General features: G+C 56.1%; 46 protein-coding genes and 1 other RNA gene (1 of these 47 running past the window's edge). 10 read left to right on the top strand and 37 right to left on the bottom strand.

The features are described 5' to 3' along the window. Nucleotides 1-456: 456 nt before the first annotated feature. The 10 genes from ACPUC8_RS13100 to ACPUC8_RS13145 all read right to left on the bottom strand — a co-directional run bounded on the left by ACPUC8_RS13100 (nt 457) and on the right by ACPUC8_RS13145 (nt 20,393). Nucleotides 457-1,851: an efflux transporter outer membrane subunit gene (locus tag ACPUC8_RS13100; RefSeq protein ID WP_039329046.1), complete on the bottom strand. Its 1,395-nt coding sequence runs from the start codon at nt 1,849-1,851 to the stop codon at nt 457-459. Nucleotides 1,852-1,854: 3 nt separating this feature from the next. Continuing rightward, complete coding sequence (locus tag ACPUC8_RS13105; RefSeq protein WP_494926460.1) at nt 1,855-4,956, bottom strand: efflux RND transporter permease subunit; 3,102 nt, start codon at nt 4,954-4,956, stop codon at nt 1,855-1,857. After that, nucleotides 4,953-8,150 (bottom strand): efflux RND transporter permease subunit, encoded by a 3,198-nt coding sequence (locus tag ACPUC8_RS13110; protein WP_494926461.1) that lies wholly within the window; start codon nt 8,148-8,150, stop codon nt 4,953-4,955. Before ACPUC8_RS13110 ends, ACPUC8_RS13105 begins: the two co-directional genes overlap by 4 nt. Further along, nucleotides 8,147-9,403 (bottom strand): MdtA/MuxA family multidrug efflux RND transporter periplasmic adaptor subunit, encoded by a 1,257-nt coding sequence (locus ACPUC8_RS13115; RefSeq protein WP_494926462.1) that lies wholly within the window; start codon nt 9,401-9,403, stop codon nt 8,147-8,149. Before ACPUC8_RS13115 ends, ACPUC8_RS13110 begins: the two co-directional genes overlap by 4 nt. A gap of 143 nt (nt 9,404-9,546) precedes the next feature. Beyond that, nucleotides 9,547-10,953, bottom strand: a complete 1,407-nt coding sequence (locus ACPUC8_RS13120; protein WP_039329039.1) for an efflux transporter outer membrane subunit — start codon at nt 10,951-10,953, stop codon at nt 9,547-9,549. Then, on the bottom strand, nt 10,943-14,077 hold the full coding sequence (locus ACPUC8_RS13125) for an efflux RND transporter permease subunit (protein ID WP_494926463.1): 3,135 nt from the start codon (nt 14,075-14,077) through the stop codon (nt 10,943-10,945). The genes ACPUC8_RS13120 and ACPUC8_RS13125 overlap by 11 nt, the downstream gene beginning before the upstream one ends. Nucleotides 14,078-14,086: 9 nt before the next feature. Next, nucleotides 14,087-15,223 carry an efflux RND transporter periplasmic adaptor subunit gene (locus ACPUC8_RS13130; RefSeq protein WP_039329035.1) on the bottom strand — a complete coding sequence of 379 codons (1,137 nt, stop codon included), beginning with the start codon at nt 15,221-15,223 and terminating at the stop codon, nt 14,087-14,089. Nucleotides 15,224-15,500: 277 nt separating this feature from the next. Beyond that, a complete protein-coding gene (locus ACPUC8_RS13135) occupies nt 15,501-15,689 on the bottom strand; it encodes a hypothetical protein (RefSeq protein WP_039329033.1) in 189 nt (62 codons plus the stop codon). Nucleotides 15,690-16,114: 425 nt separating this feature from the next. Then, nucleotides 16,115-17,845 carry a penicillin-binding transpeptidase domain-containing protein gene (locus ACPUC8_RS13140; RefSeq protein WP_494926464.1) on the bottom strand — a complete coding sequence of 577 codons (1,731 nt, stop codon included), beginning with the start codon at nt 17,843-17,845 and terminating at the stop codon, nt 16,115-16,117. A 286-nt stretch (nt 17,846-18,131) separates the two neighbouring features. Then, a complete protein-coding gene (locus tag ACPUC8_RS13145) occupies nt 18,132-20,393 on the bottom strand; it encodes a molybdopterin-dependent oxidoreductase (RefSeq protein WP_494926465.1) in 2,262 nt (753 codons plus the stop codon). A gap of 195 nt (nt 20,394-20,588) precedes the next feature. Here ACPUC8_RS13145 and galR point away from each other — a divergent pair, with 195 nt between their 5' ends. Beyond that, on the top strand, nt 20,589-21,590 hold the full coding sequence (galR, locus tag ACPUC8_RS13150; protein ID WP_494926466.1) for an HTH-type transcriptional regulator GalR: 1,002 nt from the start codon (nt 20,589-20,591) through the stop codon (nt 21,588-21,590). 158 nt (nt 21,591-21,748) lie between these two features. Here the strand turns inward: galR and ACPUC8_RS13155 are convergent, their stop codons facing one another. Then, entirely contained in the window at nt 21,749-22,204 is a 456-nt protein-coding gene (locus tag ACPUC8_RS13155) for a GNAT family N-acetyltransferase (protein WP_039329026.1), read from the bottom strand. Continuing rightward, nucleotides 22,201-23,454: a diaminopimelate decarboxylase gene (lysA, locus tag ACPUC8_RS13160; RefSeq protein ID WP_039329024.1), complete on the bottom strand. Its 1,254-nt coding sequence runs from the start codon at nt 23,452-23,454 to the stop codon at nt 22,201-22,203. The genes ACPUC8_RS13155 and lysA overlap by 4 nt, the downstream gene beginning before the upstream one ends. Nucleotides 23,455-23,563: 109 nt before the next feature. On the opposite strand from lysA, the gene ACPUC8_RS13165 reads away from it, so the two are divergent. Beyond that, nucleotides 23,564-24,484 (top strand): LysR family transcriptional regulator, encoded by a 921-nt coding sequence (locus ACPUC8_RS13165; RefSeq protein WP_494926467.1) that lies wholly within the window; start codon nt 23,564-23,566, stop codon nt 24,482-24,484. Here ACPUC8_RS13165 and ACPUC8_RS13170 read toward each other — a convergent pair. Then, the gene (locus ACPUC8_RS13170) at nt 24,481-25,644 is read right to left on the bottom strand and encodes an MFS transporter (RefSeq protein WP_039329020.1); all 1,164 of its coding nucleotides are present in this window, start codon (nt 25,642-25,644) and stop codon (nt 24,481-24,483) included. The two genes, ACPUC8_RS13165 and ACPUC8_RS13170, sit on opposite strands and share 4 nt — an antisense overlap. Nucleotides 25,645-26,008: 364 nt before the next feature. Here ACPUC8_RS13170 and ACPUC8_RS13175 point away from each other — a divergent pair, with 364 nt between their 5' ends. Next, a complete protein-coding gene (locus ACPUC8_RS13175; RefSeq protein WP_058969904.1) occupies nt 26,009-26,635 on the top strand; it encodes a hypothetical protein in 627 nt (208 codons plus the stop codon). 598 nt (nt 26,636-27,233) lie between these two features. On the opposite strand, the gene ACPUC8_RS13180 is transcribed toward ACPUC8_RS13175, so the two are convergent. The 12 genes from ACPUC8_RS13180 to xerD form a co-directional block, all read right to left on the bottom strand. Further along, the gene (locus ACPUC8_RS13180; protein ID WP_058969905.1) at nt 27,234-27,905 is read right to left on the bottom strand and encodes a DUF1989 domain-containing protein; all 672 of its coding nucleotides are present in this window, start codon (nt 27,903-27,905) and stop codon (nt 27,234-27,236) included. Nucleotides 27,906-27,918: 13 nt separating this feature from the next. Next, complete coding sequence (locus ACPUC8_RS13185; RefSeq protein WP_039337235.1) at nt 27,919-28,584, bottom strand: amino acid ABC transporter permease; 666 nt, start codon at nt 28,582-28,584, stop codon at nt 27,919-27,921. Next, nucleotides 28,584-29,234 (bottom strand): amino acid ABC transporter permease, encoded by a 651-nt coding sequence (locus ACPUC8_RS13190; protein WP_058969906.1) that lies wholly within the window; start codon nt 29,232-29,234, stop codon nt 28,584-28,586. Before ACPUC8_RS13190 ends, ACPUC8_RS13185 begins: the two co-directional genes overlap by 1 nt. A gap of 3 nt (nt 29,235-29,237) precedes the next feature. Further along, a complete protein-coding gene (locus tag ACPUC8_RS13195) occupies nt 29,238-29,885 on the bottom strand; it encodes an urea carboxylase-associated family protein (RefSeq protein ID WP_494926468.1) in 648 nt (215 codons plus the stop codon). Beyond that, complete coding sequence (locus ACPUC8_RS13200; protein WP_494926469.1) at nt 29,869-30,501, bottom strand: DUF1989 domain-containing protein; 633 nt, start codon at nt 30,499-30,501, stop codon at nt 29,869-29,871. The genes ACPUC8_RS13195 and ACPUC8_RS13200 overlap by 17 nt, the downstream gene beginning before the upstream one ends. A gap of 2 nt (nt 30,502-30,503) precedes the next feature. Next, a complete protein-coding gene (locus ACPUC8_RS13205) occupies nt 30,504-31,340 on the bottom strand; it encodes a transporter substrate-binding domain-containing protein (protein WP_494926470.1) in 837 nt (278 codons plus the stop codon). Between the two features lie 251 nt (nt 31,341-31,591). Next, entirely contained in the window at nt 31,592-32,443 is an 852-nt protein-coding gene (locus tag ACPUC8_RS13210) for a MurR/RpiR family transcriptional regulator (protein WP_494926471.1), read from the bottom strand. Between the two features lie 215 nt (nt 32,444-32,658). Beyond that, nucleotides 32,659-34,179 carry a lysine--tRNA ligase gene (gene lysS / locus ACPUC8_RS13215; RefSeq protein WP_039337247.1) on the bottom strand — a complete coding sequence of 507 codons (1,521 nt, stop codon included), beginning with the start codon at nt 34,177-34,179 and terminating at the stop codon, nt 32,659-32,661. A 9-nt stretch (nt 34,180-34,188) separates the two neighbouring features. Continuing rightward, a protein-coding gene (gene prfB, locus ACPUC8_RS13220) for a peptide chain release factor 2 (protein ID WP_102135998.1) occupies nt 34,189-35,287 on the bottom strand; the annotation gives its coding sequence in 2 pieces (ribosomal slippage) (nt 34,189-35,211 and nt 35,213-35,287; 1,098 coding nt in all). Between the two features lie 251 nt (nt 35,288-35,538). Beyond that, nucleotides 35,539-37,266, bottom strand: a complete 1,728-nt coding sequence (gene recJ, locus ACPUC8_RS13225) for a single-stranded-DNA-specific exonuclease RecJ (protein WP_494926472.1) — start codon at nt 37,264-37,266, stop codon at nt 35,539-35,541. Nucleotides 37,267-37,272: 6 nt separating this feature from the next. Next, nucleotides 37,273-37,986, bottom strand: coding sequence for a bifunctional protein-disulfide isomerase/oxidoreductase DsbC (dsbC, locus tag ACPUC8_RS13230; RefSeq protein ID WP_494926473.1), 714 nt, complete (start codon nt 37,984-37,986; stop codon nt 37,273-37,275). A 22-nt stretch (nt 37,987-38,008) separates the two neighbouring features. Continuing rightward, nucleotides 38,009-38,902 (bottom strand): site-specific tyrosine recombinase XerD, encoded by an 894-nt coding sequence (gene xerD, locus ACPUC8_RS13235; protein ID WP_039331831.1) that lies wholly within the window; start codon nt 38,900-38,902, stop codon nt 38,009-38,011. A 102-nt stretch (nt 38,903-39,004) separates the two neighbouring features. On the opposite strand from xerD, the gene fldB reads away from it, so the two are divergent. Next, nucleotides 39,005-39,523, top strand: coding sequence for a flavodoxin FldB (fldB, locus tag ACPUC8_RS13240; RefSeq protein ID WP_039331833.1), 519 nt, complete (start codon nt 39,005-39,007; stop codon nt 39,521-39,523). Here fldB and ACPUC8_RS13245 read toward each other — a convergent pair. Both ACPUC8_RS13245 and sdhE read right to left on the bottom strand, forming a co-directional pair. Beyond that, a complete protein-coding gene (locus ACPUC8_RS13245; protein WP_494926474.1) occupies nt 39,520-39,936 on the bottom strand; it encodes a protein YgfX in 417 nt (138 codons plus the stop codon). The genes fldB and ACPUC8_RS13245 overlap by 4 nt on opposite strands. Then, complete coding sequence (gene sdhE / locus ACPUC8_RS13250) at nt 39,911-40,177, bottom strand: FAD assembly factor SdhE (RefSeq protein ID WP_039331837.1); 267 nt, start codon at nt 40,175-40,177, stop codon at nt 39,911-39,913. Before sdhE ends, ACPUC8_RS13245 begins: the two co-directional genes overlap by 26 nt. 218 nt (nt 40,178-40,395) lie before the next feature. Between sdhE and ygfZ the strand changes: the two genes are divergently transcribed. Continuing rightward, entirely contained in the window at nt 40,396-41,379 is a 984-nt protein-coding gene (ygfZ, locus tag ACPUC8_RS13255; RefSeq protein WP_494926475.1) for a tRNA-modifying protein YgfZ, read from the top strand. Between the two features lie 55 nt (nt 41,380-41,434). Here the strand turns inward: ygfZ and trhA are convergent, their stop codons facing one another. Beyond that, nucleotides 41,435-42,088, bottom strand: a complete 654-nt coding sequence (trhA, locus tag ACPUC8_RS13260; protein WP_494926476.1) for a PAQR family membrane homeostasis protein TrhA — start codon at nt 42,086-42,088, stop codon at nt 41,435-41,437. A 176-nt stretch (nt 42,089-42,264) separates the two neighbouring features. On the opposite strand from trhA, the gene ACPUC8_RS13265 reads away from it, so the two are divergent. Both ACPUC8_RS13265 and ACPUC8_RS13270 read left to right on the top strand, forming a co-directional pair. Beyond that, nucleotides 42,265-42,996 carry a MurR/RpiR family transcriptional regulator gene (locus ACPUC8_RS13265; protein ID WP_494926477.1) on the top strand — a complete coding sequence of 244 codons (732 nt, stop codon included), beginning with the start codon at nt 42,265-42,267 and terminating at the stop codon, nt 42,994-42,996. 126 nt (nt 42,997-43,122) lie between these two features. Next, complete coding sequence (locus ACPUC8_RS13270; RefSeq protein WP_494926478.1) at nt 43,123-44,562, top strand: 6-phospho-beta-glucosidase; 1,440 nt, start codon at nt 43,123-43,125, stop codon at nt 44,560-44,562. Between the two features lie 139 nt (nt 44,563-44,701). Here the strand turns inward: ACPUC8_RS13270 and ACPUC8_RS13275 are convergent, their stop codons facing one another. The 8 genes from ACPUC8_RS13275 to ACPUC8_RS13310 form a co-directional block, all read right to left on the bottom strand. Continuing rightward, a complete protein-coding gene (locus tag ACPUC8_RS13275; RefSeq protein WP_494926479.1) occupies nt 44,702-45,445 on the bottom strand; it encodes an SDR family oxidoreductase in 744 nt (247 codons plus the stop codon). A gap of 174 nt (nt 45,446-45,619) precedes the next feature. After that, entirely contained in the window at nt 45,620-48,493 is a 2,874-nt protein-coding gene (gcvP, locus tag ACPUC8_RS13280) for an aminomethyl-transferring glycine dehydrogenase (protein WP_494926480.1), read from the bottom strand. Nucleotides 48,494-48,591: 98 nt separating this feature from the next. Next, nucleotides 48,592-48,978 (bottom strand): glycine cleavage system protein GcvH, encoded by a 387-nt coding sequence (gene gcvH, locus ACPUC8_RS13285; RefSeq protein ID WP_058973692.1) that lies wholly within the window; start codon nt 48,976-48,978, stop codon nt 48,592-48,594. A 21-nt stretch (nt 48,979-48,999) separates the two neighbouring features. After that, the gene (gene gcvT / locus ACPUC8_RS13290; RefSeq protein WP_039331856.1) at nt 49,000-50,097 is read right to left on the bottom strand and encodes a glycine cleavage system aminomethyltransferase GcvT; all 1,098 of its coding nucleotides are present in this window, start codon (nt 50,095-50,097) and stop codon (nt 49,000-49,002) included. 506 nt (nt 50,098-50,603) lie between these two features. Then, nucleotides 50,604-51,806 carry an FAD-dependent 2-octaprenylphenol hydroxylase gene (ubiI, locus tag ACPUC8_RS13295; protein ID WP_039331858.1) on the bottom strand — a complete coding sequence of 401 codons (1,203 nt, stop codon included), beginning with the start codon at nt 51,804-51,806 and terminating at the stop codon, nt 50,604-50,606. Nucleotides 51,807-51,826: 20 nt separating this feature from the next. Continuing rightward, the gene (gene ubiH / locus ACPUC8_RS13300) at nt 51,827-53,005 is read right to left on the bottom strand and encodes a 2-octaprenyl-6-methoxyphenyl hydroxylase (RefSeq protein ID WP_494926481.1); all 1,179 of its coding nucleotides are present in this window, start codon (nt 53,003-53,005) and stop codon (nt 51,827-51,829) included. Further along, on the bottom strand, nt 53,002-54,324 hold the full coding sequence (gene pepP / locus ACPUC8_RS13305; protein WP_494926482.1) for a Xaa-Pro aminopeptidase: 1,323 nt from the start codon (nt 54,322-54,324) through the stop codon (nt 53,002-53,004). Before pepP ends, ubiH begins: the two co-directional genes overlap by 4 nt. 47 nt (nt 54,325-54,371) lie before the next feature. Further along, a complete protein-coding gene (locus tag ACPUC8_RS13310; protein WP_039331862.1) occupies nt 54,372-54,953 on the bottom strand; it encodes a YecA/YgfB family protein in 582 nt (193 codons plus the stop codon). Between the two features lie 169 nt (nt 54,954-55,122). Here ACPUC8_RS13310 and zapA point away from each other — a divergent pair, with 169 nt between their 5' ends. The 3 genes from zapA to ACPUC8_RS13325 all read left to right on the top strand — a co-directional run bounded on the left by zapA (nt 55,123) and on the right by ACPUC8_RS13325 (nt 56,346). Next, on the top strand, nt 55,123-55,452 hold the full coding sequence (gene zapA / locus ACPUC8_RS13315) for a cell division protein ZapA (RefSeq protein WP_039331864.1): 330 nt from the start codon (nt 55,123-55,125) through the stop codon (nt 55,450-55,452). A gap of 39 nt (nt 55,453-55,491) precedes the next feature. Further along, nucleotides 55,492-55,675, top strand: a non-coding RNA gene (ssrS, locus tag ACPUC8_RS13320) — 6S RNA. A 71-nt stretch (nt 55,676-55,746) separates the two neighbouring features. Further along, entirely contained in the window at nt 55,747-56,346 is a 600-nt protein-coding gene (locus tag ACPUC8_RS13325; protein WP_494926483.1) for a 5-formyltetrahydrofolate cyclo-ligase, read from the top strand. A gap of 153 nt (nt 56,347-56,499) precedes the next feature. Here the strand turns inward: ACPUC8_RS13325 and serA are convergent, their stop codons facing one another. Beyond that, nucleotides 56,500-57,671, bottom strand: the 3' portion of a protein-coding gene (gene serA, locus ACPUC8_RS13330) for a phosphoglycerate dehydrogenase (protein WP_039331868.1). 67 nt of this gene lie beyond the right edge of the window; the window shows 1,172 of its 1,239 coding nt (coding positions 68-1,239); its start codon lies beyond the right edge, outside the window; the stop codon is at nt 56,500-56,502.

Raw genomic sequence — 57,671 nt, forward strand, 5'->3', positions numbered from 1 at the left:
CTGCCCCACGCCTCCCCGCGTGGGGCTCCTGGCCCAACGTAAAAGTCTCAGCGCTGCGGATAACCCTGAGGGGGCAGCAGAGGCGTCATGGCCTCAGACAATGTGCCCTTTTTGACAACGCGCATTGAAGCTGATGAGCTGGCTGGGGCGCACCGGGGCTGGCATTCCGCAGCGCTGAGCTGAGCGAGTATGCCAGGAGAGCCCGCAGGACGCGGGCGAAAGGTGGCGCTGGAACATGGATGTTCCATCGGCACCGGTCCGTAAGGCAGACGAGTGAAGTGAAGGTACCGCGTAGCGGCGCGAGGACCGCCGGCCCCGGTGCGGCCCCAGACGGCGTTATCGTCAGTCCTTAACAGACAAGCATGACGCCATTGATGGCGTTATCGTCAGTCCTTAACAGACAAGCATGACGCCATTGATAGCGACCTACCGAATGATTACGCCGTTCTAAAAAAATTACCCCTGCCAGCCGCCGCCCAGCGCGGCAATCAGCTCCACGCTGCTCACCCACTGCGTGCTCTGCAACGATAACAGGCTCTGCTGCTCGGTCAGGCTGCTGTTTTCGGTGGTCGCGACGTCGAGATAATCAATCATCCCGGCATCATACTGATTGCGCGTGACCCGCGCCGACTCTTGCGCGGCTGTGGTGGCTAACTGCTGCGACGCGATCTCGCCCTGCAGCGTATTCAGCTGCACCAGATAATCTTCCACTTCACCCATCGCGGTGAGCACCGACTGGCGGTAATCCGCCACGCTGGCGTCATAGGCGGCGCGCGCCTGCTCCACTTTGGCGGAAGTAGCCCCGAAGTCCAGCAGCGTGCCACTCAGCTCTGGCCCTAACGACCAGACGCGATTCGGCAGCGAGAACAGGCTGTTGATCGCCGACGAACTGACGCCGCCGCTGGCGCTTAACGTCAGGTCCGGGTAGTAACCGGCAATCGCTACGCCGACTGCGGCATTGGCGGCGGCAACGTTACGCTCGGCATAGGCGATATCCGGCCGACGCTGTAGTAATGCCGAAGGCAGGCTGTTGGGAATGGCGGGCAGCGTGGCGTTCAGCTTCGCCACCGGCAGGGAGAAATCAGCAGGCGCACGCCCCAGCAGCAGCGCAATGGCGTGCTCTGACTGCGCGCGCTGCCACTGATAATCCTGCGCCGTGGCACGCGCGCTTTCCAACTGCATCTGCGCCTGTGCCAGCGTGGCACGTGATTCACTGCCCGCTGAATACTTATTCTGAATCACCGTCAGATAACGCTGGTAGGCGTCGATGCTGCGCTGATACAAGGCAATTTTTTCGTCGAGAATACGCAGCTGGAAGTAGTCCTGCGCCAGCTCCGATTGGGCACTGAGCGTGATATTCGCCAGCTCGGCCTTACTCGCTTGGGCGCTGGCTTTGTTCTCTTCCAGCGTACGGCGCAGCTTGCCCCACAAATCCAGTTCCCAGCTGGCGCTGAGATCGGCGGCGTGCGCGTTGCTGACGCTGCGCTGCCCGGTGGCGCTGGAACGGCTGCCGCTGCGTGTGCTGCTGGCATCGTAACTCACCGAAGGGAACAGCGCGGCGCGTGACTGCGACGTCAGCGCCTGGGCTTCACGGTACTGTGCCGCATAGCTGGCCACGTTTTGGTTGGAGATGCTCACCTGGCTCAGCAGACTGCTAAGGGTATCGTCGTGATACACCAGCCACCATTCCCCCTTGCTTTGCGCATCCTGCGGCGTGGCCTGCTGCCAGCCTTTGGCCTCTTTAAAGTGGGTTGGCATCGCCATCGTGGGGCGTTGATAATCAGGGCCAACAGCACAACCCGCCAACAGCAGCGCCATCACGATTGGCGTCAATTTTAGAGACATTTTCATCTATCAGGATTCCACATGGCGCATCCGCTGCCACTGACGTTTGGTGGCACGGCTTAAACGATCAAGCCAGAGATAAACCACTGGCGTAGTAAACAGCGTCAGCAGCTGGCTCAACGCCAAACCGCCGGCAATCGCCAGCCCGAGCGGGCTGCGTAAATCGGCATCGCCGCCGCTACCCAACGCCAATGGCAAGGCACCAAAAAAAGCGGCCAGCGTGGTCATCATAATCGGGCGGAAGCGCATTAAACAGGCCTGAGTGATCGCCTGCTGCGGCGACATGCCTTTAGTGCGCTCAGCGTGGATCGCAAAGTCGATCATCATGATGGCGTTCTTCTTCACGATACCGATCAGCAGAATAATGCCAATCAGCGCGATCACCGTCAGTTGGGTGTTGGTGAGCAACAGCAGCAGCAGTGCGCCCACCCCCGCCGACGGCAGCGTCGAGAGAATGGTAATCGGGTGGATATAGCTCTCATATAGCACGCCCAGCACGATATACACCGCTGCCAGCGCCGCCAGAATCAGCCAAGGCATGGTGGCGGTGAGCTGGGCGAAGGCCGCCGCCGTACCCGCGAAGCCAGCCTGAATGGTGGATGGCAGACCGAGTTGCGCCATCGCCTGTTTGATCAGTGCCTGCGCCTGCTCCAGTGACACGCCATCGTTGAGGTTAAACGCCACCGTGCTGGTCGCCGACTGGCCCTGATGCGCCACCGACAGCGGTGCATTACCGCCCACAAAGCTGGCAAACGCGGAGAGCGGCACACGATCGCCGCTGTCATTGATCACGTAAAGCTCTTTGAGTATCTCCGGATCGCGGGTGTAGCTGCTCTGCAACGACATCACCACGTGATACTGATTCAGCGTGTGATAGAGCGTGGCCACCTGGCGCTGGCTAAAGGCGTTATTGAGCATGGTATCCAGCATCTGCACATTCACCCCCAGACGGTTGGCGCGGTCGCGATCGATATTGATCACCACTTCCTGCCCACCGGTTTGTGAGTCGGAATCCACACTGTTGAGTTGTGGGATCGCCGCCAGCGCCGCCTGCACTTTAGGCGTCCACTCACGCAGCACATCCAGATCGTCCGCCTGCAAGCTGTATTGATAGGTGGCGTTGGCGCTGCGTCCACCGATATGCAAATCTTGCGCGGCCATCAGGAACATCTGCGCACCGGCAATATGACTGGTATTCATACTCAGGCGGTTAGCCACTTCGGTGGCGGTGGCATCACGGTCGCTGAAATCTTTCAGGCGCACAAAGAAGTTGGCGCTGTTGCGCGAGCCAAACATACCGCTGCCCATCGACGACATCACACTCTCGACCGCCGGATCGGACTGGATGATTTTGGTGAACTCCAGCATCTTCGGCTTCATCGCCTGGAACGAGATGTTCTGGTCGGCGCGCAGTGCACCCATCAGTAGGCCGGTATCCTGATTGGGGAAGAAGCCTTTCTGCACCACAGAGAACAGGAACAGATTGAGCAACACCGTCAGCACCAGGCTGAACATGGTGATTTTCTGGTGTGCCATCACCCACGCCAGACCACGCGAATAGGCCGCCAGTAATCCGTTCAACTGGTTTTCGATAAACTGGTAGAGCGGGTGCGGGCGTTTACTCACTTTCGGTTTGGGCTTCAGCAGACGCGCACACAGCATCGGCGTCAGGCTGAGCGAGACGAACATCGAGATCAGCAGCGAGATGGTCAGCGTCACGGCAAATTCGCGGAACAACCGCCCAACAATACTGCCCATCAGCAAGATCGGAATAAACACCGCCACTAATGACATGGTCATGGAGAGCACGGTGAAACTCACCTCCTGCGCGCCCTTCAGCGCCGCGCGCAGTGGACTCAAGCCCTCTTCGATATGGCGGGTAATGTTCTCCAGCACCACGATGGCGTCATCCACCACAAAGCCGGTGGCAATAATCAGCGCCATCAATGACAGGTTATCGAGGCTATAGCCCAGCAGATACATAAAGGCGCAGGTGCCGATTAACGACACCGGCAACGCCAGCGCCGGGATCACCACCGCCTGCACGTTGCGCAGGAACACGAACACCACGGCGATCACCAGCAGCATGGCAATCAGCAAAGTCTCTTCGGTGTCGTAAAGGGATTCACGTACCGTGGGCGAGCGGTCCACCACCACTTTCAGTTGGGTATCGGCCGGCAGATCCTTCTCCAGCGCCGGTAACTGCGCTTTGATGGCATCAATGGTGTCGAGCATATTGGCACCGGCCTGGCGCTTAATCCCCACCATCACCGACGGCATTGAGTTAAGGAAGCCCGCCTGATACTGATCCTCGACCGAATCGTACACGGTGGCGACATCATGCAAACGCACCGCTTTGCCATCTTTATAGCTGACGATCAGGTTCTGATACTGTGCCGCTTTGTCTAACTGACCATTGCTGTCCACCACCCATGACTGACTGCTGCCTTGCAGAATGCCCTTGGGCTTATTGGTGGTGCTATTGGCAATCGCTTCGCGCACCGTATCCAGCGAGATACCGTATTGCGTCAGCTTGAGCGGTTGCAGATCGATGCGCACCGCTGGCAAGGCACTGCCCATCAGCGACACTTCACCCACGCCTTTGACCTGCCCCATCGCCTGCTCGATTTTACTTTCGGCGAGGTCGTAGAGTTCACCCGGCGTGCGCGTGGCCGACGTCAGCGCCAGCATCACAATCGGCGCATCGGACGGGTTGGCTTTGCGGTAGGTCGGCAGTGATTCCATCGAACTCGGCAGCAGGCTGCGTGCGGCATTGATCGCCGCCTGCACATCGCGCGCCGCGCCATTAATATCGCGGTCGAGGTCAAACTGCAAAATCACCGTGGTGGAGCCCTGCGAACTGCTTGAGGTCATCTCCGTGACGCCGGCAATCTGCCCCAGCGAACGTTCCAGCGGGGTGGCGACCGTGGCCGCCATGGTTTCCGGGCTGGCACCCGCTAAACTGGCGCTGACCATGATGGTGGGGAAATCCACCTGCGGCAGCGGCGCCACCGGCAGCAGCCGATAGCCCAATGCGCCGAGCAGCATGATCGCCAGTGTCAGCAGCAGCGTGGCGACCGGGCGGAAGATAAACAACCGGGTTAAATTCATTGCTCGTCTCGCACCTGCTGCTGCTTGCGTTGCATATAACGCTTGCCACGCTGCGCAATACCATCAAACCACAGGTAGATCACCGGCGTAGAGAACAGCGTCAGCACCTGGCTGACAATCAGCCCGCCGACAATCACCAGGCCCAGCGGCTGACGCAACTCGGCACCGGAACCCGACGCCAGCATCAATGGCAGCGCACCTAATAATGCCGCCATGGTGGTCATCAGAATCGGACGGAAACGCAGTAAACAGGCCTGATGAATCGCATCACGCGCGCTCATGCCCTGTTTGTTTTCGGCCTCCAGCGCGAAGTCGATCATCATAATCGCGTTCTTTTTCACGATACCGATCAGCAGGATCACCCCGATTAACGCAATCAGGCTGAATTCGCTACCCGCCAGCAACAGCGTGAGCAGCGCCCCCACCGCCGCTGAAGGCAGCGTGGAAAGAATCGTCACCGGATGAATAAAGCTCTCATACAGGATGCCCAACACCACATACATGGTGATCAACGCCGCCAGAATCAGCCACAGGGTATTGCCCGTCGCGCTCTGGAACGCCGAGGTTTCCCCCTGGTAGCGCAGCGTAATACTGGATGGCAAATTGAGCTGCTGCGTCACCTCGGCAATGGCTTTCTGACCATCTTCCAGCGAGTAACCTTTGTTGAGATTGAATGACACCATCACCGCCGGGAACTGATTCAGGCGCATATGCATCAGCGATCCGGTGCGTTCGTGGATGGTGGCGATCGAGGTGAGTTTCACCATGCCCGTTGTGGTGGTGTCCGACGTGGTACTGCTATCCGATGAAGAGGATGAGCTGCTGCTCGACGAACTGCTGGTGGTGCTGCTGGTTGATGAATTGCTGGTCACTGGCAAATACACATCATCAAACGAGGCCGGTGACTGCTGATACTGCGGTGCCACTTCCAGCACCACGCGATACTGGTTCGCCTGGGTAAAGATGGTAGAGACCAGACGCTGACCGAAGCTGTTGTAAAGTGCGGTATCCACGTCTGATGCCGTAATACCGTAGCGTGCAGCCTTGTCGCGATTGAGTTCCACATAGGCCACACGGCCCTGGTCTTGCAGGTTGCTGACCACACCGTTAAATTCCGGGCGCTTCTGCAAGGCGGCGATTATCTTCGGCGTCCAGCTCACCAGATTTTCACTGTCGGCATCATCGAGGGTAAACTGATACTGACTCGGGGTGACCTGATCGTTCACCGTCAAATCCTGTGCCGGTTGCAGATAAAGCTGAATACCTGCAACCTGCTCTGCTGCCTGCTGTAGCTGCTTGATCACCACATCGGCTTTATCATCACGCTGATCAAACGACTTAAGGTTGATCTGGATGCGCCCGCTGTTGAGGCTGGTATTACTACCGTCGATACCAATGGTCGAGGACAAGCTGTCCACGGATGGATTCTGCAAAATCACTTTCGCCAGCGCTTGCTGGCGCTTAGACATCTCGCTGAACGAGACATCCTGCGACGCCACGGTCACGCCCTGAATCAGGCCGGTATCCTGCGTCGGGAAGAAGCCTTTCGGGATGGCGATATACAGCAGCGCCGTCAGTGCAAAGGTCGCCAGCGCTACCAGCAGCGTCAGCTTTTGGTGGTTCAACACCACCGTGAGCAGGCGATCGTAACCGCGCACCAGCTTATCGAACACCTCCCCGCCCTTACGTGAGAAGCGTGACTGCTTCTCTTCCGGGATGTGCTGCAACAGATAGGCACACAGCATCGGCGTCAGCGTCAGTGACACCACCATCGACACCAAAATCGATACCGCCAGGGTAATGGCAAACTCACGGAATAAGCGCCCGACCACATCGCCCATAAACAGCAGCGGGATCAGTACGGCAATCAGCGAGAACGTCAGGGATATGATAGTAAAGCCAATCTGCTGGGAGCCTTTTAGCGCCGCCTGCATCGGCGTTTCGCCCTCTTCCAGCCGCCGCGAGATGTTTTCCACCACCACGATGGCATCGTCGATAACAAAGCCGGTGGCGATGGTCAGGGCCATCAGTGACAGGTTATTCAGGCTGAAATCGGCCAGATACATTACGCCGAAAGTTCCAATCAGCGACAGCGGCACCGCCACGCTGGGGATTAGCGTCGCCGCCACGTTACGCAGGAACAGGAAGGTCACCATCACCACCAGCGCCACCGACAGCATCAGCTCAAACTGCACGTCACTGATCGAGGCGCGAATGGTTTGGGTGCGGTCCGACAAAATCGTCATCTTCACGCCATCGGGCAGTGCCGCCTGCAAGGTTGGCAGTTGTGCTTTGATGGCATCCACCACCTGAATCACGTTGGCACCAGGCTGACGCTGTACGCTGATGACAATCGCCGGGCTGTTGTTCGCCCATGCAGACTGGAAGGTGTTTTCCGGGCCCTGTTCGATATGGGCGATATCTTTCAGGCGCAGTGCGGCACCGTTCTGATAAGTGATGATCAGATTGCCGTACTCGTCGGCGGTGCGCAGCTGATCGTTAGCATCAATGGTGACCGAATGGTATTTACCATCAAAGCCACCTTTCGAGCCGTTGACGTTGCTATTGCTGATCAAGGTGTTGACGTCTTCCAGCGTCAGGTTGTGTGCTGCCAGCGCTTTGGGGTCCATCTGCACACGAATCGCCGGTTGATGTCCACCCGCCAGCGTCACCATGCCCACGCCGTTAATTTGCGACAGCTTGAGCGCCACGCGGGTATTGACCAGATCCTGCACCTGCGTCAGCGGCAGATTGTCGGAACTGGCCGCCAGCGTGATCACTGCCGTGTCCGCCGGGTTGACCTTCTTGTAGGTCGGCGGATTCGGCAAGTCACTCGGCAGCAGGTTATTGGCGGCATTGATCGCCGCCTGTACTTCCTGCTCGGCGACGTCCAGCGACAAATCGAGGCTGAACTTAAGGGTGATGATCGATGAGCCACCCGAGCTGGTGGAGGTCATCTGGCTTAACCCGGCCATCTGACCAAGTTGGCGCTCCAGCGGTGATGTCACCGAAGACGCCATCACATCGGGGCTGGCACCAGGATAGAGCGTGGTGACCTGAATCGTCGGGTAATCCACCTGCGGCAGCGCCGAGGTGGAGAGGAATTTGTAGGCAAAGATCCCGGAGATCAGCACGCCAACCATCAGCAAAATGGTAGCAACGGGACGCTGAATAAAGAGACGAGACGGATTCATTTTTTGGCCGCTGCGGCAGTTTTGCTGTCATCGGCCAGAGAGACTTTACTGCCGTTGGTCAGACGATCGATGCCCTCCGTCACCAGACGATCGCCCGGCTCTACGCCTTTAAGGATCGCCTGCTGGTCTTCGCCAAACGCAGGACCGGTGGTGACCGCTTTGCGTGTCACGGTGTTGTCTTTGCCAATCACAAACACAAAGCTGCCATCGCTGCTGAGTTGCAGCGCCTGAGCCGGGATCACCGTGGCATTTTTCAGCACGTTGGTTTGCAGGCGCAGGTTGACGAACTGGTTAGCAAACAGCGACTCATCCTCGTTAGGGAATGACGCTTTCAGCTCAATGGTGCCGGTGCTGGTATCAATTTGGTTGCTGATAAACTGCACCGCTCCCTCTGCCAGTTGAGTGCTGTTGTCTTGGTCAAAGGCGACAGCGGGCAGACTCTGACCGTTGTGCAGGGCTTTAGTCAGCTGAGGGATATTGCTTTGCGGCACGCTAAAGGTCACGGCGGCAGGCTGCATCTGAGTCACCACCACAATGCCAGTGGTATCGGTGGTTTGCACCATATTGCCCGGATCGACCAGACGCAGACCGACGCGACCGCTGACCGGAGAAGTGATACGTGCATATTCGATATCCAGCTTAGCGCTGGCGATCTGCGCCTGGTCCGCCGCCACCGCCCCTTTGTACTGGCCGACAGTCGCGGTTTGCGTGTCGAGATCCTGGCGCGACAAGGAGTCCTGCGCGGCCAGCTTTTTGTAGCGCGCCAGCGTCAGTTCCGCGCTTTTCAGCAGCGCCTGATTTTGATTGAGATCGCCCTGATACTGCGCCAGCGTGGCCTGATAGCTACGCGGATCGATCTGCGCCAACAGTTGTCCAGCGGCAACCTTCTGGCCTTCAGTAAAGAACACTTTCTCCAGTTGACCGGCCACGCGGCTGGTCACGGTGACGCTGGCATTGGGGATCACTGTACCGAGCGCATTGAGATAGACCGGCACATCAGCAGTGCTCGCCACGCCACTGTGCACCAGGGTGGCGCCGCCCATCATTGCCATGCCCGGCGGTCCACCGGCACCGCCGCGATGACCACCATGTTTACCACCCGGCGCACCGCCCGGCGGCATGCCTCCCGGTGGCATGCCCCCTCGCCCGCCCACTACGCGCCAGATCACGCCCGCGACAATCAAAAGCACAATCAAAATAAGCAGCCATTTAAGCCAGCGAAAACGCGATTTGCGAGGGGAGTTAATTGTCATCGGACTCTTCAGATAAACAGGAAAAAGGAAAATCCCCTGTTAAGTCAGGGGATTATTTCAAAGGAAAATCATCACTGCTTGTATTATCGACTGAAGTGCCATGGAATTTCCATGGAGAAACCGTAAGGGTAATGTTAAGACTCTCAGGCTTTCCAGCCGCCTCCCAGTGCTTTATACAAGGTGATTTTCTGGCTCAACTGACCCAGATGCGCGCTAATCAGCGACTGTTGCGAACTGTAAAGCGATCGTTGGGCCACTAATACATTGAGATAATTGTCTACGCCTTGCTTAAAGCGCAATTCGGAATAGTCGTAATCACGCTGGTTCGCGCCGACTTCCTGTTGCAGGGCCGTCATCTGATCCTGCCAGGTGTCCTGCCCGGCCAGCGCATCATTCACCTCTTTGAACGCGGTCTGGATCGCTTTCTCGTAATCAGCAATTTCAATGCGTTTCTCAATATGCGCGATATTGAGGTTAGCCTCGTTTTTGCCGCCGTCAAAAATCGGCAGATTTATCGATGGTACGAATGACCAGGCACCTGTGCCGCCACTGAGTAAATTGCCGAGTGAGCTGCTGGTCGATCCTCCCGATGCGGTGAGCGTGATGCTTGGGAAGAACGCTGCGCGCGCAGCGCCAATGTTGGCATTCGCCGCTTTCAGCGTGTGTTCAGCCGCCATGATGTCAGGACGACGCGTTAACAGATCCGACGGTAATCCAGCCGGCGTGGCCGGGAACTGCCAGTTGGCATCCAGCGTGGCGTGCGACAGCAGTGTCGGTGGCAAATCGGTGCCCACCAGCAGGCGCAGCGCATCCACATCCTGACGCACCTGGCGCGTATAGCTGGCGACGTCTGCTTGTGCGGCGCGTACCGTACTCTCTGCCTGTGCCAGATCCTGATCGCTGCTGGCGCCGCCGTCGTAACTGAGTTTCGTCAGGCGATACGACTCCTGCTGACTTTTGGCGGTGTTTTGCGCCAAATGCAGCAGATCGTTATCAGAGCCCAGCGTCAACCAGGCCGTCGCCACCTCGGAGATCAGCGTGATGCGCGTGGCGCGCTCGGTGGCGGCGGTGGAGAGATACTGCTCTTGCGCCTGATCGCGCAAGCTTTGCAGACGGCCGAAGAAGTCCAGCTCCCAGGATGTCACCCCAAGCCCAGCATTCAGCTCATGATAGGTCACCGGACCCGTGGTCTTGGTGTTGTAGAGGTTGCCAGGTTCATGCGCCGAGGTCTGGCTCGCCGTGGCATCGATGGATGGCATCAACGCGGCGCGCTGCACCGTGACGCTCTGTTGTGCTTCCTGCACATTCAACGCCGCGACGCGCAGGTCGCGGTTGTTATCGAGTGACAGCTGAATCAGGTTACGCAGCGTGGCATCGGTGAAGAAGTTCTGCCACGGCAAATCGGCCACGTTGCCTACCGCCGTGGGCTGATCGTAATGTCCCACGGTCTCGGCTGGCATCGCCGGACGCTGGTAGTGCGGAGCCAGCGTACAACCCGCCAGCATCATCGCCAGCGGTAACAGCGCCATTCGGAAAGAATTAAGATTCATGAGTTGTCACCTCTGCGGATGCTTTTTTCTTACGGGAGAAGAACTGCGACACCACCACATAGAACATGGGTACAAAGAAGATGGCGAGGAAGGTCGCGGTGATCATCCCGCCCGCTACCGCCGTACCAATCGAGTGCTGGCTACCCGCCCCTGCCCCGTTGGAAATAGTCAGCGGCAACACGCCGAGAATAAACGCCATCGAGGTCATGATAATCGGACGGATACGCAGCCTGGCCGCTTCCACCGCCGCTTCGACCAGCGTTTTACCTTCACGTTCGTGCAGCTCTTTAGCGAACTCGACGATCAGGATGGCGTTTTTCGCCGCCAGCCCCACCGTGGTGAGCAGCCCCACCTGGAAGAACACATCGTTCTGCAAACCTCGCAGCAGCACCGCACTGATGGTGCCGAGGATGCCCAGCGGCACCACCATAATCACCGAGAACGGAATCGACCAGCTCTCGTACAATGCCGCCAGACACAGGAACACCACCAAAATCGAAATGATGTACAGCTGGGTGGTCTGGTTACCGGAGGCCTGCTCCTCATAAGAGATGCCGTACCACTGCACGCGGAAGCCTTTTGGCAGCTGTTTCGCTAACTGCTCAACCGCCTTCATCGCTTCGCCGGTACTCTGGCCAGGTGCAGGGGATCCAAGGATCTCTTCCGAGGTTAAGCCGTTAAAGCGTTCAAAGTGCGGCGAGCCATACACCCATTTGCCTGAGGCAAAGGCTGAGAATGGCACCATGGTGCCGCTGCTATTGCGGAAGTACCACTTGTTGAGATCGGATGGCGTCACGCGTGAGTCCGCTTTACCCATCAGATAGACCTCTTTCACACGGCCGCCGTACATGAACTGATCGATATAACTCGATCCCCATGCCACGGAGAGCGTGTTGTTGATGTCAGTCATGCTGAGGCCAAGCGCACTGGCGCGCTCGTCATTTATCTCCAGTTGATACTGCGGCTCATCTTCCAGACCATTCATGCGCACCTGCGTCAGATGCGGATCTTTGTTGGCCAGATCCACCAACTGGTGGGTGGCATCCATCATCTGCTGATGGGTATGCGCGCCGGTATCCTGCAGATAGAGATCGAAACCAGTGGCGTTACCCAACTCCATCACCGCAGGCGGCACCATGGCGAAGATTTTGGCGTTCTTGTAGTTGGCAAAGTGCGCCATCACCCGATTCGCCAAATCCTGCACGCTTTGCCCGCTGTGGGTACGATCGCTCCAGTCTTTCAGACGCACAAAGGCCATGGCGTTACTTTGGCCGCGACCGGCAAAGTTAAAGCCCGCCACACCAAAGGTGGTGGTGACCACTGAGGCTTCGTTCTTCTGCAGATAATCATTCAGGTCGTTGATGACCTGCTGAGTACGCTGTGATGAGGCGTTCACCGGCAGCGTCATCTGCACCATCATCAGCCCCTGATCTTCGCCGGGCAGGAAGGTGGTGGGGACGCGGGTGAACAAAAAGCCCGTCACGCCGACGATCACCAGGTAGATCACCAGGAACAGGCCGCGACGGGAAATCACCTTGCTGACGCCGCGCGTGTAGTGCATCGCGCCACTATCAAACTTGCGGTTGAACCAGCCCGCAAAGCCAGTGGTTTTATGCTCGGCCGAGCTGGCTTTCAGCAATGTGGCGCAGAGCGCAGGGGTGAAGATCAAGGCCATGATCACCGACAGCGCCATCGCCGACACAATGGTGATAGAAAACTGGCGGTAGATCACCCCGGTAGAGCCGGAGAAGAACGCCATCGGCAGCAACACCGCTGACAGCACCAGTGCAATACCAAAGAGCGCGCCCTGAATCTGCTGCATCGATTTGATGGTGGCGGTTTTCGGGTCGAGATGCTCTTCATGCATCACACGCTCGACGTTTTCCACCACCACGATGGCATCATCCACCAGCAAGCCTATCGCCAGCACCATCCCGAACATCGTCAGGGTGTTGATGCTGTAGCCGAATGCCGCCAGCACGCCAAAAGTCCCCAGCAGCACCACCGGAACCACCAAGGTGGTGATCAGCGTGGCACGCAGGTTCTGCAGGAAGATCAGCATCACGAAGAACACCAGGATGACCGCTTCGATCAGCGTTTTCACCACTTCTTCAATCGAAGCACTGACCACTGGGGAAGTGTCGTACGGATACTGAATTTCAACGTTATCCGGCAGGGCATCTTTCAGATCGGCAATGGTCTGGCGCACCGCTTTCGCGGTATCCAGTTCATTCGCCCCGGTGGCGAGACGCAAGGCGATACCCGCAGCCGGTTTGCCGTTCATGGTGGCATCAATGCCGTAGGTCTGCGGCCCGAGCGCTACGCTGGCGACATCTTTCAGACGCACCTGTGAACCATCGGTATTGACCTTCAACAGCACGTTCTCGAACTGTTTCACCGTGGTGAAACGGGTTTTACCGAGAATCGTCGCCTGGCTTTTCGCGCCCTGAATGGTTGGCAAACCGCCGAGTGAACCGGAGGAGACCTGCACGTTCTGATTATCAATCGCCGTCGAGACATCGCTCGGCATCAGGTTGTATTTATACAACTTGGCCGGATCGAGCCAGATACGCATGGCGTATTCCGAGCCGAGCACCATGAAGTCACCGACGCCAGGCGTACGCGAGATCGGGTCTTCCAGTTTCGATACCAGCATGTCGGCCAAATCGCCGTTGGTTAGCTTGCCATCTTTGGAGATCAGCCCGATAACCATCATGAAGTTTTTCTGGTATTTACGGATACGGATACCCTGATCGGTTACCGTGCTGGGCAACTGTGATTCCGCCAGTGAGACGCGGTCCTGCACCTGCACCTGCGCGATATCCGGGTTAATCCCCTGGTTAAAGGTGGCAATGATCTGCGCACTGCCGTCCGAGGCGCTGCTCGACTCCAGATAACGCAGGCCATCCAGACCGTTTAACTGCTGCTCGATGACCTGCACCACGGTATTTTGCGTGGTTTCGGCGCTCGCGCCTGGATAGGTCACGGAGATCGACACCGCTGGCGGCGAGATATTGGGATACTGGTTAACGGGCAGGCTGATGGCCGCAATAGCACCCACCAGCATCACAATAATCGCGATGACCCACGCGAATATTGGGCGTTCAATGAAAAACTTAGACATGACGCCCCCTTATTGTGCCGCAGCGTCAGTCATCGAGAGACTAACGGCATTGGCTGGCGGGGTGTCATTGGTGTTCGCGGCGGTAGTGGTGACTTTCACTCCGCTACGCACACCCTGTAAGTTGTTCACCACCACATTTTCACCTTCCTTCAGGCCGCCCGTCACCAGCCATTCACCCTTGACCATTTCACCGGTCTGGATGGTGCGCTGGTCGATGGTGTTATCGCTTTTCACCACGTAGACATAGGGCTGGCCTTTGCTGTCATGCATCAGCGATTCCGGCGGCAGTAAAATGCCCTGCTGCTGGATGCCCTGTGGGAAGCTGGCGTGAACGTACATGCCCGGCAGCAATTCGTTTTGTGGATTCGGGAACACGGCACGCAGCACGACAGTGCCGGTGGTGGTATCGACGTTCACTTCGGAGAACGCCAGTTTGCCCTGCTGATCGTATTGGCTGTTATCTTCCAGCGACAGACGAACCGCAGCGGTGTTGTCATCCACTTTAGCAATCTTGCCTTCGGCCAGCGCCCGGCGCATACGCAACAGATCGGTGGCCGACTCACTGACATCCACATACATCGGGTTGAGCTGGGTGATGGTGGCAAGGTAGTCACTCTGCCCACTGGTTACCAGCGCACCGGCGGTGTAAATCGAACGGCTGATATGGCCCGAAATCGGCGCTTTCACCAGCGTGTAGTCGAGGTTCACTTTGGCGGTTTCGACATCGGCCTTGGCTTCGCGCTCTGCCGCTACCGCATCATCGTAGGTTTGCTGACTTATCGCATGGGCAGCCGCCAATGGCTGATAGCGCTTCGCCACCATGGCATCGTTTTGCCAGGTCGCCATCGCTTTGTCGTAGGTGGCTTTATAGGTGGCCGGATCGATCTGATACAGCGGCTGCCCCTCTTTCACTTCTCCACCTTCAGTGAAAAGAATTTTTTGGATGACACCACTGACCTGAGGACGCACCTGTGCGGTTCGCACGGCGGTGGTACGGCCAGGTAACTGGGTGACTAAAGTGACAGGCTCAGATTTCAAGGTGATCACCCCCACTTGGGGAGTGGCCGTTGCAGCGGGCTTAGCTCCGCCCTGGTCGCAGGCTGCCAGTAAAAACACCACGCTGGCAGAAAGAAGTTTCAGGCGCATAGTTTTTCTCTAACGATAGGAGGGAAATAGTCACGAATGTAATGACTCAAAATGGCATTGTAGGGAGCGGAAGCGAGCGGGGTTGTTAAGGTTGCGTAAAATATATTTTCCAAAGGAAAATGGTAAACCTTTCGTGCCTTAAATGGCTGTGGAATTTAGCTTTTTGCGGGTTTTTGATGATGATTGCGGAAGGGTAGCGGCGCAATGAATGGCGCGTCTCTTGGGTGAACAACGCGCGATAAATCGCGCCGCTACATTCAAGTGATAAATCTCGCCGCTAACCTTTCGGCTCAATCCCTCTACGGCGCAATTCCCGCCGGGCCAGATCTTTCAGCCAGCATGACAGGGTGATGTTGTCATCTTCGGTGACTTCGCGCAGTTGCTCGTGCAACTCAGGATGAATACGTAACTGAAACGCCGAGGAGCGGCCTTCCCCTTTCGGGGTGCAGTCTTTGGTTTTTGGCATCACTGATGTCCTCAACGAATAACAAATTAATACGCCCCAGCACCGTGCTACCAACACGGCCCAGGGCTGGCGAACCGAAATGGAATGCGGCATCGCGGTGCGTTGAATATAGGTTACACGGCGAGATATTTTTATGTTGCTGGGGAAGTGTTAAGACTCAGACAAGAGGTGTGAGCGAGTTCGCTCGCCGGTAAATTTTAGACAAAAAAAACCCACGCATCTGCGTGGGTCGGTGCAACAGAACAGGGTGAATACCTGAAGACAGGTATCGCTGCCGCAGCAGCCGCTCATCACACCCATCAATACCTCTGGGACTTTCATCGTCGCCGAAAGCAGTGAAAGAGAACAGCCGCAAATCGCAACCGAGTTCGGCGAAATGCAACGAGGTGTGAAAAGCACGACTGTGCAGTTACATCCTGATTTTACTAAGATTTATCCGAAGGTGGCTTGTTGTAAATCGCATCAGGTGCGATGTTCATGTGCTTCAGCACCGGCCCCATGATATTGCCGAAAATCGGTGCCGCCACGGTTCCCCCGAAGTGGTCACCCGCAGTGGGATGGTTCACGATCACCACCAGCGCCACTTCCGGATGACTGGCGGGAGCCACGCCAGCGGTGTAGTTCACATAGCCGCCATCATATTTGCCGCTGGTGCCCATTTTTTCAGCCGTACCGGTTTTGGTCGCCAGACGATAGCCCGGTACGTTGGCACGCAATCCTGAACCGCCGGGCAGCACGTCACTCTCCATCATGTGAACAACAATTTCCGCCGTTACCGGATTCGCCACCTGCGTGCCCACCACCGGTGGCGTCACTTTGGTAATCGAGAGCGGACGATAGATGCCATAACTGCCCAGCGTGGCGTACTCACGTGCGATTTGCAGCGGCGTAACACGCAATCCGTAGCCAAAGGCAAAGGTTGCGCGTTCGATATCGGCCCAGCGCTGACGATGCGCCGGGAAATAGCCCACGCTTTCGCCAGTCAGCCCTAATCCAGTGGGTTTACCCAAACCAAATGCCTGATAGGTGTTGACCAGCGCATCAGCGGGCATCGCTAACGCAATATGGGACGCTCCGGTATCACTCGATTTCTGCAGGATGCCGGTCACTGTGAGGCGCGGCCAGTGGCCCACGTCACGAATCAAGTGGCCGTTGACCGTATAAGGCGAGGTATCCAGCACCGAGTCCGGGCGAATCAAATGACGCTCCAGTCCCTCCAGCACCACCAGCGGTTTCACCGTTGATCCGGGTTCATAGCTGTCATTGATCGCCGTGTTGCGCATCTGCGCAGGCGTGGCGTTTTCGTAGTTGTTAGGGTTGAACGACGGGTATGACGCCATCCCTAAAATTTCTCCGGTATCGATTTTGATCAACACCGCCGCACCCGAGTCAGCTTTGTTCAACAGCACACCATCGCGCAGTTTGCTATAGAGCGTGAACTGGTCAAATTTATCGATACTCAGCTGCACCGTGGGCGGCTGCTTAGGCGGATCGTAGTCGATCATCGAAATGATATGGCCATCGCCATCCTGACGATAAACCTCTTTGCCGGGTTCCCCCTGCAACACATGATCAAAGCCTTTTTCCAGTCCATTCAGACCATTGCTGTCCGCCCCCACGATGCCGATTAACGGCGCTGCCGCTTCACTCATCGGGTAGAAGCGACTGTCGTTATACACCGAGCTGATCCCTTTCAGGTGCAGTTCAGCGATGTCTTTGGCAATACCCAGCTCAATCTTGCGCCCCAGATAGAGGAAGCGCTTTTTCGGGTTGGCGGTGATTTGTGCACGGATCTCTTCCGGTCGCATGCTGAGTGCGGCCGCCAGATAGGCCCATTTGGCGCTGGTGAAATCAGGATTGGCTTCTAATACACGCATCGGATCGGCAATGATATCGCGCGCGGGTACGCTCAGCGCCAGCGCCTGACCATCACGGTCCAGTAAGGTACCGCGGTTCGTCGGCAGCGTGACAGTACGCAGCGAGCGCTGGTCGGCTTCATGCTCCAGCATCGGATGTTTAATCAGTTGCAGGTCACCGACGAAAATCAGCAGCAGCACCATGCAGCCAAGGACACCCAGACAAATCAGGCGAAAGCGAAAAGGGTTAAATGGGGCTTTAATCTGGTCTTTTCCCAGAAATTTTTTAATCGGGGGCATAGCATTCCGCTGCGATAAAGGGTGAATCTAAGCTTGTTATCTGCAGTTATAAAGAAAGCTTGAGAGTGATAACAGGAAAACTGTGTTTCAGTTCGTTAGCGAAACGTGCGGGCAAAAAAAACCTGCGCATCTGCGCAGGTCGGTGTAATCAAGAAAACTTTTTGATGTTCACCCATCAATACCTCTGGGACCCTGACTTTAGCAAGGTGGCTGATGAGGAGACCATCTCTCAAACGCAACAGTTACCCGCAAAATGTAACCAGCAGTGAGATTGTTAGCGCACCATTCACATCAAATGTTTTTTGATTTGCACCAGGCAACTCATGGCGTTAGGTCCCTGCGTCAATGACGAGGTGCCGATGTCCAGCGTCAGCACATTCGGGTTGCCTGCGCGATCCCATGGCTGCCACGCTTGGCCAAAGCCGGGATCGAACCAGGCACCGGTGGCGATGATCACCACACCAGGGGTTAAGCCGTCAGTAATACGTGCGCCTGCCAGCATGCGTCCTCGTGTATTGGTGACTTCAATCTCATCGCCATCGGCAATATCTCGCGCACGCGCATCCTGCGGATGCATAAACAACGTTTCGCGTCCGGCGGTTTTATTGGCCTGCACCGTGGCGGTGGCATCCATCTGGCTGTGCAGGCGATCCGACGGCTGGATGGAGATCATATGCAGCGGGAATTCCTCACTCAAGGGCGCGCCTAGCCACTCCTGCGGCTCACGCCACTCGGGATGCCCGGCAAAATCATCCAGTTGATAGTCGGCAATGGTCTGGCAGAACAGCTCAATTTTGCCGCTGGCAGTTTGAATCGGGTGTTGAGTCGGGTTAGCGCGGAAATCGTCCATAAACACATAGGGTTTGCCGCCTTCCGGGATCTCGACAAAGCCACGCTGCCAAAACTCACCAAACTCCGGGAAATGAATATCTTTGCGCGCATGCGCCACGGCACACTGCTGATACAGGTGCTCAATCCACTGCATCTCATTGCGCCCTTCGGTGAAGACATCGCGATAGCCGAGGCGATCGGCGATATCGGCAAAGATATCAAAGTCATTACGCGCCTGATGCTGAGGTTTGACCGTCTGATGCATGGCAAACACGAAGCGATCGCGCGATGAACCGCCAATGTCGTTGCGCTCCAGCGTGGTGGTGGCGGGCAGCACGATATCGGCCATTTGCGCCGCTGGCGTCCAGACGATGTCCTGCACGATGACGGTATCCGGACGCTGCCAGCCTTCGACTAAACGGTTGAGCTGCTGATGATGGTGGAAAGGATTGCCGCCCGCCCAGTGCACCAGATGGATATCCGGATAGTGCAAGGTCTCACCCTGGAAGCGGTAAGGCTGGCCCGGATTGAGTAGCATGTCGCTGATACGCGCCACCGGAATCGAGTGATTGCCCGGATTGGGTCCGGTGCTCATCATTGGCGCCGGCCCTTCCTGGCGCGGATTGCCGACGCTGTTCATCGAGCCGTGACCAAAGGAGAAACCGCCGCCTGGCAAACCCGGCTGACCGAGCATCGAGGAGAGCGCAATCATCATCCAGTACGGCTGCTCGCCACGGTGGGCGCGCTGTACTGAATAGGAGCAAGTAATGAAGCTGCGTTTACCGATCAGCTGCTGCGCCAGCAACGCAATACGTGCCGCCGGAATGCCGGTGATATCGCTGGCCCATTCCGGGGTTTTGGCGATGCCATCGCTTTCGCCCAGCAGGTAGGCGCGCAGCTGCGACCAACCGGTGCAGTGGCTGGCAAGGAAGTTTTCATCCACCGCCTGGCGACGGGTGATCTCGAAACCGAGCGCCAGCATCAGCGCCACGTCGGTGTTAGGCCGAATCGGGATCCACTCTGCATTAACGAAGGCTGGGCAGTCATCGCGCATCGGGCTGATGTTGATAATCGGCGTACCCTTGGCGGTCAGTTGTTCCAGCGCCGGTTTCAGGCTGTGTTGCCCTGCCCCGCCGGACGCGACCTGGGCATTTTTCAGCGCCAGTCCACCAAAAGCGATAAAGATTTCGGCGTGTTCCACCACGTCAGGCCAGTCTGTCACGCGGCCGGTGAGCGGCATGTATGTACCGATCACATAGGGCAGGAAGAACTGCGCGGCACCCCAGCTGTAGTTGCCCTGCTGGTCAACCCCACCGCCGCCCTGGAAATAGAAACGACGAATCAGGGTACGGGCGTGGTTAACGCGCCCAGCGGAAGACCAGCCGTAAGAGCCGTTGAAAATGCCGGAGGCACCATAGCGATCGCGCACGCGACGGTTCTCTTCTGCCACCAGATCCAGCGCGGTGTCCCAATCCACCGCCACAAAGTCTTCCCGCCCGCGCAGGGTACGGTCACTGTTTTCACGCGATTTCAGCCACGAACGGCGCACCATCGGCTGGCGAATACGTTTATCCGAATAGACCAGCTCTGGGATGGTGTTGAGCATCGGTGAAGGATCGGCATCGGCAAAGAAAGGTTCGCAGCCAATGAGGCGATCGTTTTCGGTAACAGCAGTAAAAGCGCCCCAGTGCGCCAGGTGCGGCACGCGTGATTTCATGGTTTTGGGTCCGGCAGGCAGGTATGAATAATAGTGGCAGCATAACATGAGGGTGCGGCCGGGCTAAAGCCTGGCTGAATCCCCTTAATTTCCGCGCTTTTGCGACAGCGCTGGCATTCTCGCGGGTTGCTACAGGTACTGTTTTCCGTAACACTGGTGGCATGTGTAAACGTTTTCCCGGATGCAAGTAACCGCATGGCTACCATTAAGGATGTTGCCCGCATGGCAGGGGTGTCGGTCGCGACCGTTTCCCGTGTCATCAATAATTCGCCCAAAGCCAGCGAGAGTTCACGCCTCGCCGTGACCCAGGCAATGGAGCAGTTGCAGTATCACCCGAACGCCAACGCACGCGCCCTGGCGCAGCAGTCCACCGAAACCTTAGGGTTGGTGGTGGGTGACGTTTCCGATCCCTTTTTTGGCGCGATGGTGAAAGCGGTCGATGAAGTGGCAGGTGCCACCGGCAACTTCCTGCTGATTGGTAACGGTTACCACAACGAGCAAAAAGAGCGCCAGGCGATTGAACAGCTGATGCGTCACCGCTGTGATGCCTTAGTGGTGCACGCCAAGAAAATCCCTGATGCGGATTTAGAAGTGCTGATGAAGCAGGTGCCGGGCATGGTGCTGCTGAACCGTTTATTAAAAGGCTTTGAATCGCGCTGTATCGCGCTGGATGACCGTTACGGTGCCTGGCTGGCGACACGCCATCTGATTCAACAAGGCCACTCACAGATCGCTTTTATCTGCTCCACCCACCCGATTTCGGACTCTGAAGATCGTCTGCAAGGCTATTACGATGCACTGAAAGAGCATGGTTTGCCGTCTAACGATCGCTTAGTGGCCTGGGGAGAACCGGATGAAGTCGGCGGTGAGCAGGCAATGACCGAGTTGTTAGGTCGCGGTAAACAATTTACCGCCGTGGCCTGCTACAACGATTCGATGGCGGCAGGCGCGTTGGCGGTACTGAGTGACAACGGCGTGCGCGTGCCGGAAGAGATGTCGTTGATTGGTTTCGATGATGTGCTGGTATCACGCTATGTGCGCCCACGTTTGACCACGGTGCGCTATCCGATTGTCACCATGGCGCAGCAGGCAGCGCAACTGGCGCTGGCATTAGCCAACGGCACGGCAATGCCGGAAGTGACCAATATGTTTAGCCCCACGCTGGTGAGACGACATTCGGTGAGCGGGCCGGGTTGAAGAAATAAAAGCGCCGTGCAATCCGTAGCGGCGCAATTTATTGCGTAATGCTCGTCAGTTAAGGACTCAGGCTGCTTATTGATAAGTGGCCTGTCTTCTCTGTGCGGGCTCTGCCGCCACTACTGCCCCCTCTGGGCCGTCCTCGCGCCGCTACCGCTCTACGCCAAATCCTGCGAATACACCTTCACCCGCACGTCCGGGAACTCCAGCGCGTCACACTGATAATCCCAGCCAAAGCGCTCGTAGTAGCCGCCAAAGGTTGACCACAGCCATAACTTCTCATGCCCGCGCTGGCGGGCAAAATCAATCACATGCTGCTGCAGTGCTTCACTCAATCCCTGACCGCGCGCAGGTTCATCGACATAGAGCGCGGCAACCCAGGGGTAAAGATCCTGACGGCTGATCAAATCGCAGCGCCAGAACCCAACCGTGCCCAAAGGCACATCACCATCCAGTGCCACAAAGGTCACTGGATAGTCGGCACCATTCAGGCTACTACGCACAATGCTGTGATAAAACTCGCGCGAGGTCCCTTCGCCAAACGCCTGCCACAGCCAGTCGGTGATGTGACTGGCGTGATGTGGCACCTCGCTGAGCGCGACAATCTTGATCACATCAGCTCCAGCGCCAGCAGCTCCTGAATGGTCTGCGCACGACGGATCTCACGTGGCGTGCCATTCTCAAACAGCACTTCCGGGATCAACGGGCGGCTGTTGTAGTTAGATGACATGGATGCACCGTACGCGCCGGTATCGTGGAACACCAGGTAATCTCCCACCTGGGTAGCAGGCAGTGCGCGTGTCTCGACTTTGCCGCCTTCCAACTGGGTAAACACATCACCCGATTCACACAGAGGACCCGCCACTACCGAATCTACCGTCGCATCGCTCAACGCACGGCCATCAGTTGGTAGCACGGAGATGTGGTGATAGCTGCCGTACATCGACGGACGCATCAAATCGCTGAAGCCCGCATCCACCAGCACAAAGTGGCGGCTGCCCATCTCTTTCACCGCACGCACCTGTGACACCAGCACACCTGACTCTGCGACCAGGAAACGGCCGGGTTCGATTTCCAGTTTCACCGGATGGCCCAAATGCGCCGCAATACGTTCGCGCGCACCGTTCCACAGACCGAAATAGTGCTGCGTATCAATGGCTTCTTCGCCGAAACGGTACGGAATCGATAACCCACCACCGGCAGAGATTGCTTCCAGGTCCTGACCAAAGGCCACCACTTGATCGACCATCGCGTCACACACCTGCTGCAAGTGGCCATAATCCACGCCGGAACCGATATGCATATGCAGGCCAACTAATTTCAAGCCGTGCTGCTGAATCGCGGCCAGCGCCAGCGGCAGATCGCTGTGCCAGATGCCGTGCTTGCTGTTCTCACCGCCGGTGTTGGTTTTCTGGCTGTGACCGTGACCGAAGCCCGGATTAATACGCAGCCACACTTTGTGTCCTGCGGACACCGCACCGAGCTGATGCAGCATATCCACCGATCCGGCATTGACCGGCACTTTCAGTTCGGCGATACGTGCCAGCGTAGGTTCATCCAGTACGTCTGCGGTGAAGACGATATCCTCGCCACCCGGCTGGAAGCCGGCGGCCAGCGCGCGCTCAATTTCACCCAGCGAAACTGAATCAACCTTTACACCTGCAGCACGCATCAAACGCAGAATATGGATGTTGGAGCAGGCTTTCTGCGCAAAACGCACCACGTCAAAAGCGCTGAGCTGCGCGATACGCTGCTGGATAATCGCGGCATCGTAAGCCCAGAAGGGACCTGCATAGCGCTGGGCCAGCGGCAGTAAGTTGGCGGCAGTCAGCGCCGTTTCAGTGTTGTTCAGTGGACGTGGCATCTCAATTCTCCTGTGTCTTTGCGACTATTTAGCCACAGCACATCGATTCATAAAAATATCTGTTTTAGTGACATCTATACAAATATGATATGGATGGGCGGAGGAACTGATGGCAAAAATTAACTGGCGACATATCGAAATTTTCCATGCGGTGATGACCAGCGGTAACCTGACGCAGGCGGCTACGCTGCTGCATACCTCGCAGCCCACGGTCAGCCGCGAGCTTGCAAGGCTGGAACAACAGCTAGGCTTACAGCTGTTTGAACGGGTGCGTGGGCGTTTACAACCGACAGTACAAGGCTTACGGCTGTACGAAGAGGTGCAGCGTTCGTGGTATGGACTGGACCGCATCATGGATGCGGCGGAAGGGCTGCGCCAGTTTCGTCAGGGCGAACTGTCGATTGCCTGTCTGCCGGTGTTTTCCCAGTCACTGCTGCCACCGTTGTTACAACCTTTCCTGCAACGCTATCCACAGGTGAGTTTGAACATCATTCCGCAGGAGTCACCGCTGCTGGAAGAGTGGCTGTCGGCGCAACGCTACGATCTCGGCCTGACCGAAACCCAACACGCGCCCGCAGGCACTGATCGTCTGCCGCTGCTGACCTGCGATGAAGTGTGCGTGTTGCCGCCGCAGCATCCGTTGTGCCAGCGTGACGTCCTGACGCCACAGGATTTCCACGGGGAAAATTACGTCAGCCTGTCGCGCAGTGACAGCTATCGTCAGTTACTGGATTCGCTGTTTCATGAGCAAGAGGTTGAGCGTCGTTTAGTGCTGGAAACGCACAGTGCCGCGTCGGTGTGCGCCATGGTGCGGGCGGGGGTGGGGATTTCGATTGTGAACCCGCTGACGGCGCTGGATTACGCCGACAGCGGGGTAGTGATGCGACGCTTCAGCGTTGCCGTGCCGTTCACCGTCAGCCTGGTGCGGCCGCAACATCGTCCCGCATCGGCACTGGTTGATCACTTCTGCGACCACCTGCAGCAGCAGGTGGCCACCTTTACCCAACGCATTGCCGATCGTCTGGTTTAAGCGCGTACCGCTTCGCCCTGCCCGCCCGACTTGCGGAAGGTGATCAGGCAGATCACCAGCCCGACCACCGCCAGCGCAGCCGCCGCCACCGGCACAGCGGTCAGGCCGTAACCTTTATCAATCACCGCACCACCGACCCAGGCACCGAGCGCGTTCCCGACGTTGAACGCCGAGATGTTCAGGGTAGAGACCAGGTTCGGTGCCTCTTTACCGTGGCGCACCACGTTAATCTGCAAACCTGGCACGGTGGCAAAAGTCGCCATCGCCCACAGGAACAGGGTGATTTCGGCCAGCCACAGTGCATGGCTGGTCCAGCTGAACAGCAGCGAGAAGACGGCGATCAGCACAAAGCTCAGGATCAGGCTGAAGGAGACTTTCCAGTCGGCCAGTTTACCGCCCAGAATATTGCCCACGGTTAAGCCCGCACCAATCAGGAACAGCGTCCAGCTCACGCCACGATCGGTAATCCCCGTCACCTGCAACAACAGGGGCGCAATGTAGCTGAACAGGGCAAACATCGCAGCCGCGAAGAACACCGTCATCAGCAATGAAAGCCACAGTTTGCCGTTGGCGAGCGCACTCACTTCACTGGCCAGATGTACCGGTTTCTCTTCTTTGTTGGTCGGGAGACTGACGATCAAGGCGATAAAGGCGAGGATACCGATAATCGCGACGCCCCAGAAGGTGGCGCGCCAGCCGAACAGCTGACCAAACCAGGTACCGAGCGGCACGCCCAGCACGTTTGCCAGGGTTAAGCCGGTGAACATCAGCGCCACCGCAGAGGCCTGACGGCTGGGTGCCACCAAGCTCGCCGCCACCACCGAACCGATACCGAAGAAGGCTCCATGGCAGAGTGCAGTCACCACGCGCGCCAGCATTAACAGGTTGTAGGTGTAAGCCAGCGCACAGAGTACGTTACCGATGATGAAGATGATCATCAGCAGAATTAGCGTGCGTTTACGCGGCAGTTTGGCGGTCAACAGCGCCATAATCGGTGCACCGATGGCCACACCCAGCGCGTACCCGCTGATCAGCCATCCTGCTGAAGGAATCGACACCTGCAGATCGCCCGCCACTTCCGGCAGTAATCCCATAATGACGAACTCCGTGGTGCCGATGGCGAACGCACTCAGCGCCAGCGCCAGTAATGCAACAGGCATAACACTCTCTCCTAAAATAATTATGCAGGCGGGCCGCACTGCGAATGCAGGACGGTGACAGCTGACGCTTAATAATATTTGAACTGCGTCACATTCCGATTAAAGCACAGCCTTGGCGGCTCAACCAGCCTGTGTGCTGCAAGGCATTTTTGCTTGCAACGCAATAATCCCCACGTGAAAAAGTGACCTCACCTGACCACTGAGACAGATCGCACTTTTCGCGCTACGCTTGATACAGATGTGATCGCTGTCACAGCGGCTCAGCTTTTGGCGAGAAATCAATCAGTAAAGGATGCGCGCGCATTGCCGATACCCCAATGGATTGCCCGGTAATGTGGTGGCAAAAATGCAGGGGGAAAGACCTATGCGATGGCTGATCGCACTGACAGTAAGTTGCTTAAGCGGCTGCTCGGTTGGGCATTATGAATACAGCTCAGAAGCGGCTAAACGCGTCGATATGACCGTGACCGGCATTCCTACCGTGCTGGGTATTGGTGCGCTGGGCACCACCATCCCTCTGACCCCCGAATACAGCCTGACGGCGGCGCACGTGGCGAAATACTCGATGTACCGGGTAAAAGCCTGGCATCCGGAGTGCGATATCGCCGTGGTGTACCACAAAAACAGCGAAACCAACCTGCCCCCGCCCTTCCGCAACAGCCATATTGGCGACAATGTGAATCTCTACGGTTACAGCTTTATCTCTGCCATGCCGGTAGCCTCCAGCGGCAAGAATTTGATTAATACCACCCTGGCGAATGACTGGAATAAACCGAGTTGCGTGGTGGTTGCCGCCAATGCGGGCGTGGTGAAAGGCATGTCTGGCGGCGCGGTGTATAACGCCAGCGACGATACCTTAGCGGGTGTGATTGTCGGTTACAGCAGCCAGATTGATGACAACAAGACGGGTAAGACATTGTACAAAGATGTCGCGCTATATGTGCCCTATGCGCGCTTTCAGGCGTGGCTGGATGGGGTGGTGAAGTCTTGAGTTCGGTGCGATCTTACACTCTCACCTGAGCTATGCGGTCATTAATAAGGTCGCCTAAATGGCGTAATGCTCGTCAGTTAGGAACTCAGGCTGCTGCCATTCAATTCAGTGCGGGCTCTGCCGCCACTACTGCCCCCTCTGGGCCGTCCTCGCGCCGCTAAAGCGGTACCTTCGACTTCCACGTCGTGCCGTACGGACCGTTCGCGGATGACCATCCATGGTCGGCCGCGAACTGCCCCACGCCTCCCCGCGTGGGGCTCCTGGCCCAACGTAAAAGTCTCAGCGCTGCGGATAACCCTGAGGGGGCAGCAGAGGCGTCATAGCCTCAGGCAATGTGCCCTTTTTAACAACACGCACTGAAGCTCATGAGCTGGCTGGGGCCGCACCGGGGCTGGCATTCCGCAGCGCTGAGCTGAGCGAGTATGCCAGGAGAGCCCGCAGGACGCGGGCGAAAGGTGGCGCTGGAACATGGATGTTCCATCGGCACCGGTCCGTTAAGGCAGACGAGTGAAGTGAAGGCACCGCGTAGCGGCGCGAGGACCGCCAGCCCCGGTGCGGCCCCAGACGGCGTTATCGTCAGTCGCTTGACTGACAAGCATTACGCGGGCACCCACGCCCCTTGCAGCTGCACCTGCGGGAAACCTGCGGTCAGAATGCGCAACTCGGCATCGCGCGGGGTGTTATCGCCCTGCCCCTGAATACTCACAATATCCTGCGGACACGCAGAAAACGCCACAAAGCAATCCATCTCAGCGCGCAGCACAATGTAGTCGCCCGGCTTGGTCACTACCGGCAAGGTTTTCAGGGTGATGCCATCCGGCTGCACCTGAATATTCATGAAAATATTCAATGACGCCAGATTGCCGTGCGGTAAATCCACGCCCAATTCGCGCATGCCCTCGAACAGGTTATCGTGGCAGTTACGGTGATACTCCGTACAGCCCAGCAGCTCATATCGACGCGCATCGCATGCGGCCATAAAAGAGTCATGCACGCCGGGTGAAGTATCCGCCACTAAAGTCAGAATCGGGTGGCGCTGGCTGGTGATAAAGCTGTCACCGACTTTGGGGTTCAGCCGTTGGTTCCACACGCGCGTGGCTTCCATACACATATATTCGCTGACGTCGTGCGCGTTGTAAGCCCAGCAATCCACCACCTGGGTGCCGTGGGTGTTGATCACCTGCACCGCTTCGCCTTTTTTCAAACGCACCGCTTTACCGTAGCGTGCGGGGATGGTGATCACTTCACGATGCTGAAATTCAGCCGACATAATATTCTCCTGATTAATGCTGCATGCCGCGACGATAGCGCGTCATGCGAGATTCAAGGCGGCGCGCCAGCCAGTCGATCAGACTGTTGAGCACCCAGTAACACACCGCCACAGTGAGGTAGATCTCCAGCGGTGCGTAGGTATCCGAAATCGCCTGCTTCGCGGCGTACATAAATTCCTGCACCGAGACAATCGAGAGCAGCGCAGAGTCTTTGATCAAACCGATCATCAACCCCACCAGCGGCGACAGCATCTGCGGCAGGGTTTGCGGCAGCACCACATCGCGCAACTGCTCCGTGCGGCTCAAACCCAGCACCCGACACGCTTCCCACTGCCCTTTCGGCAAGGCTTCAATCGCGGCACGAATCACCTGCGCGATATAAGGCGCGTAATAGAGCGTCAGCGCCAGCACGCCGACCACCGGCGATGACAGCGTGATGTCGTATTCCGGCAGCACAAAATAGAGCAGATAGATCACCACCAGCAGCGGCAATGCCAGCGTTAACCCACTGTAGAGATTGAGCAAGCGCAGCCAGAACGGCGAAGCGCGCATCAGCAGCAGCGCCATCAGCCCGCCCCATGCCAGTGAGCAGAGCGCGGCAACGATACACAGTTGCAGCGTGGCGATCAGACCATCGCCGAGCGAGGGAAGTGATGAAAGAATTGCCTGCCAATCCATTACGCACTCCTCCGTTTCACTTCCAGACGCCGTGCAGCGGCTATCAACGGCATGGCTATCAACAAATAACCTGCCGCCACCAGCAACAGCACTTGCGTAGCCTCATAGGTGCGCGCAATGACAATTTGCCCGGCATAGGTCAACTCAGTGAGTGCCACCACCGAGGCCAGCGGCGTGGTTTTCAGCAGAATAGTGAACTCATTGACCAGCATCGGCAGACTCGCCCGCATCACCTGCGGATTGATAACATACCACCAGGTCATAAAGCGGCTTAAGCCCAGGGTACGCGCCGCTTCGAGCTGGCCTCGCGTCACTAACGAGCGGTTCACACGCAAAATCTCCGCCACATAGGCACCGCTGTTGAGGCCGATGGCGATCACCGCGGCCAGCATTGGCTGCCCGCCCAAGCCCAAACGCGGCAAGGTGAAAAACACCACAAACAGCTGCACGATGGCCGGTGTCCCGCGCATCAGGCTGACATATAACCGACCGATGAAACGCCAGATCCAGGCACGGCGCAGTTGCAGGAAGCAGCCGAGCTGCCCCATCACCACGCTGACTAATGAGGCCAGTACGGTGAGCACCAGCGTCATCAGCAGGCCGTGTCCGAGTTCCGGCAGCGCGGCCACTACCTGTTGATCCAGCCCCATGCGTTACTCCGCGTTAAAGTCGTGCAGGTTCTCCGCCACCGACAGCAGCAGCGGTGCCGGACGATCGTTGCCTTCTATGCCGGTATTGCAGGAGGAGACAATGAACTGGGTATCCATCACCACACGACAGGTGATGCTGTCACCGGCTTTGGTCAGGTTCGGCTCAGGCAGCAAGTCACCCGCACGCGTCAGCTTGACGTGCATAAACAGGTTGATGGGGTCCGGTAGCTTCGGCACCGCCATTCCCAATCGCGCCAGTTCCGCGCTGACCGCTTCGAGGCAGCCCTCGCCCTGATAGCCACGCTCGGCAAGAAACGCCGAGGTTGAGGCTGGCAGCAGCAGGTCATGACGTTTCACGCTGTCTTTGCCCAGCACCATCATCGGACGGCGACGGTTGTTGACCAGACGCATGCCAGAACCCAACAGATAGCTGTTACTGAACACGCGGGTGTGATGTACCGACAGCCATACCGCCGGATCGGCCAGACTAAAACCAAACAGTGAGGCCACTGCTCCATCGCCCTGTGCGGTGATACGTAGCAACTGGCCGCGCAGCACCTTGATCGATCCAACGCTTCCCGGCTTTACCGTGACCGACGGTGCCAGCGTACGCTCGGCGGTCTCTTCAAAACTTTCACGCATTAACAGCATGAATCATCTCCTCAGCGTGAAAATGGTCACTCACCACGATATCAATCGGCGTAACCTGCAAACCGTTGCCCGGAATGATGTCCTGCGGGCAGGACGAGACAGAACAGATCAGATCGCACAGCGCTTCAAAAGTAATACTGTCGCCGGCTTTACTGTTGGGATCGGTCACTTCCATACGACCATCGGCGGTGACCGGGCCGTTCTGGAACAGGTTGAACGGCTCTGGCAGTGAGAAATACGTCACGCCAAATTCTTTCATGCCTTCCAGCAGGTTATCCACGCAGTTGCGGTGCCCTTCGACACCGAAATCGACGCTAAAACGGGTGCGATCGCAAGCAGGCACGTTGGCATCGTGAATGCCGATGCTGTCGGCCAGAATGCGCAGCATCGGACGGTTTTCACTCGACCAGAGCGCATCGCCCGGCTTGAAGAACAGCGAACGCAGATGCTGACGGGTATGCACCGGCGACAGCTTTTCGTTCAGGTCATCGGCATTCACCGCGACAAAATCGGCCGCCTGCTGCCCTTCACTGTCAATCACGGTAATAAACTGGCCCTTACGCACGCGGAAGGTTTTGCCATGGCCCGCAGGCACCGTCAGGTTGCACTGGCACATAATTACTCCTGAGGGATGAAATCGCTGGCGGGAACGGTAAAGGTGGTGCCGAGATACTGCTGCTGCAGTTTGGTCAGCTCACCGTCTTTCTGCATCGCCAGAATATGGTCGCTGATGGCTTTGTTCAGGCTGCCATCTTCTTTACGCGTTGCCCAACCCATCCACTGCGATGGCCCGACTTCACCCACCTGTGCTACTTTGCCGCTGTATTTTTTCGCTACCGGCGCCAGCACCGAGATATCGTCATAGACGAAGTCAGCGCGTTTGGTCATCAGGGTGCTGACGGTCTGGTCCAGCGAATCCACGTTGATGATGGTGATCGGTTTTTTGCCCTCTTTCTTCAGCTGCTCATTGAACCCTTTCAGCAACTGCTCAGGCACGCTGGAAGTTTTCACGGCACCACGCAGGCCCGACAGGCTCTCTGGCGTCAGGGTTTTGCCGCTGAACGCTTTCGCCGCATCGTCACGCATCAATACGCCGTTAACGGTTTTGCTGTAAGGCACGGTGAACAGCACTTTCTTCGCGCGTTCAGCCGTCAGGTTGAGAGAGGAGCCTTCCGCGTTGAACGAGCCGGAGATCAGGCCCGGCAAAATGCCGCTGAAAGCGGTTTTTTGAAACTCAACTTTTACACCGAGATCTTTGGCGAAGGATTGCATGATCGCCACGCTGTAGCCGGTGATCTCGCCTTTGTCGTCGGTGTATTCGTATGGAGGAAAGGTTGGATCGATGCCAACGGTGATTTTGCCGCTGCTTTTGATGTCACTCAGGGTGTCGGCTTGCGCCTGTGCCATGGTGCCAACGGAGAGAAGTGCGGCGATCAGCAGTGCTGTTTTTTTCATTATGGTGTTTCCCTGGTGTTGGTGAAATGTCTTTTTCTACTGAGCATATTTTGTGCCAGTTTTTTCACCATTCAGGAATGAACTCAATCCAGTTGAGACTTTATTGAATAAAATCAGTGAGAAACATATGTTTCTTTGTATTTAATTTTAGTTTCTACAGTTTCACTGGCGAGAGAATGTGAGAAACGAGCGCCAGCGTACACGCACGCTTTTGGGGCAATCTCTGGCGCAAGGTGCGCCAGAATGGGGCGTTATTCGAGTTCGTCGAGAGATTGGTGCAACGCTTCGATTTGTGCGAGGTGGTCATTACTGGTTTTGCCCATTTGTCGGGCCACCAGTGAACAGAGTAGATTGCACACGCCAGAGAGCGCGGCGGTGCTGTCGAAGATTAAACTGCTGTCAGTGTGGCAGCGTACCACCCACTGCGCGCGGCGCGCGGGTTTGCCAGAGAGCACATCCGCGATGTAGAGCATCGGCACGTCACGCTCAGCCAGTGCATTCATCGCCGCTTCCAGCGCAGGCATACGGCGGCGCAGGCCAACACAGATCACCACGTCTTGTTTGTTGAGCGCGGCGAGGTGTTCAGCCAGCGAGTCGCCGGGACGAGGTAACAGCCGTACATCGGCATGGATATGCACCAGATCGCGGTAAATCAGCTGTGCGATAGTCTGGCTATGACGCCAGCCCATCACCACCACACGGCGTGCTTGCGCAATCGCGCTCACCGCCTGCTGCAGTTGTTCGCTGTCCAGCGTGCGATAGCTGTTGACCAGATTGGCGATTTCTCGCTCCAGATGCTGCTGCATGATGCTGGCGAGCGGTGATGCGGTGGGTACGGCTTGCAGATAAAGCGGCGAACCACTGCTCTGCATTTCACGCGCCTGGCGGCGTGCCGCTTCGTAGCTTTCGTAGCCCAGATGGCGGAAGAAACGCGTGGTGGTGGCCTTGGAGACCCCCGCGCTCTGCGCCAGTTCAGTGGCGGTGTTCATCGCCAACTGACCCGGTGCGGCCAGCAGCACGTCGGCCAGTCGCTGTTCATGGCTGGAGAGTTGATCCCAGTGCTGTTGTATCCGGCCCTCTAACGTTGCCGCTTTTGCACTCATGGTGATTCCCTGAAAATAAAAAAACTATCCTGCACAGAGCGTGCCGGGTTGTCATCAGGAATTTTGTTGGGGGTGTTGAGGAGGGTGCGTGCTGATGCCCTCACCCCGGCCCTCTCCCACAGGGAGAGGGAGAAAACCGCACAGGAATCAGAGATAACTGCGGACAGTCCCCTCTCCCACTTGTGGGAGAGGGTTAGGGTGAGGGCAACCCGGTTTTATTTACCGGTCGGACGCAACGCTGGGAACAGGATCACATCACGGATAGTGTGGCTGTTGGTGAACAGCATCACCATACGGTCGATACCGATACCCAGACCTGCGGTTGGCGGCAGGCCATGCTCCAGTGCGGTCACGTAATCTTCGTCGTAGAACATCGCTTCGTCATCGCCAGCATCTTTGGCATTCACCTGCTGCAGGAATCGCTCAGCCTGATCTTCTGCATCGTTCAACTCGGAGAAGCCGTTACCGATTTCACGGCCGCCAATGAAGAACTCAAAGCGGTCAGTGATTTCTGGGTTCTCGTCGTTACGACGCGCCAGCGGTGACACTTCAGCCGGATATTCAGTGATAAAGGTCGGCTGAATCAGACTTGCTTCTGCGGTCTCTTCGAAGATCTCAGTGACCACGCGGCCCAGACCCCAGCTCTTTTCCACTTTGATGTGCAGCGACTTCGCAATCGCGACCGCTTTATCAAAGTCTTCCAGATCGTTCAGGTCAGTCTCTGGACGGTACTTTTTGATCGCTTCACGCATGGTGAGCTTCTCAAACGGCTTACCGAAATCGAAGGTGTGGTCACCGTAAGGCACTTCGGTGGTGCCCAGCACGTCTTGCGCCAGAGTACGGAACAGGCTTTCAGTCAGTTCGATCAGATCTTTGTAATCCGCATACGCCATGTAGAGTTCCATCATGGTGAACTCTGGGTTATGACGTGGCGAAATACCTTCGTTACGGAAGTTACGGTTGATCTCGAATACGCGATCAAAACCACCGACCACCAGACGCTTCAGGTACAGCTCTGGCGCAATACGCAGGTACATATCGATGTCGAGCGCATTGTGATGGGTGATGAACGGACGTGCAGACGCACCGCCTGGAATCACCTGCATCATTGGGGTTTCCACTTCCATAAAGTCACGGTTGACCATGAACTGACGGATGCCGGCCATGATTTTAGAACGTACTTTGAAAGTGTTACGTGAATCGTCGTTCGAGATCAGATCCAGATAACGCTGGCGATAACGGGTTTCCTGATCGGCCAGACCGTGGAATTTATCCGGCAGCGGACGCAATGCTTTAGTCAGCAGACGCAGCTCAGTGATGTGAATCGACAACTCACCGGTTTTGGTCTTGAACAACTTACCGCGCGCGCCGAGGATATCCCCAAGATCCCACTTCTTGAACTGCTCGTTGTAAACGCCTTCTGGCAGATCGTCACGTGAAACGTAGATCTGAATCTGGCCACCGACATCCTGCAGCGTGGCGAAGGAGGCTTTACCCATGATGCGACGCGTCATCATACGACCTGCCACGCTCACTTCGACGCCGAGTGCTTCCAGCTCTTCGTTTTCTTTGGCGTCATAGCTGGCGTGCAGCACATCGGAGGTGGTATCGCGACGGAAATCATTGGGAAACGCGATGCCCTTTTCACGCAGCGCGCTGAGTTTTTCGCGACGCGCTTTCAGTTCGTTGTTTAACTCAAGGGCGGCATCAGCGCTCTGCGGTTGTTGTTCAGACATGTCGGTTCCTTATAACCCTGCTTTTAAACTTGCTTCAATAAAACGGTCGATGTCGCCATCCAGCACCGCTTGAGTATTGCGCGTCTCTACGCTGGTGCGCAGATCCTTGATACGTGAATCATCGAGCACGTAAGAGCGAATCTGGCTGCCCCAGCCGATATCGGATTTATTATCTTCCGCAGCCTGCTTATCAGCGTTTTTCTTCTGCATCTCATATTCGTACAGTTTTGCACGCAACTGCTTGAAAGCCTGATCTTTGTTTTTATGCTGTGAACGGTCGTTCTGGCACTGCACCACAATGTTGGTCGGCAAGTGGGTAATACGCACCGCAGACTCGGTTTTGTTAACGTGCTGACCACCCGCGCCCGAGGCACGGTAAACGTCGATACGCAGATCGGCTGGATTGATATCGATATCGATGTTGTCATCCACTTCCGGGTAAATAAACACCGAACTGAATGAGGTGTGGCGACGGCCGCCGGAGTCAAACGGACTCTTACGCACCAGGCGATGGACACCGGTTTCCGTGCGCAGCCAGCCAAACGCGTAGTCACCGATGATTTTAATGGTGGCGGATTTGGTTCCAGCCACTTCACCGTCAGACTCTTCGATGATTTCGGTTTTATAGCCTTTGGCTTCCGCCCAGCGCAGGTACATGCGCAGCAGCATGCTGGCCCAGTCTTGCGCTTCGGTGCCGCCAGAACCGGCCTGGATATCCATGTAGCAATCGGCGCTGTCATATTCGCCGGAGAACATGCGACGGAATTCGAGTTCGCCCAGTTTCACTTCAAGTGCATCGAGTTCAGCAACGGCTTCGTTGAAGGTCTCTTCGTCGTCGGCTTCAACGGCCAGATCGAGCAAGCCCTGCACATCTTCCAGGCCTTGACGCATGTGGTCTAAGGTTTCCACCACGGCTTCCAGTGAAGCACGTTCTTTGCCCAGCGCCTGAGCACGTTCTGGTTCGTTCCAGACGTCAGGTTGTTCCAGCTCGGCGTTTACTTCTTCGAGGCGTTCTTTCTTGGCATCATAGTCAAAGATACCCCCTAAGAACGTCGCTGCGCTCGCTGAGGTCCTGAATACGATTTTTGACCGGATTAATTTCAAACATGGCTTTTCAGTCTTTTTTGACGAATCGGTGATAGGAGATAAAACGTAACGCGGTAGTTTACCCGAAAGCACGCTCAGTTTGTAGCATTGCTCCCCGGTTGTTTTCGGTCGCCATAAATGGCGCCCCTACAGAGATCGGAGCATATTGTTGGATGCGCATCTGAGGCTTTCGGTCGCCATAAATGGCGCCCCTACATATGCCGGAGCATGTTGTAAGGTGCGCATTAATGCGCACCTGGAAGCGTTGTGCCATTACACCGGCCAGATATGGTCAATAATCAGCTGCACCGATCGGTTGCCGCGATACTCATTGATATCCAGTTTATAAGCGAGTTTCACCTGGCGCACGCTGGTGTCTGGCCACAGGGTGGTATCGACGTTGAAGGCGATGCCATCCAGCAGCGGGCCGCCACCCAGAGGTTCAATCATCACTTTCAGGTGACGCTCACCCACCAGCTTCTGCTGCAGCAGTTTGAACTGTCCGTCGAATACCGGTTCCGGGAACGCCTGTCCCCAGGGACCGGCTTCACGTAGCATTTCGGCGGTGTGCAGGCTGAATTCCTGCGCGTGCAGTTCACCATCGGACCAGATCACGCCCTGCAACGCTTCGCCATCCAGCCACTCATCAATCAGCGCGGCAAAACGCTCACGGAACAGATCGTACTTCTCGGTCTCCAGTGACAGACCGGCGGCCATGGCGTGACCACCAAATTTGATCATCATACCCGGATAGAGCGTATCGAGGCGTTCCAGCGCATCACGCAAATGCAAACCAGTAATCGAACGGCCTGAGCCTTTCAGAGTGCCATCTCCAGCGGGCGCGAAGGCGATCACCGGGCGATGGAAACGCTCTTTTAAGCGTGATGCCAGAATCCCCACCACACCCTGGTGCCACTCGGGATGGTAAAACGCCAGGCCAAGCGGCAAATCCGTGTGCTGGCGCTCCAGCTCATCGCACAGCGCCAGCGCCTCACTTTTCATGCCTTGCTCAATCTCTTTACGTGTTTGATTCAACGCATCAAGTTCGTTAGCCAGCATACGCGCCTGGGCAATATCTTCAGTGAGCAGCAGTGCCACGCCTACCGACATATCATCCAGACGGCCCGCCGCATTCAGGCGAGGCCCCACGGCGAAACCGAGATCGCTGGCCGCGAGTTGTCTGGCATCGCGGTTGGCGATTTCCAGTAGCGCACGGATGCCGGCACGGCATTTCCCGGCACGAATACGGCTTAAGCCCTGCCACACCAAAATGCGATTGTTGGCATCCAGCGGGACCACGTCAGCTACGGTGCCCAGCGCAACTAAGTCGAGCAACTCCGCCAGATTGGGTTCGGCACGGCCATCGCTGAACCAGTTCTTTTTCCGTAAATGGGCCCGCAGCGCCAGCATCAGATAAAACGCCACGCCCACGCCCGCCAGCGAGCGCGAAGGAAATTCACTGTCGTTGAGATTGGGGTTAACGATACCCTCAGCCTGTGGCAGCGTGTCGCCGGGCAAGTGGTGATCGGTGACCAACACCGGAATACCGTGCTGATGCGCGGTGTCGACGCCAGCATGGGAAGAGATGCCGTTATCCACGGTGAGAATCATCTCCGCACCACGTGCACGCGCCTGCTCCACCACCTCCGGACTCAGGCCATAACCATCTTCAAAGCGGTTGGGCACCAGATAATCGACGTTGCCGCCCAGACTGCGCAGCGCCAGCACGGTGAGTGCCGTACTGGTGGCACCATCTGCATCGAAATCACCCACCACTACAATGCGGCGGCCCGATTCCAGCATCTGATGCAGCAACGTCACGGCTTGTTCAATGCCACCCAGCGTTTGCCATGGCAGCAGATGTTTGGCACCGCGCTCAAGTTCGGCGGCATCCTGCACACCACGTTGCAGATAAAGACGACGCAGCAGCGGCGGTAAATGATCGGGTAAGCTGGCGTCGGCCTGGGCTTCACGCCGACGCAGTTCGACAGAATGAATCACTGTGAATTAACCGCCCCGCTTCTGACCATCAAGTACCTGTTTCAGCTCTTGCGGGCCTTGATAACCGGGGATCATCGCGCCGGTATCCGTCAGGATCGCAGGTGTGCCCTGAATCCCGTAGAGGATGCCGAGCTGATAGTGTTTATCAAGATTGATTTTGCAGGTCTCTGGCGCTTCCATTTGCGGCGCATCACCTTTCATTGCTGCATCAAACGCTTTATTGCGATCGGCACTGCACCAAATGGCGCGCATCGCTTTTTCCACCTGACCATGCAGCCCTTCACGCGGGAAAGCCAGGTAACGAACGGTGATACCCAGCGCGTTGTAGTCAGCCATTTGCTCATGCAGTTTACGGCAGTAGCCACAGGTGATATCGGTGAATACGGTAATCACATGCTGCTCTTTTGGCGCTTTGTAGACGATCATTTCCGGTGCCAGCGCACTGATTTTTTTGTCCAGCAGCTGGTTGGTGACGTTCACCGGTTGTGCACCGCTGACATCGTACAGTGGCCCCTGAATCATGTGTTTACCGTCTTCGCTGACGTACAGTACGCCACTTTCGGTTAATACGGTTTTCATCCCTGGCAACGGTGATGGCTGGATTTCAACCTGTTGCAGCCCGAGTTTTTTCAAAGCTTGCTGAATGGCGCTGTCATCGGCATGAGCCAGACCGGTAAAGGCGCTGACCAACAATGCCAGCATCGTTAACTGTTTTTTCATCTCTAATCCTTGTTGCCGCTGCTCAGGCGCGCGGATGATGCTGTTGATGTAACTGACGCAGGCGCTCGGTGGCAACGTGCGTATAAATTTGGGTTGTCGAGAGGTCACTGTGGCCCAGCAACATCTGTACGACGCGCAAATCCGCGCCGTGGTTCAGTAAATGTGTGGCAAATGCGTGACGCAGCACGTGCGGCGACAGTTTTTCGCTGTCGATCTCTGCCAGAGTGGCATAGTGCTTGATCCGATGCCAGAAGGTCTGTCGGGTCATTTGTTGCGCGCGGTTACTGGGGAACATCACATCCAGCGTTTGGCCGTTCAACAGCCAGGGACGCCCGTGCTCCATATAATGCTCCAGCCAGTAAATGGCTTCTTCACCTAACGGCACAAGACGCTCTTTGTTGCCTTTACCAATCACGCGCACTACACCCTGACGCAAACTGATGTCGCTGATGGTGAGCCCCACCAGCTCCGACACGCGCAAGCCGGTGGCATACAGCAGTTCCAGCATCGCTTTGTCACGCAGCTCAAGCGGAACGTCGATGCTCGGTGCCTGCAATAACCTTTCGACCTGTTTTTCACTGAGATCTTTTGGCAAGCGCTGTGGCAGCTTCGGTGCAGAAAGCAGCGCGCTGGGGTCATCACTGCGCAGCTTTTCACGATAAAGATATTGGAACAGGCGGCGTATAGCGCTGAGCGTGCGTGCAGAGCTGGTGGCTTTGTAGCCCCCCTCGACGCGTTCGGCGAGAAACTGCTGTAAATCGGGCGCTTCCAGCGTCACCAGGGTTCGTTCGTGATGATGTAACCAGCCGGTGAGCGTTTGCAGATCCTGGCGATACGACGCAAGGGTGTTTTGCGCCAGATTTCGCTCAATCCAGAGCGCATCCAGAAACTGTTCTATCAGATCGCTGTCCTGCACGGTTCCCCTCCAGCGCGTGTGAAATCGTGCTCATTATGCCTGAAAGTCACCTGCTTCTGGTACAATTGCGCCAAAGTGAGTATCAGTCAGAGCATTAATTGCATGAATATCGGTCTGTTTTACGGTTCCAGCACCTGTTACACCGAGATGACGGCGGAGAAGATTCGCGACTTTATCGGTGAAGAATTAGTCACACTGCACAACCTCAAAGATGATGATCCCTCGTTGATGGAGCAGTATGATTTGCTGATCCTTGGTATTCCAACCTGGGATTTTGGCGAATTGCAGGAAGACTGGGAGGCCATCTGGCAACAGCTGCCCGCGCTCAATCTGCAAGGCAAGATTGTGGCGCTGTACGGTATGGGCGACCAAATGGAGTACGCGGAGTGGTTCCTGGATGCGCTGGGGATGCTGCATGAATTGCTGCAACCGATGGGCGTGCAGTTTGTCGGTTACTGGCCATTAGAAGGCTACGAGTTTACCAGCAAGAAACCGCTCACCGCTGACGGCACCCAGTTTGTCGGCCTGGCGCTCGATGATGTCAATCAGTTCGAATTGAGTGAAGAGCGGGTTGAACAGTGGTGTGAACAGGTTCTGACCGAAACGGCTGCGCTGCTCTAGGCCGCAGCGCCCTCTCGAAGCAAACAGCAGGCGCGCAATGTGCGCCATTCGTTTGGCGGCAGGTTGTCATGCATCAACCATAGCCGCCAGCGTTTGCCTTGCGGATTACGCAACTCCAGCAATACACCGCAGGCTAGCCAGTCCGCTTTTCGCACCAATCGCCAGTGCTCTCCACGCCACAGCCAGTTTCCCTGATCATCCAGCACCAAACGACCGGTACGCTGCATCAAGCGTCGTTCGTTGTGCCAGCACTCCAGCAGCAGGAGAATCAAAACAGGCGCTTGACCCCATTGCCATTCGGCAGGCCAACGGAGGCTCAGCAACACGCCAGCGACCAGCACAAACAGCGCCACGTTCAGTGCTCTGGCACTGCGTGACGGCTGCAAATCACATTGGTACCGGACCGCGTTCACGGTTGCGCTGTTGGATCAGTTGCACCATGCGTTTGAACTCGGGATCGGCCGGTTCACCGTGATTCATCAACCAGTTAAACAGGTCAGGATCGTCACTCTTCAGCAGAGCAATAAACACCTGCTTGTCGGTGTCGGTCAGCGAATCATACTCGAACTTAAAGAACGGCATGATGGAGACATCCAGCTCCAGCATGCCGCGGCGGCACGCCCACTGAACGCGAGCTTTATCATGAATATCCATGTGTCATTTTTCCATGGCTGAAAACAGTGGCGCTCAGTGTACCTGCTTTTTGAAAACACTGCAGGCGCTGTGCCTCATGCTGCGCGATATGACGCAAAGCAGTTTCACCCATTGCAGGGTTATCACGCGATTTGTGCGCCAGATTCGGTAAACAGGTTGCAAACCCGCACTGCTCTTTTAACATTGGAAGCATTATCGTTATTAATCAGGATGCACACATGCCGATTTTTACCCTTCCACCACGCCAGCCTGCTGCGGCGTCACGCTTGCCTTTAACCCTGATGTCGCTTGATGAGTGGGCGCTGGTTGCTGTGCAGGGCAAAGACAGTACGTCATATCTGCAAGGTCAATTGACGCTGGATGTCGCCGCGCTGGACGCTACGCAGCATCGCCCTGCCGCGCATTGTGATGCCAAAGGCAAAATGTGGAGTAGCCTGCGTCTGTTCCATCGCGGTGAGGGTTATGCCTATATCGTGCGCCGTAATCTGCATGAGCAGCAGCTCACCGAGCTGAAGAAATACGCGGTGTTCGCCAAAGTCACTATTGCTGCGGATAACGAAGCCGTACTGCTGGGTGTCGCGGGCTTCCAGGCACGCGCCGCACTGGCGGACCTGTTCCCGGTCCTGCCGGATGCTGAAACGCCCGTGGTGCAGCAGGATGACAGCACGCTGCTGTGGTTCGCCCAACCTGCCGAGCGCTTCCTGCTGGTGACCACCCGAGCGCAGGCAGAATCTTTAAAAGAGAAGCTGGCAGGAACCGCACAGTTTAATGACAGCCAACAGTGGCTGGCTTTGGACATTGAAGCGGGTATTCCGGTGATCGAAAGCGCGACCAGTGCGCAGTTGATTCCGCAGGCCACCAATCTGCAAGCCCTTGACGCGATCAGCTTCAAAAAAGGCTGTTACACCGGCCAGGAGATGGTGGCACGAGCAAAATTCCGTGGTGCCAACAAGCGCGCCCTATACTGGCTGGCGGGCACGGCCAGCAAAGTACCCCAGGCTGACGGTTCATTGGAGCTGAAGATGGGCGATAAATGGCGTCGTACCGGCACCGTGCTGAGCGGCGTCCAACTGGATGATGGCAGCGTGTGGGTGCAAGTGGTGATGAACAACGATCTGGAGCCAGACAGCGTACTGCGTGTGGAAGGGGATGAAGGCGGTAAGCTGACGATTCAACCACTGCCGTATTCGTTGGTGGATTAAATGTGGTCGCGGCGCAATAAATTGCGCCGCTACGCTTTCGTGCTGCAATTTGCTTTTACATCACATAAAAATAGATCGCGCAGAAGTGCAATACGCTGCCGCCCAAGACGAAACCGTGCCAGATAGCGTGGTTGTAGGGAATGCGGCGCGAGACATAGAAAATCACACCCAACGAATAGACAATCCCACCCGCAGCCAATAGCCAAACCCCGCCCGCTGCCAGCTTGGTGGCAAGCTGATAAATCACCACCAGCGACAACCATCCCATGCTGAGATAGGTCACCAGCGAGAGTATTTTAAAACGGTGCGCGATGGTGAGTTTGAAGATAATCCCCGCCAGCGCCAGACTCCAGATCACCACCATCAACCCTTGTGCCAGCGGCGATTTCAGCCCCACCAGCAGGAAAGGTGTGTAAGTGCCCGCAATCAATAAGTAGATGGCGCAATGGTCGAATTTTTTCAGCCAGTGCTTCGCTTTCTGATACGGAATCGCGTGATAGAGCGTCGAGGCGAGGAACAGCAAGATCATGCTGCCGCCATACAGACTGTAACTGGTGATGGCGGTGATATCGGCGCGCATTTCAACCGCTTGCGTCAGCAGCAACACCAAGCCAACCACCCCGAAAATACAGCCGATTCCGTGGCTAATGCTGTTGGCAATCTCTTCAGCTAACGAGTAGCCCTGAGCGATAAGTCGATTCTGTGCCATGCGCTTCATTCCTGAACAATGTAGAGAGAGCTGTGCTTTTTCTGTGCACCAGAGTAACCGGGAAAAATTTCAGTGTACACCTGTACGCTAAAATTATTCTGTGTAGGGTTGTAACCCCCCGATGAACATTCAATCTGTTACACTGACCACTCATTTTGCCGATGAGTGCCGCCTGCATGTTTTCACACCGCGATCTGTCCAGCCTGAATGACCTTGAGATGCAGGTGTACCACTTCATCATCAAACATCGGGAAAGTGTCAGTTATATGACGATTCGTGAACTGGCCGCTCAGGCAGCGGTTTCCACCACCACCGTGCTGCGTTTCTGCCGCAAAATGCACTGTGAAGGCTGGTCAGAATTCCGCATCCGTTTTCGTCTGGCACAGGAGCAAGCAGCGCCCGAGTTGATGCCGTCTGGCGTCGGTGAAATGCTCAGCTTCTTCAAAAGTATTCATAACGATGAGTTTGAGCAGCAGATAGCCCAAGCCGCGCAGATGATTATGCAAGCCGAGCATATTTTCTTTATTGGGGCGGGTACATCTGGCAGCCTGGGTAAATATGGCGCACGCTACTTTTCTAATATCGGGAAATTCAGCCACCACATTGATGATCCTTATTATCCTGTGAGTAAAAGCGCTTACGAAAATGCGCTGGCCATTATTTTATCGGTATCGGGCGAGACTGAAGAGATCCTGCGCTTTGCCAGCCAGTTTAGCCTCAATCACTGCAAAATCATTTCGATAACCAACCATGAGAGCTGCTCACTGGCTAAAATGGCGGACTTCAATCTTTCGTATCATATGCCGCAGATGAAACTGGGTGACCGTCTCAATATCACCACACAAGTACCGGTAATCTATATTCTGGAAACGCTGGGCCGCTATATTTCCCGCGCCACTGCTATATAAAACACCCTGTTTTTTAGCTGTGACAAATCACCTAATTCTTAAGGGTGTTATATCGTGACTTCCATTATTGGCAGGTTACACTGCAGGCAGTGAGTTATTTCGCAAACAGTGTAATGGGGTATGCCGATGAGTGAAGGATTGCAATTACCGAAAGGGTTTCTTTGGGGTGGCGCGGTTGCCGCACATCAGGTTGAAGGCGGTTGGGATCAGGGCGGTAAAGGTGTCAGTATTGCCGACGTGCTGACCGGTGGTGCACATGGCGTGGATCGCGTGATTACCTCTCGCGTTGAGGCCGATAAATACTACCCCAATCATCAGGCTGTCGAATTTTATTCTCACTATAAACAGGACGTAGCACTGTTTGCCGAAATGGGCTTTAAGTGCTTCCGCACCTCGATTGCCTGGACGCGCATCTTCCCGAATGGGGATGAGCAACAGCCGAACGAGGCGGGCCTGCAATTCTATGATGACCTATTCGATGAGCTGCTGAAGCACGGCATTGAACCGGTGATCACCATCTCCCACTTTGAAATGCCTTATCACTTGGTCAAAGAGTACGGCGGTTGGTCCAACCGTAAAGTGGTCGATTTCTTTGTGCACTTCAGTGAAGTCGTTATGACGCGCTATCAGCACAAAGTGAAATACTGGATGACCTTCAACGAAATCAATAACCAGCGTAACTGGCAGTATCCGCTGTTTGGTTATTGCTGCTCTGGCGTGGTGTTTACCGATCACGAAAAACCGGAGCAGATGATGTATCAGGTGATGCACCATCAGTTCGTTGCCAGCGCCAAAGTGGTGAAACGTGGCCGCGAAATCAACCCGAGCTTCCAGATTGGCTGCATGATTGCCATGGTGCCGGTCTACCCGTTCTCTTGCCATCCTGATGATGTGATGCTGGCGCAGGAATCGATGCTTCAACGCTATGTGTTCAGTGATGTGCAGATGCGCGGTGCCTATCCTGCCTACACCCTGAAAGAGTGGGCGCGCAAAGGTTATCAGATTGAGATGCAGCCAGAAGATGCCGACACGCTGCGTCAGGGTTGCTGTGATTACGTAGGTTTCAGCTACTACATGAGCAACGCGGTGAATACCCAAGCCAGCGGCGTGGACGACCCGATTACCGGCTTTGAGGGCGTGGTGCCGAATCCACATGTGAAAGCCTCTGACTGGGGTTGGCAGATCGATCCCGTGGGCCTGCGCTATGTGTTGAACTCGCTGTATGAGCGTTATCAAAAGCCGCTGTTTATCGTTGAGAATGGTTTTGGTGCGATTGATGAGCCGAATGCTGACGGGTTTATTGAGGATGATTACCGCATTGATTATCTGCGCGCACACATCGAAGAGATGAAGAAAGCCGTGGCGCTGGATGGCGTGGATCTGCTGGGCTATACGCCTTGGGGCTGTATTGATTGTGTGTCGTTCACCACCGGCCAGTACAATAAGCGTTATGGCTTTATCCATGTTAATAAGAACGATGATGGCAGCGGTGATTTTGCCCGTTCGAAGAAGAAGAGTTTTGCCTGGTATCAGCAGGTGATTGCGAGTAATGGCGCGGAGCTGTAAGGCGCGCAATGAATTGCGCTGATACGTTATCTGCGTGAATCTGTAGCGGCGCGATTTATCGCGCTTGCCTGCAGCGGTGGCGTTGCGGCGAGATGCGCAATGAATTGCGCCGCTACAGATTACCGTAACAGATCAGAATTTAACGACCGCCCGCCGCATCGATAAAGGTGCCGGTTACATAGGAAGCGGCATCGCTGCTCAGCCAGAGAATTGCCTCGGCGACTTCTTTGGCCTGACCGCCTCGCCCCATTGGCAGTGAGCCAGCCACCCGATCCACCCTTCCCGGTTCACCGCCATCGGCATGCATCTCGGTGTAGATCAATCCTGGTCGCACGCTATTGACGCGAATGCCCTGTGCCGCCACCTCCAGTGATAAGCCTTTGGTCAGGGTATCCATCGCACCTTTTGACGCCGCGTAATCAACGTATTCGCCTGGCGCCCCCAGGCGTGAGGCAGCAGAAGACACATTAACAATCGCGCCGCCCTGCCCACCATGCGCGGTGCTCATGCGCTTGACCGCTTCACGACAGCAGATAAAGGTTCCGGTGACGTTAGTGGCGAATACACGTTGAATACGTTCGGCGTCGAGATCCTCAACGCGGCACTGGGTAAACAAAATTCCGGCGTTGTTGATCAGCACGCGCAGATTGCCATCTTGTTGATCAAGCTGCTGGAACATGCGCACAACCTGGGCTTCATCCGCGATATCCGCATGCACGGTAAAAGCACTGCCGCCTTGCGCTGCAATTTCTTCCACTACTTGCTGAGCCTCAGCTTCACGCTGGCGATAATTGACCGCCACGCGATAGCCAGCCTGCGCCAACAGAAGCGCCGTCGCACGTCCAATACCCCGGCTGCCGCCAGTCACTAATGCCAGATCCATGATGTCTCCAAAATGAAAAGGGCCGATTTCTCGGCCCTCAGGATTTTTCCACTGAAGCAGTTTAGCCTAAATAGTTTGCGTTGCAGCAAGGCGGCAAGCGCGTTCATCCACGGATCAGTAAGTGGCCGTGGTGAACGCGCGCAGCCAACGCCGCTGCGGCTCAAACTATGACGACTAAATGTATTCGCTCATCGGAACACATGAACAGAACACATTACGGTCACCAAACACATCATCCAGACGCTTCACGGTTGGCCAGTATTTGTTAGCGCTGCCTGCCGGGAACACCGCCAGCTCACGGGTGTAGGTGTGCGCCCAGTCGCCGACGATTTCCATCTGCGTGTGCGGTGCATTCACCAGTGGGTTGTCATCGGCTGGCCATTCGCCATCGGCCACGCGGTCAATCTCCATGCGGATAGACAGCATCGCATCGATAAAGCGATCCAGCTCGATTTTGCTTTCCGATTCGGTTGGCTCAACCATCAGCGTGCCCGCCACCGGGAATGACATGGTCGGTGCATGGAAGCCGTAATCGATCAAGCGCTTGGCAATATCCAGTTCGCTGATACCGGTTTGCTCTTTCAAAGGACGAATATCGAGAATACATTCGTGCGCGACGCGACCATCACGACCCGCATACAGGATCGGATAAGCGGATTGTAGACGGCTGGCAATGTAGTTGGCATTAAGGATCGCAACCGAGCTGGCTTGCTTCAGGCCTTCCGCGCCCATCATGCGGATGTACATCCAGCTAATCGGCAGAATGGAGGCGCTACCGAACGGTGCTGCGGATACCGCACCTTGTTGCGTCAGCACACCATCAATTTGCACAACACTGTGGCCAGGTACGAACGGGGCCAGATGCGCTTTCACGCCGATTGGGCCCATACCCGGGCCGCCACCGCCGTGTGGAATGCAGAAGGTTTTGTGCAGGTTAAGGTGCGAGACATCTGCGCCGATGTAACCTGGGGTGGTGATGCCCACCTGAGCGTTCATGTTGGCGCCATCGAGGTACACCTGACCGCCATACTGATGCACGATCTGGCACACTTCACGAATAGTTTCTTCATAAACACCGTGCGTCGAAGGATAGGTCACCATGATGCAAGAGAGCTCATCACCCACCTGAGCCGCTTTCTCGCGCAGATCGCCCAGGTCGATGTTGCCTTGTTTATCACAGGCCACCACCACCACCGCCATGCCCGCCATCTGTGCTGATGCAGGGTTGGTGCCGTGAGCAGAACTTGGGATCAGGCAAACATGACGTCCACCTTCGTTGCGGCTCTCATGATAGCGACGAATCGCCAGCAGGCCGGCATACTCACCCTGCGCACCGGAGTTCGGCTGCATGCAGAGTGCATCGTAACCGGTGAGTTGCACCAGCCATTGAGAAAGCTGGCCAATCATTTGCAGATAACCTGAGGCCTGATCGGCTGGGCAGAACGGATGCAGATCGGCGAATTCAGGCCAGGTGATCGGGATCATTTCCGCTGCGGCGTTGAGTTTCATGGTGCATGAGCCCAATGGGATCATCGCCTGATTCAGCGCCAGATCTTTTTTCTCCAGACTGTGCATGTAGCGCATCATCTCGGTTTCGCTATGATGGCGATTGAACACCGGATGGGTCAGGAAGGCACTTTCACGCACCATACCCGCTGGAATGGCACTGTTCTCAGCGGCAACGCTGGCATCCAGCGCGTCAATATCCTGACCATGCGCATCGCCCAGCAGAATGGCGAACAGCGCCTGCACATCTTCACGTGAAGTGGTTTCATCAAGGGTGATACCTACGCCGTTGAGCACGTCATTACGCAGGTTAACACCAAAGCTCAGCGCACGATTCAGCACTTCGGCCTTATCAGCCACTTCAACAGTCAAAGTATCGAACCAGCTGGCGTGACGCAGTTTCAAGCCGCCATTTTGCAGACCAGCGGCCAGAATGCTGGTCAAACGGTGGATGCGTGAAGCGATGCGCTTCAGGCCAACAGGGCCATGATAGACCGCGTACAGGCCCGCGATGTTGGCCAGCAGCACCTGTGAAGTACAGATGTTGGAGTTCGCCTTCTCGCGACGAATATGCTGCTCACGAGTTTGCATCGCCATACGCAATGCGGTATTGCCTGCTGCATCACGCGAGACACCGATGATACGGCCCGGCATGGAACGCTTGTGCTCGTCGCGGCTGGCAAAGAAGGCAGCGTGCGGACCGCCATAGCCCATCGGAACACCAAAACGTTGTGCAGAACCAAAGACAATATCCGCGCCCTGCTTGCCCGGTGCTTCTAACTGCACCAGCGCCATGAAATCAGCGGCAACGCTGACCACCACTTTGCGGCTTTTCAGCTCAGTCATCAGCGCGCGGTAATCGTGTACTTCACCGCTGGTGCCGACCTGCTGCAGCAACACACCGAACAGATCGTCATGATCCAGCGCTTTGTCGGCACGATCGATGATCAGCTCAAAACCAAAGGTTTCAGCACGGGTACGCACCACGTCCAGCGTTTGTGGATGGATATCGTCGGCGATAAAGAATTTACCGGCGTTTTTCAGTTTGCTGACGCGCTTTGCCATTGCCATCGCTTCAGCGGCGGCAGTGGCTTCGTCCAGCAGTGAAGCAGAGGCGATATCCAGTCCGGTTAAATCGAGTGTCAGGGTCTGGAAATTCAACAGCGCTTCCAGGCGGCCTTGTGACACTTCAGGCTGATAAGGGGTGTACGCGGTGTACCAGCCTGGATTCTCCAGCATGTTACGCAGGATAACCGGCGGAGTGATCACCGCACTGTAGCCCATGCCGATCCAGGATTTGTAACGTTGATTCTGACTGGCAATGGCTTTCAACTCTGCCAGCGCTTGCTGCTCGGTCGCGGCATCACCTACCGCAGGCGGGCCTGGCAGTTGGATGTCGGCAGGAACAATCGCGCTGATCAATGATGACAGCGAACTGGCACCAATCGCTTCCAACATGGTGGCCTGCTGCGCGGGGGTAGGACCGATGTGGCGCTCAATGAAAGCACCGTTGTGTTCAAGCTGGCTGAGAGTCTGGGTCATTTGCAGTAAATCCTGAATCGGGCTGGGTGACAAAACGGCATAAAATCAGGCAGATAAAAAAGAAGGTGCCGCAATGCAGCACCTTCTGTGGCTACCAGTTACTCGTCGATGGCGCCTTTGTACGCATCGGCATCGAGCATTGAGTCAAGTTCTGACAGGTCGCTGGCTTTGATACGGAACAGCCAACCCTCGGCGTACGGTTCGCTGTTCACCAGCTCCGGCGCGTCAGCTAAGGCTTCGTTAACCGCGACGATCTCACCGCTCAGTGGGGCATAGATATCGGATGCGGCTTTAACGGATTCCGCCACGGCACAGTCGTCACCGGCAGCGAAAGTCGCGCCAACGTCGGGCAGGTCAACAAACACCATGTCGCCCAGCAGTTCTTGCGCGTGTTCGGTGATACCCACGGTAAAGGTGCCATCGGCTTCTTTACGCACCCACTCGTGGCTATCGCGGTATTTCAATTCATTAGGCACATTGCTCATCGCCATTTCTCCTGAAAAAAATTACTGAGCGACCGGCTTACCGGCGCGAACAAAAATCGGTTTAGTCACTTTCACCGGCATTTCACGATTGCGGATCTCTACAATCGCTTGCTCACCAATGCCTGCTGGCACACGTGCCAACGCGATGCTGCAACCCAGCGTCGGGGAGAAGGAACCACTGGTAATAATACCCTGCTGCGGCTGACCTTGTTCGTCAGTGAAGCGTACCGGCAAGCCGTTACGCAGCACCCCTTTTTCGGTCATGATCAATCCAACCAGCTTTTCAGTGCCTTTAGCACGTTGGGATTCAAGGGCTTCACGGCCGATAAAATGACGATCGCTGGGTTCCCAACTGACCGTCCAGCCCATGTTGGCAGCCAGCGGTGAAACGCCTTCGTCCATCTCCTGGCCATACAGGTTCATACCGGCTTCCAGACGCAGCGTGTCGCGCGCGCCCAGACCCGCAGGTTTTACCCCAGCGGCCAGTAGTTTCTGCCAGAAATCAGCCGCTTCGCTGTTAGGCATAGCGATTTCGTAACCCGCTTCCCCGGTATAACCGGTGGTGGCGATAAACAGGTTTTCCGCCTGTACCCCGAAGAAAGGTTTCATTCCGGCAACGGCTTGACGCTGTGCATCGCTGAATAACGTTTGGGCTTTCTGCTGTGCATTAGGGCCCTGCACGGCAATCAGCGACAGATCATCACGCTCAGTGAGTTCAACGCCAAACGGCTGTGCATGCTGCTTAATCCATGCCAAATCTTTCTCACGCGTGGCGGAGTTCACCACCAGACGGAAAAAGTCTTCGGTCATAAAGTAAACAATCAAATCATCAATGACGCCAGCAGAAGCATTCAGCATGCCGGTATACAGGGCTTTACCCGGCTGGGTCAGTTTGGCGACATCATTGGCCAGCAGATAGCGCAAGAATTCGCGCGTACGCGCACCGCGCAGATCGACGATGGTCATGTGGGAAACATCAAACATGCCGGCATCGTTACGCACCACATGGTGCTCATCCATTTGTGAGCCGTAATGCAGTGGCATCATCCAGCCATGAAAGTCCACCATGCGAGCACCGCATGCCTGATGCTGTTCGAATAGAGGCGTTTGCTGAGTCATAACCATCCTGTGAAAACAAGTGAGCGTGACGCGCCTGCGTCGCCTTTTCAGGCTGACGCAAACGTTCTCTTTGTGCTGAAGTTACCACCGAATGCGGCGATTAACCATAAGGAAAACGAGTGCGAAACACTACCATCATTCCGTGATACACCGAATATCAATCAGCATAATTCACTGCATTTTTGTGATTAACCGCGCACAAAATACGTTACTGATACATTAAACCAGCCAGATAATGGAACTCACGTCCCAAGGCGCGGAAATGGTTCGGCACCCCGCAAGCGTTAGCATGAGATAAACTAATGCGAATTGATGGGTGAAATTAGAATAAATCAAACGAGGCGCAATTTGGGTGCAGGTGCGCACCAGCGTGGTGCGAAGACGTTTTTATCAGGAGTTCGGGCGGGCGCCAGCGAGCAGCTCAAGGGCCCACTTACAGGGATAAAATGAGTGTAGGTCGTGGCTCAGAGGGCGGCCCGAAGGCCGCCCGGACAGAAAGGGGGACGTTAGCGGATCCAACTGGGCATATCGTTCAGCCCCATTGCCTGTTTCAGCATCATCGGTTTTACGCCCGGCAGCGTATCTGCCAGTTTCAATCCGACATCACGCAGCAGTTTTTTTGCTGGATGGGTGCCGGCAAATAACTCGCGGAATCCCTGCATCCCTGCCAGCATCATGGCGGCGCTGTGTTTACGGCTGCGCTCATAGCGACGCAGATACAGATGCTGGCCGATGTCTTTACCTTCCTGCTGCAAACGGCGAATTTCACCAATCAGTTCAGCGGCATCCATAAAGCCGAGGTTCACACCCTGCCCCGCCAGTGGATGGATGGTGTGCGCCGCATCGCCAACCAAGGCCAGACGGTGTGCGGCAAAATTACGCGCGTAACGTGCCATCAGCGGGAAGGTTTTGCGCTCACTTTCAACGTGGCACAACCCGAGGCGCATATCAAAGGCAACGGAAAGTTGCTGATTGAACAAGGCTTCCGGCATGGACTGTACCCGCGCCGCTTCCTGTGGCGACAGAGACCAGACGATGGAGCACAGGTGCGGGTCTTGCATCGGCAGAAACGCCAGAATGCCGTCACCGTGGAACACCTGTCGCGCAATCGCATCGTGCGGCATGTCGGTGCGAATATTCGCCACCAGCGCATGGTGATCGTAATCCCAGAAGGTGACTGGAATATCTGCTTTATCTCGCAGCCAGGAATTGGCGCCATCTGCGGCAATCAGTAAGCGCGCACTCATCATGCTGCCGTCCTGCAGTGTGACAAAGGCTTCGTTATCGCCAAATGCCACCTGCTGCAACTGCGCTGGAGCAAATAAGGTCACATCACTGCACTGGCTGGCGCGCTGCCATAGCGCGCTGTGAATCACCTCATTTTCAATGATGTGTCCAAGGTGCGACAGCCCCTGCTGCTCATCATCAAAACTGATCGAACCAAAGCTATCTTGGTCCCACACTTCCATGCCGTGATAAGCACTGGCACGCAACGCGAGGATGCTGGACCAGACGTCCAGTTTTTGCAGCAGACGCTCGCTGGCCGCGTTGATGGCAGACACACGGATCGACGCGGCGCTCGCGGGATCAAATTGTGGCTCAGGTGCTTTTTCCAGCACGGCAACGCGCAAGCCACTGCCCTGCAATCCGCAGGCGACGGCCAGACCTACCATGCCGCCACCGGCGATGGCCACATCAAATGTTTGCATTGCTGCCCCTTAATTCATGCTTAACGCTTGACCCAGCCGAGCGTCCGCGCGGCAAGTGGGTTTCGCAGCCATGGCAGATGGTCCATTGCCACCAGCCCAAGATTTCTTCCCGCCACTAAGGGCGCATAACGGTTGGCAAACAGCCGCACCAGGCCATCGGTGACACCAATGGTCGCGGCCCGATCCGGTTGACGACGCGCGGCAAAATGGTGCAGCACACCATAACACCCAACGTCCTGCTGACGACGATGCGCACTCGCCAGCGTTTCCGCTAGGGACATCACATCACGCAGCCCCAGATTAAAGCCTTGGCCTGCGATAGGATGCAGCGTCTGCGCCGCATTGCCCACCAGCGCCAGACGATGTGCCACCTGACGTTCGGCGGTTTGTAGTGCCAACGGATAGACTTCGCGCTGCCCGGTGTGGGTAAAGCGCCCCAGCCGCCAGCCAAATGCCTGCTGGAGCGTGCGCAGGAAGGTCGCATCATCCCACTGTTTAATATCTGCTTCAGCCTCAACCGGATGGCACCACACTAACGACATACGATTGCCAGACATCGGCAGCAACGCCAGTGGGCCGTGCTGAGTAAAGCGCTCAAACGCGCGCCCCTGATGCGGCAATTGCGTGGTGACATTGGCAATCACCGCCAGCTGCTGGTAATCGTCGCGCTGCCAGGTGATGCCGCAAGAGGCGGCCAACGGCGAACGAGAACCATCCGCCGCCACGAGTAACGCAGCTTCCAGCTGTTCGCCGCTGTTGAGCGTCACCTGCACCGACTCTGCACTGCGCGAGACTGCGGTGACATAATCAGGGCAACGCACCGTCACGCCCGGCGCACTTTTCAGACGCTGAAACAGGCGCTGTCCCACATCGTATAACTCCACTACATGGCCGAGTGCCGGGAGCTGATAGTCATCCGCCTGCAACTGGACGAAGCCGGTGTGACCGCGATCGGAAACGTGAATATCGGTGATGGGCGTAGCGCAATCGGCGAGTGAACGCCACAGATCAATATCCGCCAACTGCTGGCAGGTGCCCGCTGCCAGCGCAATCGCGCGTCCATCAAAGCCGGGATGTGCACGGCTATCCGGCAGGCTGCGTTCGATCAGGGTGACGGGCAGCTGACCTTGCGTAAGGTGCGAAATCGCCAATGCGAGGGTGGCGCCGGTCATGCCGCCACCTGCAATTACAATGCTCATGCGTGACGTGCCGCCGCCATCAATGCTTCAATCGCATCGGCGTCTTTGACGACGCTGTCGGTGAGGTTTTCATTGCCGTCCGCTGTAATCACGATGTCATCTTCGATACGAATACCAATGCCGCGATATTGCGCAGGCACCTTAGCATCGGGCGCAATGTACAGACCCGGTTCAATCGTCAGCACCATGCCCGGCTCCAGAATACGGTCACGACTCGGCGTGCCGTAATGGCCAACATCATGTACATCCAGCCCCAACCAGTGGCTCAAACCGTGCATGAAGAAGGGACGATGTGCCTGCTCTTCAAACAAGGTATCGATGTTGCCTTCAAGAATGCCGAGATCAACCAGGCCGGTGATCATGATATGCACCACTTCGTCATTAACGTCGTGGATGCTGATGCCTGGACGGAACATTGACAGTGCTTTGTAGAGAGAGGCGAGCACGATGTCATAAATCTCGCGCTGTGGCTGGGTGAATTTGCCGTTCACCGGGAAGGTACGGGTGATATCACCGGCATAACCGTGAAACTCACAGCCGGCATCAATCAGCACCAGGTCACCATCACGCATTTCACTTTCGTTTTCGGTGTAATGCAGAATGCAGCCGTTTTCACCCGAGCCGACGATAGTGTTGTAAGACGGGAAGCGCGCCCCGTGGCGATTGAATTCATGATGAATTTCGCCTTCCAGCTGATATTCGAACATACCGGGGCGGCAGGTTTGCATCGCGCGGGTATGTGCCAACGCGCTGATCTTGCCAGCGCGGCGCAGAATCTCGATCTCTTCTTCGCTTTTAAACAGGCGCATGTCGTGCACCCACGGACGCCAGTCGGTGACCGTGGCCGGTGCGCTCAGATTTTGACGGAATCCACGGCGCAGTTTTTCCAGCGCGCTGAACACCAGCTGATCAGATTCTGCATATTCACCCTGGGCGTGATAGACCACATCCAGACCATTCAGCAACTGATGCAGCTGTTCACCGATGTCATCCCATGGCAAGGCGCGATCCACACCCAGCCTGGCGGGGGCGGCGTCTTGTCCAAGACGGCGACCAAACCAGATCTCTGCCGTCAGGTCACGCACACGGTTAAACAGCACGCTGTGATTATGCTTGTCGTCACTTTTGATCAACACCAAAAGCGCCTGCGGCTCATTGAAGCCCGTGAAATACCAGAAGTCGCTGTTTTGGCGGAAGTTATATTCGGTATCGTTGCTGCGCGTCACTTCAGGTGCAGCAAAAATCAAAGCGGCACTGCCAGGCGCCATACGGGCAATCAGCGCCTGACGACGTTGCTGGAAAGTTTCCAGTGTAATCATGTTTGCACTCCCTGTTGAAACGGGCACCACCGCCCGCAATGACGCGCTTAGTGTAACGTAGGCTTTTTAACTTCAGGTGCGGTTGGCGTTTGCGCGCGCGCGAAGGTGTCATGGCACAACAACGCTGCCACGCGCACATACTCAATCACCTCTTCCAGTGACTGCTCCAGCTCTTCCTGATCTTCGTCTTCGTCATAACCGAGTTGCGCGATAGTGCGCAAATCGTCAATGGCTTCACCGGTCTCGCCGGTCACTTTTTCCAGCTTAGGCTGCGTCACCCCTAATCCCAGCAGGAAGTGATTCACCCAGCCCGCAAGTGCATCGGCACGGTCAAACACAGTGATGTCGTCATCCTCTGGCAGCATCAACTGGAACATAAATCCTTCGTCTTCCAGCGTACTTGCCAGGCTCTCATGCAGCGCCTGCAGAGGCTGAGACAGGCTTTGCGAAAACGCCATGCCTTCGTTGGTGAGGTCATGGACCAGGGTTTTCCAGCTGGTGTCCTGATTGCCACCGCACAAAATGCCAGAGAGTAATCCGTGCATTTCGGCAGGTGTCATACCGACACCTTGCTGTGAGAGTGCCGCGGCAAGCGCGTTGTAACCAGGAGTTGCGTTCTGTAATGACATAAGCTTTGGTCGTCGTTGGCAGAATAAGTTCGTGTTATGCTACCACCAGGTGCCTCTGAGTTTCCAGAAAAGGGGTTGTAACTTATAACTCGGGTATATATAGTTGCGCACCTCCCAACCCATTGAACGGTAAGGGAGAGCGAACGAAGTAATCAGTTAGGATGGTGGCATGTCTGCACAACCGGTAGATATTCAGATTTTTGGTCGTTCATTGAGAGTGAATTGTCCGCCTGAACAGCAAGAAGCGCTGAATCTGGCAGCAGAGGATCTCAATCAACGGTTGCAAGATTTAAAAGTTCGCACTAGAGTCACCAATACAGAGCAGCTGGTGTTCATCGCCGCCTTAAACATCTGCCATGAATTGGCACAGGAAAAAGGCAAAACGCGCGACTATGCAGCAAACATGGAACAACGTATCCGCATGCTGCAGCAGACGATTGAACAAGCATTAGTTGAGCAAGGTCGCATAACTGATCGCCAGGGCCCTAAATTCGAATAACACTTCATGGTACTCGTGGTAGAGTGACGGTGAAGTCAATTTTCTCTGAGATGTTTGCAAGCGGGCCCGTCCCCTGAGCCGATATTTAATACCAACAGAATGTGACGATCCACAATTTGTGCGCATGCTCGGTCCGTCCGAGAAGCCTAATAATTGTGACGGCATGTTCACCTTGAACCATGGGTTCAAGGGTTACAGCCTGCGGCGGCATCTCGGAGATCCTCTCTTAGTTCCAACCTGTTAATTCCCGGTATGATATAGTGGCTGGCAACAGCCGACTCTGCCGGGGTTATCATGTCAGCACCCTCCCTTCTCGACCGTCAGGACATTCGTCAGCATGTGCGCCATCTGCGCCGTAATCTCACGTCTGAGCAACAGGAACAAGCCGCCGATATGCTGGCTGAGCACGCCATCAATTTCGCGCCGGTTGCTAATGCACAGCGCATCGCACTGTTCTTATCTGTGGATGGTGAAATCAACACTCGCCCACTGATTGCCAAACTCTGGCAGCAAAAAAAACAGGTTTACCTGCCAGTGCTGCACCCCTTTGCGCCGGGCAATCTGTTGTTTCTGCGCTACACCCCTGATACGCCGCTCAATCCCAACAAATTACGCATTCCCGAGCCACCGCTGGATATCACCCAGATGGCCACGCTCGACCAGTTAGATGTGATGCTGGTGCCGTTAGTGGCATTTGACCATCAGGGACAGCGATTGGGGATGGGGGGCGGATTTTACGATCGCACGCTGCAAAACTGGCAGCAGCATGGCTTTTTACCGATGGGAATTGCCCACGATTGCCAGCGCGTGGAGGCATTGCCGGTCGCTGCGTGGGATGTGCCGTTACCCGCCATTTTGACGCCGTCAAAATTGTGGCAGTGGGATAACGCGTAGCAGGGGCAATTCATTGCACGCCTTTCAGCAATCTCACGGCATCAGGCATGCGCAATAAATCGCGCCGCTACAACATTTTGCAAGAGGTATGGGTGGAGAGAGAACGCGTAGGGTTTAGAAGGGGCGCGCCAAGACGCGCCCGATAGCAGCAAATCAGTACAGCAGACGAGCGCGAATGGTGCCCGGAATGGCTTTCATCAGTTGCAGCGCTTTATCCGCCACATCTTCTTCCGCATCAATGTCGATAACCACATAGCCCATCAGCGGGGATGTTTGCAGATACTGGGCGGCAATGTTGATGCCCTGCTCAGCAAAGATCTGGTTAATCGCAGTCAACACACCTGGACGGTTTTCGTGGATGTGCAGTAAGCGGCTGGCGCTGGCAGCATGCATCGGCAGTGATACCTCTGGGAAGTTAACCGCAGACAGCGTAGAACCGTTGTCAGAGTACTTCGCCAGCTTGCCAGAGACTTCCAGACCGATATTTTCCTGCGCTTCCTGAGTAGAACCACCAATGTGTGGCGTCAGGATCACGTTGTCGAACTCACACAGCGGCGAGTTGAACGGATCGCTGTTGGTCGCTGGTTCAACCGGGAACACGTCGATCGCCGCGCCTGCCAGATGTTTGTTCGCCAGCGCATTGCACAGCGCCGGGATATCAATCACGGTGCCGCGTGCGGCGTTGATCAGCAGTGAACCCGGCTTCATCAGCGCCAGTTCATCAGCACCGATCATATTTTGCGTGGTGTGGTTTTCTGGCACATGCAGGCTGACCACATCGCTCATATTCAGCAGGTCAGACAGATGACGCACCTGAGTCGCGTTACCCAGTGGCAGTTTAGTCTCGATATCGTAGAAGAAGACGTGCATGCCCAGGCTTTCTGCCAGCACGCCCAACTGCATACCGATATGACCGTAGCCAATGATACCCAGCTTCTTACCACGCGCTTCATAGGAGCCGTTGGCCACTTTATTCCAGATACCACGGTGCGCTTTGGCGTTGGCTTCAGGAATGCCGCGCAGCATCAGCAACATTTCACCAATCACCAACTCAGCCACTGAACGGGTGTTAGAGAATGGCGCGTTGAATACCGGCACACCGCGTTTCGCTGCTGCACCCAGGTCAACCTGGTTGGTTCCGATACAGAAGCAACCTACAGCCACCAGCTTTTCAGCTGCCGCAAAAATCTCTTCGGTCAGTTGGGTACGGGAACGGATACCAATGAAGTGCGCATCGCGAATCGAGGACTTCAGCGACTCCGCATCCAGTGCCCCTTTATGGAATTCGATGTTGGTGTAACCTGCAGCGCGCAGATTATCCAGTG

Source organism: Pantoea sp. CFCC18177 (assembly GCF_059412425.1).

What these genes read in the sequence shown, in the direction of transcription:
- ACPUC8_RS13120 (WP_039329039.1), bottom strand. Translation starts at nt 10,953, where the DNA reads ATGAATCTTAATTCTTTCCGAATGGCGCTGTTACCGCTGGCGATGATG.
- ACPUC8_RS13125 (WP_494926463.1), bottom strand. Translation starts at nt 14,077, where the DNA reads ATGTCTAAGTTTTTCATTGAACGCCCAATATTCGCGTGGGTCATCGCG.
- ACPUC8_RS13270 (WP_494926478.1), top strand. Translation starts at nt 43,123, where the DNA reads ATGAGTGAAGGATTGCAATTACCGAAAGGGTTTCTTTGGGGTGGCGCG.
- ACPUC8_RS13310 (WP_039331862.1), bottom strand. Translation starts at nt 54,953, where the DNA reads ATGTCATTACAGAACGCAACTCCTGGTTACAACGCGCTTGCCGCGGCA.
- ACPUC8_RS13275 (WP_494926479.1), bottom strand. Translation starts at nt 45,445, where the DNA reads ATGGATCTGGCATTAGTGACTGGCGGCAGCCGGGGTATTGGACGTGCG.
- galR (WP_494926466.1), top strand. Translation starts at nt 20,589, where the DNA reads ATGGCTACCATTAAGGATGTTGCCCGCATGGCAGGGGTGTCGGTCGCG.
- ACPUC8_RS13180 (WP_058969905.1), bottom strand. Translation starts at nt 27,905, where the DNA reads ATGTCGGCTGAATTTCAGCATCGTGAAGTGATCACCATCCCCGCACGC.
- ACPUC8_RS13145 (WP_494926465.1), bottom strand. Translation starts at nt 20,393, where the DNA reads ATGAAATCACGCGTGCCGCACCTGGCGCACTGGGGCGCTTTTACTGCT.
- ACPUC8_RS13115 (WP_494926462.1), bottom strand. Translation starts at nt 9,403, where the DNA reads ATGACAATTAACTCCCCTCGCAAATCGCGTTTTCGCTGGCTTAAATGG.
- trhA (WP_494926476.1), bottom strand. Translation starts at nt 42,088, where the DNA reads ATGGCACAGAATCGACTTATCGCTCAGGGCTACTCGTTAGCTGAAGAG.
- ACPUC8_RS13200 (WP_494926469.1), bottom strand. Translation starts at nt 30,501, where the DNA reads ATGTGCCAGTGCAACCTGACGGTGCCTGCGGGCCATGGCAAAACCTTC.
- ACPUC8_RS13325 (WP_494926483.1), top strand. Translation starts at nt 55,747, where the DNA reads ATGTCAGCACCCTCCCTTCTCGACCGTCAGGACATTCGTCAGCATGTG.
- ACPUC8_RS13165 (WP_494926467.1), top strand. Translation starts at nt 23,564, where the DNA reads ATGGCAAAAATTAACTGGCGACATATCGAAATTTTCCATGCGGTGATG.
- zapA (WP_039331864.1), top strand. Translation starts at nt 55,123, where the DNA reads ATGTCTGCACAACCGGTAGATATTCAGATTTTTGGTCGTTCATTGAGA.
- lysA (WP_039329024.1), bottom strand. Translation starts at nt 23,454, where the DNA reads ATGCCACGTCCACTGAACAACACTGAAACGGCGCTGACTGCCGCCAAC.
- fldB (WP_039331833.1), top strand. Translation starts at nt 39,005, where the DNA reads ATGAATATCGGTCTGTTTTACGGTTCCAGCACCTGTTACACCGAGATG.
- ubiI (WP_039331858.1), bottom strand. Translation starts at nt 51,806, where the DNA reads ATGCAAACATTTGATGTGGCCATCGCCGGTGGCGGCATGGTAGGTCTG.
- ACPUC8_RS13100 (WP_039329046.1), bottom strand. Translation starts at nt 1,851, where the DNA reads ATGAAAATGTCTCTAAAATTGACGCCAATCGTGATGGCGCTGCTGTTG.
- ACPUC8_RS13170 (WP_039329020.1), bottom strand. Translation starts at nt 25,644, where the DNA reads ATGCCTGTTGCATTACTGGCGCTGGCGCTGAGTGCGTTCGCCATCGGC.
- sdhE (WP_039331837.1), bottom strand. Translation starts at nt 40,177, where the DNA reads ATGGATATTCATGATAAAGCTCGCGTTCAGTGGGCGTGCCGCCGCGGC.
- ACPUC8_RS13110 (WP_494926461.1), bottom strand. Translation starts at nt 8,150, where the DNA reads ATGAATCCGTCTCGTCTCTTTATTCAGCGTCCCGTTGCTACCATTTTG.
- ACPUC8_RS13195 (WP_494926468.1), bottom strand. Translation starts at nt 29,885, where the DNA reads ATGCTGTTAATGCGTGAAAGTTTTGAAGAGACCGCCGAGCGTACGCTG.
- lysS (WP_039337247.1), bottom strand. Translation starts at nt 34,179, where the DNA reads ATGTCTGAACAACAACCGCAGAGCGCTGATGCCGCCCTTGAGTTAAAC.
- ygfZ (WP_494926475.1), top strand. Translation starts at nt 40,396, where the DNA reads ATGCCGATTTTTACCCTTCCACCACGCCAGCCTGCTGCGGCGTCACGC.
- ACPUC8_RS13265 (WP_494926477.1), top strand. Translation starts at nt 42,265, where the DNA reads ATGTTTTCACACCGCGATCTGTCCAGCCTGAATGACCTTGAGATGCAG.
- pepP (WP_494926482.1), bottom strand. Translation starts at nt 54,324, where the DNA reads ATGATTACACTGGAAACTTTCCAGCAACGTCGTCAGGCGCTGATTGCC.
- gcvH (WP_058973692.1), bottom strand. Translation starts at nt 48,978, where the DNA reads ATGAGCAATGTGCCTAATGAATTGAAATACCGCGATAGCCACGAGTGG.
- gcvP (WP_494926480.1), bottom strand. Translation starts at nt 48,493, where the DNA reads ATGACCCAGACTCTCAGCCAGCTTGAACACAACGGTGCTTTCATTGAG.
- ACPUC8_RS13130 (WP_039329035.1), bottom strand. Translation starts at nt 15,223, where the DNA reads ATGCGCCTGAAACTTCTTTCTGCCAGCGTGGTGTTTTTACTGGCAGCC.
- ACPUC8_RS13175 (WP_058969904.1), top strand. Translation starts at nt 26,009, where the DNA reads ATGCGATGGCTGATCGCACTGACAGTAAGTTGCTTAAGCGGCTGCTCG.
- ACPUC8_RS13135 (WP_039329033.1), bottom strand. Translation starts at nt 15,689, where the DNA reads ATGCCAAAAACCAAAGACTGCACCCCGAAAGGGGAAGGCCGCTCCTCG.
- ACPUC8_RS13210 (WP_494926471.1), bottom strand. Translation starts at nt 32,443, where the DNA reads ATGAGTGCAAAAGCGGCAACGTTAGAGGGCCGGATACAACAGCACTGG.
- ACPUC8_RS13105 (WP_494926460.1), bottom strand. Translation starts at nt 4,956, where the DNA reads ATGAATTTAACCCGGTTGTTTATCTTCCGCCCGGTCGCCACGCTGCTG.
- ACPUC8_RS13140 (WP_494926464.1), bottom strand. Translation starts at nt 17,845, where the DNA reads ATGCCCCCGATTAAAAAATTTCTGGGAAAAGACCAGATTAAAGCCCCA.
- dsbC (WP_494926473.1), bottom strand. Translation starts at nt 37,986, where the DNA reads ATGAAAAAACAGTTAACGATGCTGGCATTGTTGGTCAGCGCCTTTACC.
- ACPUC8_RS13205 (WP_494926470.1), bottom strand. Translation starts at nt 31,340, where the DNA reads ATGAAAAAAACAGCACTGCTGATCGCCGCACTTCTCTCCGTTGGCACC.
- ubiH (WP_494926481.1), bottom strand. Translation starts at nt 53,005, where the DNA reads ATGAGCATTGTAATTGCAGGTGGCGGCATGACCGGCGCCACCCTCGCA.
- ACPUC8_RS13190 (WP_058969906.1), bottom strand. Translation starts at nt 29,234, where the DNA reads ATGGGGCTGGATCAACAGGTAGTGGCCGCGCTGCCGGAACTCGGACAC.
- gcvT (WP_039331856.1), bottom strand. Translation starts at nt 50,097, where the DNA reads ATGACTCAGCAAACGCCTCTATTCGAACAGCATCAGGCATGCGGTGCT.
- ACPUC8_RS13185 (WP_039337235.1), bottom strand. Translation starts at nt 28,584, where the DNA reads ATGGATTGGCAGGCAATTCTTTCATCACTTCCCTCGCTCGGCGATGGT.